This is a genomic window from Phreatobacter sp. (assembly GCF_022843985.1).
Taxonomy (GTDB): Bacteria; Pseudomonadota; Alphaproteobacteria; order Rhizobiales; family Phreatobacteraceae; genus Phreatobacter.
Genome location: NZ_JALHMP010000033.1, coordinates 1 through 46772, shown reverse-complemented (window position 1 = coordinate 46772; position 46772 = coordinate 1). Strand labels below are relative to the sequence as shown.

General features: G+C 65.3%; 44 protein-coding genes, 2 pseudogenes and 1 other annotated feature. Of the genes and pseudogenes, 9 read left to right on the top strand and 37 right to left on the bottom strand.

Going from position 1 to position 46772, the window contains the following annotated elements; all coding sequences use genetic code 11:
* Together Q0C57_RS18450 and Q0C57_RS18445 are read left to right on the top strand one after the other, a co-directional pair.
* On the top strand, positions 1 to 938 hold a 938-nt coding region (locus Q0C57_RS18450), incomplete at its 5' end, for a divergent polysaccharide deacetylase family protein (RefSeq protein WP_296578603.1).
* A 27-nt stretch (positions 939 to 965) separates the two neighbouring features.
* The gene (locus tag Q0C57_RS18445) at positions 966 to 1475 is read left to right on the top strand and encodes an RNA pyrophosphohydrolase (protein ID WP_296578601.1); all 510 of its coding nucleotides are present in this window, start codon (positions 966 to 968) and stop codon (positions 1473 to 1475) included.
* A 449-nt stretch (positions 1476 to 1924) separates the two neighbouring features.
* Here the strand turns inward: Q0C57_RS18445 and Q0C57_RS18440 are convergent, their stop codons facing one another.
* From Q0C57_RS18440 to Q0C57_RS18415, 6 genes are read right to left on the bottom strand one after another with little or no spacing between them, the layout of a single operon-like run.
* Entirely contained in the window at positions 1925 to 2338 is a 414-nt protein-coding gene (locus Q0C57_RS18440; RefSeq protein WP_296578599.1) for a F0F1 ATP synthase subunit epsilon, read from the bottom strand.
* A 27-nt stretch (positions 2339 to 2365) separates the two neighbouring features.
* Positions 2366 to 3823, bottom strand: coding sequence for a F0F1 ATP synthase subunit beta (gene atpD, locus Q0C57_RS18435; protein ID WP_296578596.1), 1458 nt, complete (start codon positions 3821 to 3823; stop codon positions 2366 to 2368).
* 27 nt (positions 3824 to 3850) lie between these two features.
* Complete coding sequence (locus tag Q0C57_RS18430; RefSeq protein ID WP_296578592.1) at positions 3851 to 4729, bottom strand: F0F1 ATP synthase subunit gamma; 879 nt, start codon at positions 4727 to 4729, stop codon at positions 3851 to 3853.
* Complete coding sequence (locus Q0C57_RS18425) at positions 4729 to 5181, bottom strand: PH domain-containing protein (RefSeq protein WP_296578589.1); 453 nt, start codon at positions 5179 to 5181, stop codon at positions 4729 to 4731. Before Q0C57_RS18425 ends, Q0C57_RS18430 begins: the two co-directional genes overlap by 1 nt.
* Before the next feature lie 10 nt (positions 5182 to 5191).
* Positions 5192 to 6721 carry a F0F1 ATP synthase subunit alpha gene (gene atpA / locus Q0C57_RS18420; RefSeq protein WP_296578586.1) on the bottom strand — a complete coding sequence of 510 codons (1530 nt, stop codon included), beginning with the start codon at positions 6719 to 6721 and terminating at the stop codon, positions 5192 to 5194.
* Positions 6721 to 7281: a F0F1 ATP synthase subunit delta gene (locus Q0C57_RS18415; RefSeq protein WP_296578584.1), complete on the bottom strand. Its 561-nt coding sequence runs from the start codon at positions 7279 to 7281 to the stop codon at positions 6721 to 6723. The genes atpA and Q0C57_RS18415 overlap by 1 nt, the downstream gene beginning before the upstream one ends.
* Before the next feature lie 366 nt (positions 7282 to 7647).
* On the opposite strand from Q0C57_RS18415, the gene Q0C57_RS18410 reads away from it, so the two are divergent.
* Positions 7648 to 7899 (top strand): type II toxin-antitoxin system VapB family antitoxin, encoded by a 252-nt coding sequence (locus Q0C57_RS18410; RefSeq protein WP_296578583.1) that lies wholly within the window; start codon positions 7648 to 7650, stop codon positions 7897 to 7899.
* 2 nt (positions 7900 to 7901) lie between these two features.
* Entirely contained in the window at positions 7902 to 8294 is a 393-nt protein-coding gene (locus Q0C57_RS18405; RefSeq protein WP_296578582.1) for a type II toxin-antitoxin system VapC family toxin, read from the top strand.
* Positions 8295 to 8403: 109 nt separating this feature from the next.
* Here the strand turns inward: Q0C57_RS18405 and Q0C57_RS18400 are convergent, their stop codons facing one another.
* The 9 genes from Q0C57_RS18400 to Q0C57_RS18360 form a co-directional block, all read right to left on the bottom strand.
* Positions 8404 to 10611: an FAD-dependent oxidoreductase gene (locus tag Q0C57_RS18400; protein ID WP_296578579.1), complete on the bottom strand. Its 2208-nt coding sequence runs from the start codon at positions 10609 to 10611 to the stop codon at positions 8404 to 8406.
* A gap of 14 nt (positions 10612 to 10625) precedes the next feature.
* Positions 10626 to 11834, bottom strand: a complete 1209-nt coding sequence (locus tag Q0C57_RS18395; RefSeq protein WP_296578575.1) for an acetyl-CoA C-acetyltransferase — start codon at positions 11832 to 11834, stop codon at positions 10626 to 10628.
* Between the two features lie 73 nt (positions 11835 to 11907).
* Complete coding sequence (locus Q0C57_RS18390; RefSeq protein WP_296578572.1) at positions 11908 to 13065, bottom strand: acyl-CoA dehydrogenase family protein; 1158 nt, start codon at positions 13063 to 13065, stop codon at positions 11908 to 11910.
* 301 nt (positions 13066 to 13366) lie between these two features.
* On the bottom strand, positions 13367 to 15163 hold the full coding sequence (locus Q0C57_RS18385) for an acyl-CoA dehydrogenase C-terminal domain-containing protein (RefSeq protein ID WP_296578569.1): 1797 nt from the start codon (positions 15161 to 15163) through the stop codon (positions 13367 to 13369).
* Positions 15164 to 15233: 70 nt separating this feature from the next.
* Positions 15234 to 15713 carry a MerR family DNA-binding transcriptional regulator gene (locus Q0C57_RS18380; RefSeq protein WP_296578567.1) on the bottom strand — a complete coding sequence of 160 codons (480 nt, stop codon included), beginning with the start codon at positions 15711 to 15713 and terminating at the stop codon, positions 15234 to 15236.
* Between the two features lie 1028 nt (positions 15714 to 16741).
* Positions 16742 to 18058 (bottom strand): NAD(P)/FAD-dependent oxidoreductase, encoded by a 1317-nt coding sequence (locus Q0C57_RS18375; RefSeq protein WP_296578564.1) that lies wholly within the window; start codon positions 18056 to 18058, stop codon positions 16742 to 16744.
* A 343-nt stretch (positions 18059 to 18401) separates the two neighbouring features.
* Complete coding sequence (locus tag Q0C57_RS18370) at positions 18402 to 19274, bottom strand: manganese catalase family protein (protein ID WP_296578562.1); 873 nt, start codon at positions 19272 to 19274, stop codon at positions 18402 to 18404.
* Positions 19275 to 19604: 330 nt separating this feature from the next.
* The gene (glf, locus tag Q0C57_RS18365; protein ID WP_296578559.1) at positions 19605 to 20771 is read right to left on the bottom strand and encodes a UDP-galactopyranose mutase; all 1167 of its coding nucleotides are present in this window, start codon (positions 20769 to 20771) and stop codon (positions 19605 to 19607) included.
* Positions 20764 to 21939, bottom strand: a complete 1176-nt coding sequence (locus tag Q0C57_RS18360) for a glycosyltransferase (RefSeq protein ID WP_296578556.1) — start codon at positions 21937 to 21939, stop codon at positions 20764 to 20766. Before Q0C57_RS18360 ends, glf begins: the two co-directional genes overlap by 8 nt.
* A 253-nt stretch (positions 21940 to 22192) precedes the next feature.
* On the opposite strand from Q0C57_RS18360, the gene Q0C57_RS18355 reads away from it, so the two are divergent.
* Complete coding sequence (locus Q0C57_RS18355; protein WP_296578554.1) at positions 22193 to 23335, top strand: beta-glucosidase; 1143 nt, start codon at positions 22193 to 22195, stop codon at positions 23333 to 23335.
* A gap of 189 nt (positions 23336 to 23524) precedes the next feature.
* Here Q0C57_RS18355 and Q0C57_RS18350 read toward each other — a convergent pair whose 3' ends face one another.
* From Q0C57_RS18350 to Q0C57_RS18315, 8 genes and pseudogenes are all read right to left on the bottom strand, one after another.
* The gene (locus Q0C57_RS18350) at positions 23525 to 23932 is read right to left on the bottom strand and encodes a hypothetical protein (RefSeq protein WP_296578551.1); all 408 of its coding nucleotides are present in this window, start codon (positions 23930 to 23932) and stop codon (positions 23525 to 23527) included.
* A gap of 971 nt (positions 23933 to 24903) precedes the next feature.
* The gene (locus Q0C57_RS18345; RefSeq protein WP_296578548.1) at positions 24904 to 25407 is read right to left on the bottom strand and encodes a hypothetical protein; all 504 of its coding nucleotides are present in this window, start codon (positions 25405 to 25407) and stop codon (positions 24904 to 24906) included.
* Positions 25408 to 25417: 10 nt separating this feature from the next.
* Positions 25418 to 25858 (bottom strand): hypothetical protein, encoded by a 441-nt coding sequence (locus tag Q0C57_RS18340; RefSeq protein ID WP_296578546.1) that lies wholly within the window; start codon positions 25856 to 25858, stop codon positions 25418 to 25420.
* A gap of 56 nt (positions 25859 to 25914) precedes the next feature.
* The gene (locus Q0C57_RS18335; RefSeq protein WP_296578544.1) at positions 25915 to 27456 is read right to left on the bottom strand and encodes an FAD-dependent oxidoreductase; all 1542 of its coding nucleotides are present in this window, start codon (positions 27454 to 27456) and stop codon (positions 25915 to 25917) included.
* A 431-nt stretch (positions 27457 to 27887) separates the two neighbouring features.
* Positions 27888 to 28260: pseudogene (locus Q0C57_RS18330) on the bottom strand (alcohol dehydrogenase catalytic domain-containing protein); the annotation flags it as partial.
* Between the two features lie 62 nt (positions 28261 to 28322).
* Positions 28323 to 28496, bottom strand: coding sequence for a hypothetical protein (locus Q0C57_RS18325; RefSeq protein WP_296578542.1), 174 nt, complete (start codon positions 28494 to 28496; stop codon positions 28323 to 28325).
* Positions 28493 to 28981 (bottom strand): DUF2243 domain-containing protein, encoded by a 489-nt coding sequence (locus Q0C57_RS18320; protein WP_296578541.1) that lies wholly within the window; start codon positions 28979 to 28981, stop codon positions 28493 to 28495. Before Q0C57_RS18320 ends, Q0C57_RS18325 begins: the two co-directional genes overlap by 4 nt.
* Before the next feature lie 55 nt (positions 28982 to 29036).
* On the bottom strand, positions 29037 to 29543 hold the full coding sequence (locus tag Q0C57_RS18315; protein WP_296578539.1) for a ferritin-like domain-containing protein: 507 nt from the start codon (positions 29541 to 29543) through the stop codon (positions 29037 to 29039).
* A 332-nt stretch (positions 29544 to 29875) separates the two neighbouring features.
* On the opposite strand from Q0C57_RS18315, the gene Q0C57_RS18310 reads away from it, so the two are divergent.
* Together Q0C57_RS18310 and Q0C57_RS18305 are read left to right on the top strand one after the other, a co-directional pair.
* Positions 29876 to 31162, top strand: a complete 1287-nt coding sequence (locus tag Q0C57_RS18310; RefSeq protein ID WP_296578537.1) for an SDR family oxidoreductase — start codon at positions 29876 to 29878, stop codon at positions 31160 to 31162.
* Entirely contained in the window at positions 31159 to 31644 is a 486-nt protein-coding gene (locus Q0C57_RS18305) for a DUF2269 domain-containing protein (RefSeq protein WP_296578535.1), read from the top strand. The genes Q0C57_RS18310 and Q0C57_RS18305 overlap by 4 nt, the downstream gene beginning before the upstream one ends.
* Before the next feature lie 790 nt (positions 31645 to 32434).
* Here Q0C57_RS18305 and Q0C57_RS18300 read toward each other — a convergent pair.
* Complete coding sequence (locus tag Q0C57_RS18300; protein WP_296578533.1) at positions 32435 to 32980, bottom strand: DNA-3-methyladenine glycosylase; 546 nt, start codon at positions 32978 to 32980, stop codon at positions 32435 to 32437.
* On the bottom strand, positions 32980 to 33840 hold the full coding sequence (locus Q0C57_RS18295; protein WP_296578530.1) for a Ku protein: 861 nt from the start codon (positions 33838 to 33840) through the stop codon (positions 32980 to 32982). The genes Q0C57_RS18300 and Q0C57_RS18295 overlap by 1 nt, the downstream gene beginning before the upstream one ends.
* Before the next feature lie 96 nt (positions 33841 to 33936).
* Here Q0C57_RS18295 and Q0C57_RS18290 point away from each other — a divergent pair, with 96 nt between their 5' ends.
* The gene (locus Q0C57_RS18290) at positions 33937 to 34758 is read left to right on the top strand and encodes a Ku protein (protein WP_296578527.1); all 822 of its coding nucleotides are present in this window, start codon (positions 33937 to 33939) and stop codon (positions 34756 to 34758) included.
* Here the strand turns inward: Q0C57_RS18290 and ligD are convergent.
* From ligD to Q0C57_RS18275, 3 genes are all read right to left on the bottom strand, one after another.
* Positions 34755 to 37259, bottom strand: a complete 2505-nt coding sequence (gene ligD / locus Q0C57_RS18285; RefSeq protein WP_296578525.1) for a DNA ligase D — start codon at positions 37257 to 37259, stop codon at positions 34755 to 34757. The two genes, Q0C57_RS18290 and ligD, sit on opposite strands and share 4 nt — an antisense overlap.
* A complete protein-coding gene (locus tag Q0C57_RS18280; RefSeq protein ID WP_366937856.1) occupies positions 37259 to 37474 on the bottom strand; it encodes a hypothetical protein in 216 nt (71 codons plus the stop codon). The genes ligD and Q0C57_RS18280 overlap by 1 nt, the downstream gene beginning before the upstream one ends.
* Before the next feature lie 74 nt (positions 37475 to 37548).
* Complete coding sequence (locus Q0C57_RS18275; protein WP_296578522.1) at positions 37549 to 38100, bottom strand: CinA family protein; 552 nt, start codon at positions 38098 to 38100, stop codon at positions 37549 to 37551.
* Between the two features lie 193 nt (positions 38101 to 38293).
* On the opposite strand from Q0C57_RS18275, the gene Q0C57_RS18270 reads away from it, so the two are divergent.
* Positions 38294 to 39010, top strand: coding sequence for a hypothetical protein (locus Q0C57_RS18270; RefSeq protein ID WP_296578520.1), 717 nt, complete (start codon positions 38294 to 38296; stop codon positions 39008 to 39010).
* Between the two features lie 116 nt (positions 39011 to 39126).
* Here Q0C57_RS18270 and Q0C57_RS18265 read toward each other — a convergent pair whose 3' ends face one another.
* The 9 genes and pseudogenes from Q0C57_RS18265 to Q0C57_RS18225 all read right to left on the bottom strand — a co-directional run.
* Entirely contained in the window at positions 39127 to 39483 is a 357-nt protein-coding gene (locus Q0C57_RS18265; RefSeq protein ID WP_296578518.1) for a hypothetical protein, read from the bottom strand.
* Positions 39484 to 39738: 255 nt separating this feature from the next.
* On the bottom strand, positions 39739 to 40275 hold the full coding sequence (locus Q0C57_RS18260; protein ID WP_296578516.1) for a CinA family protein: 537 nt from the start codon (positions 40273 to 40275) through the stop codon (positions 39739 to 39741).
* Between the two features lie 100 nt (positions 40276 to 40375).
* The gene (locus Q0C57_RS18255; RefSeq protein ID WP_296578514.1) at positions 40376 to 42043 is read right to left on the bottom strand and encodes a histidine kinase dimerization/phosphoacceptor domain -containing protein; all 1668 of its coding nucleotides are present in this window, start codon (positions 42041 to 42043) and stop codon (positions 40376 to 40378) included.
* 74 nt (positions 42044 to 42117) lie between these two features.
* Complete coding sequence (locus Q0C57_RS18250) at positions 42118 to 42831, bottom strand: Crp/Fnr family transcriptional regulator (protein WP_296578511.1); 714 nt, start codon at positions 42829 to 42831, stop codon at positions 42118 to 42120.
* 11 nt (positions 42832 to 42842) lie between these two features.
* The gene (locus Q0C57_RS18245; protein ID WP_296578508.1) at positions 42843 to 43124 is read right to left on the bottom strand and encodes a hypothetical protein; all 282 of its coding nucleotides are present in this window, start codon (positions 43122 to 43124) and stop codon (positions 42843 to 42845) included.
* 141 nt (positions 43125 to 43265) lie between these two features.
* Positions 43266 to 43613 carry a response regulator gene (locus tag Q0C57_RS18240; RefSeq protein ID WP_296578506.1) on the bottom strand — a complete coding sequence of 116 codons (348 nt, stop codon included), beginning with the start codon at positions 43611 to 43613 and terminating at the stop codon, positions 43266 to 43268.
* Between the two features lie 248 nt (positions 43614 to 43861).
* A protein-coding gene (locus Q0C57_RS18235) for an IS3 family transposase (RefSeq protein WP_296578505.1) occupies positions 43862 to 45093 on the bottom strand; the annotation gives its coding sequence in 2 pieces (ribosomal slippage) (positions 43862 to 44799 and positions 44799 to 45093; 1233 coding nt in all).
* Positions 44693 to 44809, bottom strand: a sequence feature (AL1L pseudoknot). Its footprint overlaps the gene before it by 117 nt.
* A gap of 52 nt (positions 45094 to 45145) precedes the next feature.
* A pseudogene (locus Q0C57_RS18230) lies at positions 45146 to 45316 on the bottom strand (CoA-transferase); the annotation flags it as partial.
* A gap of 243 nt (positions 45317 to 45559) precedes the next feature.
* Positions 45560 to 46772 (bottom strand): hypothetical protein (locus Q0C57_RS18225; protein WP_296578503.1); only part of this gene is annotated, 1213 nt, incomplete at its 5' end.

Genomic DNA, 46772 nt, shown 5'->3' with positions numbered 1-46772 from the left:
AGGCGGTCGCCGCCGCCCCCGCCGCCCGGCCTGCCGAACCGGAGGGCCCGACCGTCAACATCATCGACGGCATGTCGGGCACGGCGCGCAGCGTCCGCATCGCCGCCTCCCCGCAGGACTCCGCCGCCGGGCTCGACCCGCGCCTCGTCGAGCGCACGGCGAGGGGCCTGCTGCCGCGCGTCGCTCCCGACGGCAGCCGGCCGCGCGACGTCTATGCCCGCTCCTTCCGCCTGCCGGCCGGCGCCGATGCCACGGCGCCGCGCATCGCCATCCTCATCGGCGGGCTCGGCATCAGCCAGCAGAGCACCTCGGAGGCACTCGCCAAGCTGCCGGGCGTGATCTCCTTCGCCTTCGCGCCCTATGCCAGCGACCTCGACCGCATCGTCTCGCGGGCCCGCGCCGACGGCCATGAGGCCTTCCTGCAGATCCCCATGGAGCCAATGGACTATCCCGACAACGATCCCGGCCCGCAGACCCTGCTGACGACGCTCTCCACCGAGCGCAACACCGAGCGGCTGCACTGGGCGATGTCGCGGTTCCAGGGCTATGTCGGGCTGGTCAACTTTATGGGCGCCAAGTTCACCGCCACCGAGAGCGCCGTCACGCCGATCCTGCGGGAGGCTCATCGCCGCGGCCTGATGATGATCGACGACGGCACCAGCGCCCGCAGCCTCGTTCCGCAGATCGCCACCGCCCTGCAACAGCCCGTGCTGCGCGGCGACGTCCATCTCGACCGCGTCCCGACCCCGACCGAGGTCGATGCCCAGCTCGGCCGCCTCGAGGCCAGGGCCCGCGAACGCGGCTTCGCCCTCGGCGTCGGTTCCGCCCTGCCGGTGACCATCGACCGCGTCGCCCGCTGGGCCCGCGAGCTCGAGAGCCGCGGCTTCGTGCTGGTCCCGGTATCCAACGGAGTCGCGCGCCGCCAGCCGGCCGGCTAGTCTGCCCTCCCGCCCCGGATCCGCCCCATGCCCCGCTTCGAAGATCTGCCCTACCGGCCCTGCGTCGGCGTCGCCCTGTTCAACCGCCAGGGCCTGGTCTTCGTCGGCAAGCGCAAGGGCCCCGCCCCCGAACATGTCGATGCCGGCCATGCCTGGCAGATGCCGCAGGGCGGCATCGACAGCGGCGAGGACCCGCTCGCCGCCGCCCGTCGCGAACTCTTCGAGGAAACCAATGTCCGCTCGGTGACGCTGCTCGCCGAGGCGGCCGAATGGTTCGCCTATGACCTGCCGCAGGAGGTTGCCGGCCAGGCCTGGAAGGGCCGCTATCGCGGCCAGACGCAGAAATGGTTCGCCTTCCGCTTCGAGGGCGAGGATGCCGAGATCGACGTCCGGCATCCCGGCGGCGGCCACAAGGCGGAATTCGAGGCCTGGCGCTGGGAGCCCCTCGCTGCGACGCCCGACCTGATCATCCCCTTCAAGCGCGGCGTCTACCGCAAGGTCGTCGAGGCCTTCGCCCCCTTCGCCCATCCGGCCTGACGGGGATGTTATGTTTATTTCTTCCTATCTATGATTTTGGTCCTTGACGAGCGTTGCGCTGTCTGATAGGTGTTTGGGCATGTTCCGGTGCTGCGCCCGGTGTGACCATCGGCACGCCCGCTGGAACCGGCAGGCCATTCGCGCTCCGGAATGACGCTGCCTTGGTCGCCATGGCCGGGCTTGTCCCGGCCATCGACGGCTTGACCACCGCGGCTGCCGGACAATGGGTGGATGCCCGGGAAAAGCCCGGGCATGGCGAAAGGGGTCGCGTCACCGGGCGAGCGCGCCGCCCTCACCTCACGCCGCCGGGACAGGCAGGATGGAAGACAGGGGGCACGTTCCGCGCCGGCCGCGGACGACCAGCAGACCCACCGCCGCCGACATGACCCGACGCGACGAAAAAGGCCGCCCGGAGGCGGCCTTCACTATCCCGTCGGATGCGCCGGGTTTCAGTGCGTCGCGCCGGCGGTCGCCAGCGCCGCCTTGACCGACTTGAGCTGGTCGAGCCGGTCAGAGGCCTTGATCCGGTGGGCGTCGTCCTTGGCGTCGGTCAGGTCTTCCTCGGCGTCGCGGATCTCGCGGTCGATCTGGTCGGCATGGAGATCCTCGACCGCCGTCGCCCGCTCGGCGAGGACCGTGAGCCCGCCCGCCGAGATCTCGGCGAAGCCGCCGCGCACATAGAGGCGCTTCGGCTGGCCATCGGCATGGATGGTCAGGATGCCCGGGCGCAGGGTCGCGACGAAGGGCGCGTGACCGGCGAGAACGCCGAAGTCACCCTCCGAGCCCGGCACCATGACCTGGTCGACAGCTCCGGAAAAGAGCTGCCGCTCGGGCGAGACCAGTTCGAAATGGAAGGTCGCCATGTGATGCGATCCCCTCTGTCAGGCCTGTCAGGCCGCCTCGGCAGCGAGCTTGCGGCCCTTGTCGACGGCTTCCTCGATGGTGCCGACCATGTAGAAGGCGGCCTCCGGGAGGTGGTCGTATTTGCCGTCGACCAGGTCGCTGAAGCCCTTCACGGTGTCCTTCAGGTCGACGAACTTGCCCGGCGCGCCGGTGAAGACCTCGGCGACGAAGAAGGGCTGCGACAGGAAGCGCTCGACCTTGCGGGCGCGGGCCACCGTCAGCTTGTCCTCTTCCGACAGTTCGTCCATGCCGAGAATGGCGATGATGTCCTGCAGCGACTTGTAGCGCTGCAGGGTCTGCTGGACCTTGCGGGCCACCGCATAGTGCTCGTCACCGATGACGCGGGGGTCGAGCATGCGCGAGGTCGAGTCGAGCGGGTCGACGGCCGGATAGATGCCCTTCTCGGCGATCGAGCGGTTGAGCACCGTCGTCGCGTCCAAGTGGGCGAAGGAGGTGGCCGGCGCCGGGTCGGTCAAGTCGTCGGCGGGGACGTAGATCGCCTGCACCGAGGTGATCGAGCCCTTCTGGGTGGTGGTGATGCGCTCCTGCAGGGCGCCCATGTCGGTGGCGAGAGTCGGCTGGTAGCCCACCGCCGAGGGGATGCGGCCGAGCAGCGCCGACACTTCCGAACCCGCCTGGGTGAAGCGGAAGATGTTGTCGACGAAGAACAGCACGTCCTGGCCCTGGTCGCGGAAATGCTCGGCGATGGTCAGGCCGGAGAGCGCGACGCGGGCGCGGGCGCCCGGGGGCTCGTTCATCTGGCCGAAGACGAGGGCGCACTTGGAACCTTCGCCGCCGCCCTTCTTGTTGACGCCCGATTCGATGAACTCGTGATAGAGGTCATTGCCCTCGCGGGTGCGCTCGCCGACGCCGGCGAACACCGAATAGCCGCCATGGGCCTTGGCGACGTTGTTGATCAGTTCCTGGATGAGCACGGTCTTGCCGACGCCGGCGCCGCCGAACAGGCCGATCTTGCCCCCCTTGGCATAGGGGGCGAGGAGGTCGACGACCTTGATGCCGGTGACGAGGATCTCGGCCTCGGTCGACTGCTCGGCGAAGGTCGGGGCCGGCTGGTGGATGGCGCGGGTCAGCGTCGTCCTCATTGGACCGGCCTCGTCGATCGGCTCGCCGACGACGTTGAGGATGCGGCCGAGCGTCTCGTCACCGACGGGCACGGCGATGGGCTGGCCGGTATCGGTCACCGACTGGCCGCGCACCAGGCCCTCGGACGTGTCCATGGCGATGCAGCGCACGGTGTTCTCGCCGAGATGCTGGGCGACTTCGAGCACCATGCGGTTGCCGTTGTTGCTGGTCTCCAGCGCGTTCAGGATCTGCGGGAGATGACCCTCGAACTGCACGTCGACGACGGCGCCGATGACCTGGCTGATCCGGCCGGTGCCCGACGGGGCATTGGTGGCGTTCGCGCTGGTCGCTTTCTTTGCCATGATACGATCCTCTGGTGATGTCGTGACTCAGAGCGCCTCGGCGCCCGAGATGATTTCGATGAGTTCCTTGGTGATCATCGCCTGACGCGCACGGTTGTACTTGAGCGTCTGCTTCTTGATCATCTCGCCGGCGTTGCGCGTCGCATTGTCCATGGAGGACATGCGGGCGCCCTGCTCGGACGCGGCGTTCTCGAGGATCGCCTTGAAGATCTGGATGGTCACGTTGCGCGGGAGCAGGTCGGCGAGGATCTCGGCCTCGCCGGGCTCGAACTCGTAGGGGGCATTGTCGGCGGCCGGGGCGGCGGCACCGCCGGCGACCTGCGCCGGAATGATCTGCTGGGCCGTCGGGATCTGGGCGATGACCGACTTGAACTTGGAGAAGAACAGCGTGGCGATGTCGAACTGGCCTTCGGCGAAGAGCTTCAGCACCTGGGCGCTGACCTCCTCGGCCTGGGCGTAGGAGAGCTGCTTGACGGCCCGGAACTCGATGTAGCCGACGATCTGCTTGTCGAACTGACGGCGGATCAGGTCATAGCCCTTGCGTCCCACGCAGAAGAACTTGACCGTCTTGCCTTCCGCCTGCAGGGCGAGGGCGCGCTCGCGGGCAAGGCGCACGATCGAGGTGTTGAAGGCGCCGCACAGCCCGCGCTCGGCGGTGGCGACGACCAGCAGATGGACCTTGTCCTGGCCGGTGCCGCTGAGCAGGACCGGCGCATCGGAGCCGGTCACCGCGCCGGTGAGATTGGCGAGCACCGCTTCCATCTTCTCGGCATAGGGGCGCGCCGCCTCGGCGGCGTTCTGCGCGCGCTTCAGCTTCGCCGCGGCCACCATCTGCATGGCCTTGGTGATCTTCTGCGTCGCCTTCACGGAGGCGATGCGGTTCCTGAGATCCTTCAAGCTCGGCATCAGCCGACGTCCCTTCTGGCTTCGATGGCCTGTTCCACCTTGCGGCGGAAGGCCAGCGGATCCGCAATCATCTTGATGGGCGTGGCGTTGATGCCCGTCCCATGCACGGTCACGTTCCCGAAATTGAGAACGCGCCCGAGGAAAGTCTGGTCGACGGCGACCGAGTCGACCTTCTCGAGCCGCTGCTCGATGGTGGAGCGGGCGATGAAGCCCCACTTCGCCACCACCTTGCGCGACGTCACCGCCAGTTCGGTCGTCCGGCTCATGAACCAGGCGACCAGCAGCCAGAGCGCGGCGAGCCCGAGGGCCGCGGCCCCGTAGGGCCAGACGAAGACCGCCGCGGCGATCCCGGCCACGACCGCGACCATGGGCCAGAAGTAGACGATCCAGTGGATCGTCGCTTCGTGGATGATCTCCTCACCCGGGCCCAGACTGTCGCTGACGTAGCTCACCGCCGCCCGATCAGCTGAACGAGGCCGCGAAGCTCTCGACGGCGGCCTTCAGCTTGGCGGCCGTGTCGTCGGCGAGATCCTTGGACGCGCGGATCGTCTCCAGGATCGTGCCTTCCGACCGCAGCTTGCCGAGCAGACCCTCTTCGAAGGCCTTGACGCGGTTGAGCGGCAGCTTGTCGAGATAGCCGTTGGTGCCGGCCCAGATGACCGCAACCTGCTCTTCCATCTTCAGCGGCGAGTACTGGTTCTGCTTGAGCAGTTCGGTGAGTCGGGCGCCGCGGTTGAGCAGGCGCTGCGTCGTCGCATCGAGGTCCGAGCCGAACTGGGCGAAGGCGGCCATCTCGCGATACTGGGCGAGCTCGCCCTTGATCTTGCCGGCGACCTTCTTCATCGCCTTGGTCTGCGCCGAGGAGCCGACACGCGACACCGAGAGGCCGACGTTCACCGCCGGGCGGATGCCCTGGAAGAACAGGTCGGTCTCCAGGAAGATCTGGCCGTCGGTGATGGAGATGACGTTGGTCGGGATATAGGCCGACACGTCGTTGGCCTGGGTCTCGATGACCGGCAGCGCCGTCAGCGAGCCCTTGCCGGCGTCGTCGCCCATCTTCGCCGCGCGCTCGAGCAGGCGGGAGTGCAGATAGAACACGTCGCCCGGATAGGCCTCGCGGCCCGGCGGGCGGCGCAGCAGCAGCGACATCTGGCGGTAGGCGACGGCCTGCTTGGACAGATCGTCATAGATGATGACGGCATGCATGCCGTTGTCGCGGAAGAACTCGCCCATGGCGCAGCCGGAGAAGGGCGCCAGGAACTGCATCGGCGCCGGGTCCGAGGCGGTGGCGGCGATGACGATCGAATATTCGAGCGCGCCGTTCTCCTCGAGGGCCTTCACGAACTGGGCGACCGTCGAGCGCTTCTGGCCGATGGCGACATAGACGCAGTAGAGCTTCTGCATCTCGTCGGCGCCGGCGACGTTCAGCGGCTTCTGGTTCAGGATGGTGTCGAGGGCGATGGCGGTCTTGCCGGTCTGGCGGTCGCCGATGATCAGCTCGCGCTGGCCGCGGCCGATCGGGATCAGCGCGTCGATCGACTTGAGGCCCGTGGCCATCGGCTCGTGCACCGACTTGCGGGGAATGATGCCGGGCGCCTTGACGTCGACGCGGCGGCGCTCGGTGCTCTCGATCGGGCCCTTGCCGTCGATCGGATTGCCGAGCGCGTCGACGACGCGGCCGAGCAGGCCCTTGCCGACGGGCACGTCGACGATGGCGCCGGTGCGCTTGACGGTGTCGCCTTCCTTGATGTCGCGGTCGGCGCCGAACAGCACGATACCGACATTGTCGGTCTCGAGGTTGAGGGCCATGCCGCGGATGCCGTTGTCGAACTCGACCATTTCGCCCGCCTGGACGTTGTCGAGACCGTAGACGCGAGCGATGCCGTCACCGACGGAGAGCACCTGCCCGACCTCGGAGACTTCCGCCTCCTGACCGAAGTTCTTGATCTGGTCCTTGAGGATCGCAGAGATTTCAGCGGCGCGGATGTCCATCAGCCGACCTCTTTCATGGCGGTTCGAATCGCGTTGAGCTTGGTGCGAAGGGACGTGTCGACCATCCGCGAGCCGACCTTTACGATCAGCCCGCCGAGAATGGCCGGGTCCACCTTCACGTCGATCTTGGGTTCCTTGCCGAGCACGTCCTTCAGGGCGGAGGACAGCGAGGCGGAATGGGTGGGCGACAGCGCCTCGGCGACCGTCACCTCGGCGACGACCTCGCCGCGCGACCGGGCCACCATGCCGTTATAGCCGCGGATGATCGCCTCCACCGCGAAGAGGCGGCGGTTGGCGGCAACGACCTTGATGAGATTGCCGGCAATGCCGGAAATGCCGGCCTTGTCGAGGATGGCTCCGACGGCCTTGGCCTGGTCCTCCGAGGAGAAGACCGGGCTCTTCACCAGGCGCTTCAGATCATCGGATGAGTCGAGCATCGCCGAGAAGCGGGCGAGATCGGACTGGACCTGGTCCAGCTGTCCCGCCTCGTTCGCCAGCTCGAAAAGGGCCAGGGCATAACGCCCCGCCATGCCGGAAACGGTCTTGTCTTCGCCAGCCACCGCGTCTCTCGCGCTTCACGTGTCGAGCCCTTCGGGTCCCGCTGCCTGCCGCGCTTGCGTAAGGCAACAACAAACCTTTGTCTCGACTGGGAAATTCGTCACCGGGAGACCGTCACCGACGTGACTTCCCCCCGAAGTCGGCTGTCCGGTAGCACACGTATTCTCATGGTGCAACGCCATGAAAGCCATCGGCCTCTGCGCCAAAGGTCGCGGCGGCCGGGCTTTCCACCGTTTTGGAAGCGGGAGCTGTGCGAGACGCTGCCGCTGGATATCGATGAAGGGCGGGCCTCGCCCATGATGGCTCCCATGCCGACAAGGCGCGTGCTATCTTTACAGGGAGATGAAGATAAAGACAGGAAGATCATCATGGCGCTCAACATCAAGGATGCCGAGGCCGACCGGCTGGCCCGGCAGGTGGCGCGTCTGACGGGAGAATCGATCACCCGAACGGTCGTGATCGCGCTCCAGGAAAAGCTGGCGCGGGAAGAGCGGCGGCGGAACGATGCGGGGATGCTGGTCGACGACGTTCTCGCGATCGCCCGCCATCTTTCGGCGCAGCCGACGCTCGATACGCGCAGCGACGAGGAAATCCTCGGCTTCGACGCCACGGGGCGATGACCATGGTGATCGACACGTCGGCCCTGCTCGCCATTCTCCTGTCGGAAGCGGACGGCGAGGCCCTGCTGCGCGCGGTCGCGGCGGACGCAACCCGGCTGATGTCGGCGGGCAACGTTCTCGAAGCGGGCATCGTCCTTCAGGCCCGCAAGGGCGATGCCGGGAGCCAGGCGCTCGACCTGATGGTCGCCAAGCTGGGCATTGAGGTCGTGGCCTTGACGCCGCGCCACGCCGACCTCGCTCGCCGCGCCTTCCGCCTGTTCGGCAAGGAGCAAGGCAAGGCCGGCCTCAACTACAGCGACTGCATCGCCTATGCGCTCGCCCGGGACTCGGGAGAGCCCCTGCTGTTCAAGGGTGATGACTTCGCGCAAACCGATATCGTCGCAGCCATCTGGTAGCGCCCGGCCTGTCGGCACCCGAGGGACAGACACCAGGTCAGATACCCCCGAACGACGACGGGCGGCCCCGTGGGACCGCCCGCATCGTCTCATGCGATGACCGGAAGCCTCAGGCGGCGGCCTTGGTCCCGGCCATGCGGCCGTAGAAGGTCTGGCCCGTCTGTGCCATCTCGCGCAGCAGCGTGTTGGGCGTGAAGCGGTCGCCGTATTTCGCCGCCAGCGCGTCGCACTTCGCCACGAAGGCCTTGGTGCCGATCATGTCGATATAGCTCAGCGTGCCGCCGGACCAGGGCGCGAAGCCGAAACCGAGGATGGAGCCGACATCCGCCTCGCGCGGATCGGTGACCACGCCCTCCTCGACGCAGCGCGAGGCCTCCAGCGCCGTCGTCACCAAGAGACGGTCGATGATCTCCTGGCGGTCGATCGCGTCGGGGTCCTGCTGCCTGCCGACAAAGGCCCTGATCCCCTGCCAGGCGGTCTTCTTGCCGGTGTCGGGATAGTCGTAGAAGCCCTTCTTGGCCTTCTTGCCGATGCGGCCCTCCTGCTCGACCAGGAAGGTCAGCAGCTTCTCCTGTTGCGGGTCGACCGCCTGGGCGCCGACCTGGGCCTTGGTGGCCTTCAGGATCTTGAGACCCAGGTCGATGGCGACCTCGTCATTGAGGGTGAGCGGGCCGACGGGCATGCCGGCCTGCTTGGCGAGATTGTCGATCATGACGGTGGGCACGCCCTCCATCACCATCAGATGGGCTTCCTTGATGTAGTTGCCGACGCAGCGGTTGACGTAGAAGCCGCGGGTGTCGTTGACCACGATCGGCGTCTTCTTGATCGCCTTGACGTAGTCGAGCGCGACGGCCAGCGCCTTGTCGCCGGTCTTCTCGGCCATGATCGTCTCGACCAGCATCATCTTGTCGACCGGCGAGAAGAAGTGGATGCCGATGAACTGCTCGGGACGCACCGAGGCCTTGGCGAGGCCGGTGATCGGCAGGGTCGAGGTGTTGGAGGCGAAGACCACGTCGGGGCGGATCGCGGCTTCCGCCTTGCGGATCACGTCGGCCTTCACCGCCGGATCCTCGAACACCGCCTCGATGACGAGGTCGACATCGGCGAGGTCGGCATAGTCGGCGCTCGCCTTGATCTTGGCGAGCAGCGCCTCGCGCTGGGCCGAGGAGGCGCGGCCCTTGTTGACCTGGTCGGTCATCAGCTTGTGGCTGTAGGCCTTGCCCTTCTCGGCGGCTTCGACGTCACGGTCGATCAGCACCACGTCCATGCCGGCCTGGGCCGAGACATAGGCGATGCCCGCCCCCATGAAGCCGGCGCCGATGACGCCGACCTTCTTCAACTGCGTCGCCGGCACGCCGGCCGGGCGGCGCAGGCCCTTGCCCAGCGCGCCCATGGAGACGAAGAGCGAGCGGATCATCGCCTGGGCCTGCGGGGTGCGCAGGACGGAGGCGAAATAGCGCGACTCGATGCGCAGCGCCGTGTCCATCGGCACCAGCAGGCCTTCGTAGACGGCGCTCATGATGGCGCGGGCACCGGGATAATTGTCGTAGGTCTCCTTGCGGTAGATGGCATTGGCCGGGGGCCAGACCATCATGCCGCCGGCCGAATAGACCGGGCCGGAGGGCAGCTTGAACTTCGGCTTGTCCCAGGGCTTCACCGGGTCGACGCCGGCCTTGAGCCGCGCCTTGGCCGCGGCGATCAGGGTATCGGCGGGGACGATCTCGTCGATCAGGTTCATCGCCTTGGCGCGGTCGGCCTTGAGCTGGTCGCCCTTCAGCAGCATCTGCAGCGCCGACTGGATGTCGGCCATGCGCGGCACCCGCTGGGTGCCGCCGGCACCGGGGAACAGGCCGACCTTCACCTCGGGCAGGCCGACACGCAGCTTCGGATTGTCCGAGGCGATGCGGGCGTGGCAGGCCAGCGCAATCTCGAAGGCACCGCCCAGGCACATGCCGTTGATGGCACAGACGAAGGGCTTGCCGCAGGTCTCGATCTTGCGCAGCACCAGCGAATAGGCGCGGCTCTGCTCGAAGAAGTCGGCCATGGCCGCCTCGGGGCCCTTGGCCTTGATGGCGTCCTTGAAGGTCTGGCCGAGGCGCTCGAGCATGGTGAGGTCGGCGCCGCCGGAGAACGTGTCCTTGCCGGAGGTGATGACGACGCCCTTGACGGCGGGATCGGCGACCGCCGCGTCGACGGCGGCATTGAGGTCATGGCCGACGGACTCGTCGATGACATTCATCGACTTATCCCTCATGTCCCAGGTGAGGAGGGCGATGCCGTCCGAATCGACGTCCCACGTGAAGTTCTTGAGGTTCATGACGATCGCTCCCCTTACACGCGCTCGATGATGGTGGCGGTGCCCATGCCGGCGCCGATGCACAGCGTCACGAGGGCGGTGGATTTGCCGGTGCGCTCCAGCTCGTCGAGCACGGTGCCGAGGATCATGGCGCCGGTGGCGCCCAGCGGATGGCCCATGGCGATGGCGCCGCCACAGACATTGATCTTGTCGTGCGGGATGTCGAAGGCCTGCATGTAGCGCAGCACGACGGAGGCGAAGGCCTCATTGAGCTCGAACAGGTCGATGTCGGCGATCGTCATGCCCGCCTTCTTCAGGAGCTTGTGCGTCACGTCGACCGGACCGGTGAGCATCAGCGCCGGCTCCGAACCGATATTGGCGAAGGCGCGGATGCGGGCGCGCGGCTTCAGGCCCGACGCCTTGCCGGCCTCGGCCGAGCCGAGCAGCACGGCGGCGGCGCCGTCGACGATGCCCGAGGAATTGCCGGCATGGTGGACATGGTTGACGCCCTCGAGCTCGGGATGGGCCTGGATCGCCACGGCGTCGAAGCCGCCGGCCTCGCCCATCATGACGAAGGAGGCATTGAGGCTCGCCAGCGACTGCATGGTCGTGGTCGGGCGCATGTGCTCGTCGCGGTCGAGGATGGTCAGGCCGTTCATGTCCTTGACCGGGATGACGGAGTTCTTGAAGCGACCCTCCTCCCAGGATTTCGCCGCGCGCTTCTGGCTCTCCACCGCATAGGCGTCGACGTCGTCGCGGGAGAAGCCGTATTTGGTGGCGATCAGGTCGGCGGAGATGCCCTGCGGCATGAAATAGCTCTTCACCGCGATGGAGGGATCGACCGGCCAGGCGCCGCCCGAGGCGCCCATGCCGACGCGCGACATGCTCTCGACGCCGCCGCCGATGACGAGATCGTGCTGGCCGGCCATGACCTGGGCCGCGGCGAAATTCACAGCATCGAGGCCGGAGGCGCAGAAGCGGTTGATCTGGATGCCGGGGACGATGTCGCCGTAATCCGCCTTGAGGGCGGCGATGCGGGCGATGTCGCTGCCGGCCTCGCCGACGGGATCGACGCAGCCGAGGACGACGTCGTCGACGAGGCGGGTGTCGAGGCCGTTGCGGTCCCGGAGGGCGCGCAGCGTGGTCGTGGCCAGTTCGAGGGCGGTCACCTCGTGCAGGGAACCGTCGGACTTGCCCTTGCCCCGCGGCGTGCGGACATGGTCGTAGACGAAGACGTCAGTCATGGCGGGTTCCTCTCCCCGGTTGATGGTTGGGCGCGAGCGCCGCGCGGGCCGCAGGCCGGCCTGCGCATTCTGTCTAGAGCGAACGTGCGATCAGGATCTTCATGATCTCGTTGGTGCCGCCATAGATGCGCTGGATGCGCGCGTCCCGGTACATCCGCGAGATCGGATATTCGTCCATGAAGCCGTAGCCCCCGAAGAGCTGGAGGCAGCGGTCGACGATGGTGTTCTGCAGGTCGGTGAGCTTGTACTTCGCCATGGAGGCCATGACCGTGTCGCACTGGCCCTGGAGATGCAGGCCGACGCAGGTCTCGTAGAAGGCCTTGGCCATGGTCGCCTCGGTCTTCATGTCCGCCAGTTCGAACTGGGTGTTCTGGAAGTCGATGACCTTCTTGCCGAAGGCGCCGCGTTCCTTGACATAGGCGATGGTCAGCATCAGGGCCCGCTCGATCATGCCGATGGCACCGGCGGCGATGATGAGACGCTCCTGCGGCAGGGCGCGCATCATCTGGTAGAAGCCCTGGTTGGGCTCGGGGCCGAGCAGCGCCTCGGCCGGCAGCTTCATGTCGTCGAAGAAGAGTTCGGAGGTGTCGGCCCAGTCCAGGCCGAGCTTCTTCAGCTTGCGGCCGCGGCGGAAGCCGGGGGCAGTCTCGGTCTCGACGACGAAGAGCGAGGTGCCCTTGGCCCCGGCTGAAGGGTCGGTCTTGGCGGCGACCACCACCATATTGGCATGCTGGCCATTGGTGATGAAGGTCTTCGAGCCGTTCAGCACCCAGCCATTGCCGGAGCGCTCGGCCCTGGTGCGGATGCCCTGGACGTCGGAGCCGGCGCCGGGCTCGGTCATGGCGAGAGCGGCGATGAGCTCGCCGGTCGCCATCTTCGGCAGCCAGGCCTTCTTCTGCTCTTCCGTACCGTAATGGAGGATATAGGGCGCGACGATCGGCCCGTGGATGGCCCAGCCCCAGGAGTCCGCCCCCGCCATGGCGATCTCATGGGCGATGACGGATTCGTGGCTGTAGTCGCCGCCCACCCCGCCATATTCCTCCGGGATCGAGGCCGAGAGCAGGCCCGCATCCGCCGCCTTGATCCAGGCGTCGCGGTCCATGACGCCGGCTTCCGACCAGCGGTCGAGGTTGGGCGTGAATTCTTTCGCGAGGAAGGCGCGGGCGCTCTCCGCGAGCATGTCATGCTCTTCGGTCCGCCAGGCCGGCTTCGGCAGGTTGAGGGCGCTCATGTCGTTCTCCCGGATGTTCTGTTCGGCTGCTTCGGGGGCGATTGTGCAGTTACACCATCGACCTGTGCGGCTCTGAAGACGGCCTTGCGGGGGAGCCGGCTCCCCCGCAGTCATTGATGAGGGAAGCTTTCTTCCCCGCGTCATGCCCGGCCTTGTGCCGGGCATCCCCGAATTCCTCTCGCGAGGCGGTGTTCAAGTCGTGGATGGCCAGCATAGCCGAGGTTACACCTCGGCGTCCCGCAGGGAAGACGGCGGCCATGACGGACAGGGCGGAGCCCCCTCCCACGACCCGAACGCTGCCTCAGAACGCGTCGGCGGCGAGCGCCATCATCGAGTCGGCACCGGCCTGGATGCGGGCGAGATGGGCACCCGTCTCGGGCAGCATCTGCTCGAAGAAGAAGCGTGCTGTCACCAGCTTGGCGTTCATGCGGTCGGTGGAACCGTTGGCGCCCTCAGCGAGCTTCTCCGCGGCGACCTTGGCCATCTTCGCCCACATGTAGCCCATGGCGACGAGGCCGAACATGTGCATGTAGGGCGTCGAGCCGGCCCCGGCATTGTCGGGCTTGGCCATGGCGTTCTGCATGAACCACATGGTCGCCGCCTGCAGGTCCTTCAGGCCCTTGGAGAGCGAGGCGACAGAGGCGCCGACGGTCGGGTCGTCCTTGTTCTGTGAGCAGAAGGTGCCGACCTCGTTGAAGAAGGTCATCACCGCGCGGCCGCCATTGGCGCCGAGCTTGCGGCCGACGAGGTCGAGCGCCTGGATGCCGTTGGCGCCCTCGTAGATCATGGCGATGCGGGCATCGCGGACGAACTGGCCCATGCCCCATTCGTTGATGTAGCCGTGGCCGCCGAACATCTGCTGGGCCTTCACGGCATTGTCGAAGCCGAGATCGGTGAGGACACCCTTCACGACCGGCGTCATCAGGCCGAGATGGTCCTCCGCCTTCTGCCGCTCGGCGGCATCTTCGGACCGGTGCGAGACGTCGGCCATCAGCGCGGTCCACAGCATCAGGGCGCGGCCGGCCTCATTGACGGCGCGCAGCGTCATCAGCGTGCGGCGGACATCGGGGTGGACGATGATCGGATCGGCGGCCTTGTCCGGCGCCTTGACCCCCGACAGCGACCGGCCCTGGAGGCGGTCCTTCGCATAGGCCACCGCGTTCTGATAGGCGACCTCCGACTGCGACAGGCCCTGGACGCCGACCGACAGGCGCGCCTCGTTCATCATGACGAACATGGCGTTGAGGCCCTTGTTCTCATGGCCGACGACCCAGCCGGTGGCCTCGTCATAGTTCATGACGCAGGTGGCATTGCCATGGATGCCCATCTTCTCCTCGATCTTGCCGCAGGAGACGCCGTTATGGGCGCCGGGCTTGTTGTCGGGCGTCGGCAGGAATTTCGGCACGACGAAGAGCGAGATGCCCTTGGTGCCGGCCGGCGCCCCCTCGATGCGGGCGAGGACGAGATGGATGATGTTCTCGGCCATGTCGTGCTCGCCGGCCGAGATGAAGATCTTCTGGCCGGTGATGCGGTAGGAGCCGTCGCCATTGGGCACCGCCTTGGTGCGCAGCATGCCGAGGTCCGTGCCGCAATGCGGCTCGGTCAGGTTCATCGTGCCGGTCCACTCGCCCGAGGTCATCTTCGGCAGGTAGATCTGCTTGATCGCGTCGCTGGCATGGACGCTGAGCGCCGCCATGGCCCCCTGGGTGAGGCCGGGATACATGCCCCAGGCGAGATTGGCCGAGGACATGAACTCGCCGACGATGGTGTTGACCGTGGCAGGCAGGCCCTGGCCGCCATAGGCCGGATCGAAGGCGAGGCCCATCCAGCCGCCCTCCTGATAAAGCCGGTAGGCCTCCTTGAAGCCCGGCGGCGTCGTCACCGTGCCGTCGGCATTGCGCCGGCACCCGACCGTGTCGCCGACGACGTTGAGGGGCTGCAGCACCTCTTCGCAGAACTTGGCGCCCTCGTTGACGATGGCCTCGACCAGGTCGCGCGGCGCGTCCGAGAAGCCCGGCAGGTTGCCATAGCCGTCCATCTTGAGGACGTCGTAGAGGACGAACATCGTATCGTCGATCGGTGCCTTGTAGGTCGGCATGTCGCATCTCCTCCGGGAGGGGGCGCCCGTCCGGCGCCGGTTTCGCAATGTCGCCGCGCGGGCGGCGGGATCAGTCCTTCGACGCCGAGGCGCCGATGCCGGCGAGCCGCCCGTCGATGACGGTGATCGCCCGTTCGAGTTCGCTGATGGCCGTGTCGATATCGCTCTTCTGCGCCCGCAGCCGGCCGATCTGTTCGCGATATTTGGTCCGCGCCACCTTCATCTGTGTGACGCCGCCGTCGCCGAGGTCGTAGAGGTCGAGCATCGCCTTGACCTCCTCCAGCGAGAAGCCGACGCACTTGCCCATGAGGACGAGGCGCAGGCGCGAACGGTCGCGGCGCGAATAGATGCGGTCCTGCCCCTGCCGTTCCGGCGCGAGCAGGCCCTTCTCCTCGTAGAAGCGCAGGGCACGGGCGGTGACGCCGAACTCGCGCGTCATCTCGCGGATGGAGAAGGCGTCCTTGCCGGCGGCGGCACCGGTCCGCGCCAGCAACTCGGCGAGCGTGACGCCCGCCGGGGGGGCGAGATCGTGGTCGGCGATCGTGGACATCGGAAAGGCGCCCTCCGGACTGGTCGGCCATTCACGGAAAGCAGGCTAGCTCACGTTTACGTAAACGTCAAGATCGACGAGCGAGCCTTTCCCGTCAGATCGCAACAGGCGGGGTCGGTGTGAGGTGTGAGGAGCCTCATTGGTTTTCCACAAATCCGGATTTAGCTGCCACAAAACCCGAATGATCGCCCTCACGCCCGAGCCGCAGCCTTTTTTGGACTGTTAGCGGTGCAATGGCTCCAGACCTGATCGCGCGACCCAGCTGGCGCCGAAGAAGCCGTTTGCCGTGGATCGCGTCGAAGTAATGGGAATTCTGTGTTCGTCGGCTTTTCGGCCCCAAGCGGAAATTGAGAATGTCCGCTCTGGGCTCAGGCGGCTTCGTCAGAAAAAATCACGCTGACAGGCTTGTGCGAGATGCGCGGTGCTTTCCGGGTCTTCCGCATCGATCGGGTTCGGCGTAGTCAGACAAGCGCTCCCTTCAAGGCCGCGCGCGGCCGAAGGATTGCAAACTTCCTCGCGAACCTTCAATGAACGGCTGCGCATGCGGCCGAGACTGATCCTTGAGCTGCGTGGCCTAACTGGTTCGGCATCGCGGCCAGAACAGCGCTGGAGACGAGCCCCGCCCATTCTGTTCAGCGGGCATGCTGCAGGCGGAAATTGGACTGGCGCATTTGCCGAACCGAACCGGGAATGACCGGGCACGCTGAGAGGCGTTTTTCGACCATCGTGCGGCCAGTAGCTGTTCGTCACAACCGACTTCAAATGATCATGGTTTTACCGGCCGTCGGCACAAATGATGGTACGTTCTTTTTGGCGGATGTGAAGTTGCAGCCATGACGCCGCGGAAGGCGATGAGAGCGTCATCCCCTGTGCCTGCCCTGAAGGCCGAGCGGCTTCACATTTTGGAGAGTTGCGCCTACTCGACACCATGCCCGAGCGTCGCTTTGATGTACTTGTTCGGACTGCGGCCGGGAATTTCAACGTAGCACGAACTTCTCGCACCAGGCCTCCCGCAGCTCTCGTCCGAGTCAAAGGTTGAGGGGCTCGGCCTTGGACTTTGCGGCTGGCAGACCTGTGTGCGACGCAGCTGTTTCCTCGCCGACGATGCGGCGAGCACCGCGACGGTTGGTGACATAACTCCAGGTCCAGTCCACTGCGACCGCCAATCGGCTCCGCGCCTCGATGAGGAAATAGACGTGTGCGACGGACCAGAAGAGCCAGGCGATGCGCCCGGTGAGCTTCCGTTCACCGAGGCTGACAACGGCTTTGTTGCGACCGATCGTAGCGAGATCGCCCTGATGCCGATAGCGAAACGGCCTTGGAGAAGGCCGTCCTGCAACCCGGTCGGCAATGACCCTACCGACATAGCCCCCCATCTGCTTGGCGGCCGGGGCGATGCCCGGGACGGGGCGGCCTTTCCCGCCGGCGACAGCCGCGACGTCGCCGACGACGAAGACCTCGGGATGGCCGGGAAGCGAGAGGTCCTCTCCGACGATGATGCGTCCGGCGCGGTCCGCCTGGGCGCCCAGCCACGCGGCTGCGGGCGATGCCTTGACGCCAGCCGCCCAAATGGTAACCGAAGCTGGGACGAGCACCCCTTGAACTATGACGCCTTCCCGGACGCAGCGCTCTACCGTCTTACCGAGCAGAACCTCGACACCCAGGCCGACGAGGGCCTGCGCGGTATAGTTGGAGAGGTCATCGGGGAAGGCCGCCAGGATCTTCGGGCCCGCCTCGATCAGTATGATCCGGGCCTTTGCTGTGTCGATGCGGCGGAAGTCGCGGCGAAGCGACAGATGGGCCATCTCTGCGATGGCTCCCGCCATCTCGACGCCCGTGGGCCCGCCGCCAACCACGACGAATGTGAGGAGGCGTGCTTGCTCGTCCGCGGGTGCGAGTTCGGCCTCCTCGAAGGCGCAGAGGACGCGGCGGCGAATGGCGGTAGCGTCCTCGATCCTCTTCAGCCCCGGGGCGTGTTCCGCCCATTCGGGGTGGCCGAAATAGGAATGAGTTGCGCCGGTGGCGATGACCAGATGGTCGAAGGCGAAGGCATGCCGGCCCGCATAAACCAACTTGGTAGCAAGAGCGATGCCCTGAACCTCCGTCTGGTAGACGGCAAGGTTGCGTTGGCCGCGCAGTAGGTAGCGGATCGGCCAGGCGATTTCGCCCGGCGATAGAGCTGCAGTGGCGACCTGATATAGCAGCGGCTGGAAGCAGTGGTAGTTGTTGCGGTCGAGCAGCACCACATCGGCCTCAGCGCCTTTCAGCGCCCTGGCCGCCTCCAGACCTGCAAATCCGCCGCCGATAATGACGACACGATGCCGTGGAGGCTCTGGACCCAGCATCCCTTACCCCCTCCGTGTTTGCGGGCTTAAGCGAAAACAGCGTTCTCTTTGCGGACGTTCCTTTACGCGGCGCGATGGAACGGGAATATGGTGGTCGAGTCCGGTCGGCACCTCCGATGGTCCCATTCCTGGTCAATAAGCACTCGCAAACCAGCCCCGCCAATGTTTAGCCGGTGGACGATGTCATGCCCGGGCAGGATCAATTCAGCGTGTGGTTGGAGAAAGTGAGGATTCGGGCCGCCACTACCGCGGCCCCCGGCGTGGTCGCCTATCACTGCTGGCTCTGACAAGCTGCGCCGCAAGGCGACAGCCGACTGTGATGGGGACTGCTCACCCATTAGGGTCAGGTCGGCGGCTGGAGCGCCTTCGGCGTGCCGAAGAGCCGGGGATCGACGGGGCCGAGACACTCCACCACCTCCCCGAGGGGGCTCGGCTTGCCGAGATAGACGAACTCACCTGTTCCGTCTGGCGTGGGTCCGCTCGCCCAACGACCTTCGCGGCTCTCGCTGCCGCCTGAGCAGTCCCAGAACTGGTAGGCGACATCGCCCATCTCCTTCTCGCGCGAGAAGGCCTTCGGGACCGGCGTGGCGTCGAGGCCATCGGCCTCCAGCTCGGCAATTGCCGCAAGCCACTGGTTCTGATGCATGGTGTCGCGAGCGATCAGGAAAGAGAGCATGTCGCGAATACCGGGATCGTCAGTTAACTCGTAGAGACGGCAGACTTGCAGCCGTCCCTGCGATTCCGCGGTGACGTTGAAGCGGAAGTCGGCGAGGAGATTGCCGGATGCGATAGTGTAACGGGCCGTCCAGGGGTAGCCCACGCTGTCGGCCGGCACCGCGCCGCCGCCGGAGACGATGGCGTGCTGCGGGTTCATGCCGGCAACGATGACGTCCTCAAGCCGGGAGCCGCCGAGGATGGCGCCGACCGCCGAATTCTTCGCGGCCTCCTCCGCCGCCTCGACTGGCGAACTCTCCAGGAGCCGGGCGATCATGGTGGCGATCATCTCGACATGGGCGATTTCCTCGGTGCCGATGTCGAGGATCATGTCGCGATACTTCGCCGGTGCGCGGCAGTTCCAACCCTGAAAGAGATAGGTCATCATGACGCTGATCTCGCCCCACTGGCCGCCGAGAACCTCCTGAAGCTTGCGGGCATATACAGGATCCGGCGCCTCTGGACGGGCATTATACTGGAACTGATTGGTGCGGAAGAACATGGCAGGCCTCGGTGCTGTTTTTGGTCAAGGAGGATACTCCGCCCTGATCGCTCGCATTGATTGGGCAATCAGGATCTGCACGACGGCCGCCACTACGGGTTGCCGTCCGAGGCACAACCGACCGACACATAGACCTGTTCCAAATCCCAATCCGCGTCGGCATGTCCGGCAAGGGCCTGAATTTCGTCGGTCCGGCCCCTGGCCGTTCTCCCCGAGCAGGGAGCGGTATGACGCATTTCCACGTGGCTGGTCGGCCCGCGGCCTTAGCGCGCCCAGGCACCACGCCTTCAGATCGTGGCCTAGGTGTTCGACGGCCCGCCGCCGATCCTGTCAGGGTCCGGGCAGCTCAGCCAAGGTGCCGTTCCAGGGCCCGCTCGCGGCGGCCGGCTTCTCCTGGCGCGGTACCGTCTCGTCGATGCGACGGAAGGTGGCGAGCGCCTGCCCGACGACCTGATCCATGTTGTAGTAACGGTAGGTGGCGAGGCGGCCGACGAACCACACGTCGGGCGTCGCGCGCGCCAGCGCCTCGTATAGGCCGTAGCGCTCCTGGTTTTCCGGCCGCGGAACCGGATAATAGGGGTCGCCCTCGGCCGTCGGATATTCGTAGGTTATGGCCGTCTTGGGGTGAGCTTGGCCAGTCAGGTACTTGTATTCCGTGACGCGGGTGAACTCTTCGGTTTGCGGATAGTTCACCACTGCCACGGCTTGGTGACTCGGGGCGTCCAGTGTCAAGTGTGCGAAGCGCAGGGAACGATAGGGCAGCCGACCGAAGCGGAAGTCGAAGAACTCGTCGATCTGCCCGGTATAGATTACCCGCTTGTGCGGGATCAGGTGGCGGATTTCCTGGTAGCCTGCCTGCAACATGACGGTGATGTTTGCTCGGGCCACCATCGCCTGGAACATGCGGGTATAGCCGTGCTTCGGCATGACCTGGTACTTGTCGGCGAAGTAGCGGTCGTCCGTGTCCGTGCGAGTGGGAACGCGGGCGGTTACCGATTTATCGAGCTCTGACGGGTCGAGGCCCCATTGCTTGCGCGTGTAGCCGCGGAAAAACTTCTCGTAGAGCTCGCGCCCCACCTTGCTGACCACCACGTCCTCCGAGGTCTCAATCCGCCCGACCGGCTCAGCGCGGGCCGCGAGCCAAGCTGCCATTTCCTCATCTGTTTCGAGCGACAGGCCATAGAGCTGGTTGACCGTCGTGCGGTTGATTGGGATCGGCACGAGATGGCCGTCGACATAGGCCAGAACCCGGTGAGTGTAGTCTCGCCAGGTTGTGAACTTTGACAGGTAGTTGAGGACCATCTCGGAATTAGTGTGGAAGATGTGCGGACCGTACTCGTGGATGAGCAACCCGTCCTCGTTGTAGCGGTCATAGGCGTTGCCGCCGATATGCGGCCGCCGGTCGACTATGAGTACGCGCTCGCCGCGCTGCGTGGCGAGACGTTCAGCGAGGACACAACCGGCGAAGCCGGCCCCCACCACCAGCCAGTCAAACATGGGCGGTTTCCCCAACGAGGGCGGGGCGCAGCCTACTGCGTGAGTCGACCGGCTCGCGCCGCGCCTGCAGCATGCAGTGGACGAGACGCTGCATGCCGGCCCAAGTCTGGTTCCAGGACATGCCGACGAGGTGCGCGTCCACGGCGGCGAGCCAAGGGGCCCGCGGCCTGTTGCTGAGCCGGTCGAGACCTTTGGCAAGGTCGGCCGCGCCGGCGACGATGTCGACAAGACCATTCTCGCCATAGGGAGTGATCACGTCCGCAATTGCGGTGGAGAGCACCGGCAGCCCGGCGGCGAGGAATTCGGGAGTCTTGGTGGGGCTGATGAAACGGGTAGATTCGTTCAGCGCAAAGGGCATGAGGCCCACGTCCCAGCCGCCGAGATAGCCGGGAAGCTCCATATATGACTTCCGGCCTAGCCAGTGGATATTCGCTGCCCTCGGCAGGCTCGCAGGGTCGATCTTGGTGACGGGGCCGATCATCACGAACTGCCAATCGGGGCGCAGCCGCGCTGTCTCCGCCACAAGATCGAGGTCCATGCGCTCATCGATGACGCCAAAGAAGCCGGCTCGGGGAGCGCCGATGCCCGCCTGGTCGGCGGGCTCGGCCGGACTGCGCCGCGCCTGGTCAAAATGTGCGACGTCGATGCTCGACGGGAAGGGATGGACATTGTGGTGTCGGCGCCGCTTGGCGGCATAAAGGCTCATGCCGCCGGTGAAGACGAGGTCAGCGCGTGCGAAGAGTTCGGCCTCGAGCTCAAGGAGGCGCGCCGGCGCGCCGCGAAAGGCGGACAGTTCGTCCATGTTATCGTAGACGACGACCTCAGCCTCCACCTCCCGGCTGAAGGCCATAGCCATAGGCGTATAGTACCAGAGGATCCTTTGCCTCGTTGATGGCGGCAGGATGGGCAGCAGGAGTTCGGCAATCATGACGGCGGCCGCATGCTCGCCCGCCGGAGGGAGGACCGGGACAATTACGGTGACGCCCTCGGGACGGCGACTCGCCCGCAGCTGCGGCCGGGCGCCCTCCTCAAGTATGGGCTCCTCAATGAAGTATACGTCATGATCCAGCGCGGCACGGGATAAAAGATGCTGTGGACGCTGGAAGACGAAATCCCACCGCAGATGGGAGAAACACACGAGCTGAGTGCGGCGATTGATGGCGTTCATGCTCAACCTTCACATTGATCGCAGATTTCACTGACGGCAGATTTCACCTTCATGATCCAGCGCGAGGCACCGTCGTCATGGACTGGATGCTGAACTCAGGGCGTCGAAGCGAAGTTCCTATAGGCGCGACGTCCGGTGTCGCTCTCCGCGCCGCGCAGCCGATCGCCGCGGTTGCAAAAGCCAAAAGGAACAGGGCCGCCTGGACGGCTGTTGTCGGGGGATCCGTTGTTCCCGATCGAAAGGCGCCGAGCACTTGGCCGACGAGCCCCTGTTCAAGAGTTTCTTCCTGGCAGGGTTCGAATGCGCCACGCACCGGCGTCGCGACGGCCGGAGGCTCGACCTCCTGGCGGCGACAGGGCACGACCGCCTCGCCGCAAGCGACTACCGTACGGTCGCAGGCTTGGGACTGAGAACCATCCGCGACGGGTTCCGCTGGCACCTCATCGAGCAGGCTCCCGGTGTTTACGACTGGTCCAGCGTCCTGCCCATGCTGCGCGCCGCGCAGGAAGCCGATGTCCAGGTAATTTGGGACCTCTGCCATTTCGGCTGGCCGGACGGACTCGACATCTGGTCACCGCATTTCGTGGACCGCTTCGCCCGGTTTTCGGCGGCTGCGGCCAAGCTCGTCAGCGCGGAGAGTGACAGCGTTCCGTTCTTTTGCGCGATCAACGAAATGTCGTTCCTCGCCTGGGCGGGCGGCGATGTCGCAGCAATCAACCCTTGCGCCCGGCAGCGCGGCCGGCCGCTCAAGGAGCAACTCGTTCGGGCCTCGGTGGCGGCGGTCGACGCGATCAGGGCAGAGCAGCCGGCGAGCCGCTTCCTCCTTGCGGAGCCGGCCATCCACATCCAGAGCTATTCGCGAAGAGCAGCGGTCCGCAGGACGGCCGAGCTGTACCGCTTGGCGCAATTCGAGGCTCTCGACATGATGGCGGGCCGAGTAGCGCCAGAACTCGGCGGCCGGGAGGATCTCGTCGACATTGTCGGACTGAACTACTACCCGCGGAACCAGTGGCTGCACCGCGGCTCGACGCTCCCACTCGGCCATCACGGCTACCGCCCCTTCTCGGAGATCCTGCAAGAGGTCTTCGCCCGCTACCACCGGCCCATCGTCATTGCTGAGACCGGGTCGGAACGCAGCGCCCGGTCGTCCTGGCTACACTATGTCTGTTCCGAGGTGCGGCGGGCCCTTGCCGGCGGTGTTCCGGTCGAGGGCATCTGCCTCTATCCGGTGCTGGACTACCCCGGCTGGGACGATGACCGGCTCTGCGAGACGGGCCTCCTTACCATGCCGGATGCGCTGGGCGAGCGGGCCCTGCATGCTGATTTCGCCGAGGAACTGGCGCACCAGCAGGCCCGCTTCGACGGAATGCAGCCTGGCCGGAGCAGGCGAAAGTAACGGAGACGGGGGGTGGTCGCGCCACCTCCCCGCCGCGCAAAAGGCCGATGACAAAGGCCGGAACCGATTGGTCATGGCCAATGGACTATCTCGATCAGGCCCTCTCGCGGAGAAGTCACTGTCCGCTTAGTCTATCAAGCAAGGCGTCTCCGAGAAACTGGAGCGGTCGCAGTCTTCTGCGTATCCCGCTCAGACCTCTGGCCACGACCGCACAATCGCCAACGCGAGTTTCCGCTCCAATGCGCGATTTCCATTGGAGCAAAGCCGTGCCCGGGCTTCGCAAAAGATCCGGCGCATGGCGGCAATATCGGCCGTGCAAAAAATCTTACCGCTTGTCCCTGGCGTGTGGGTCTGCCGCAAACGGGTTCCGACAGGCCTGCCACGTCGCGGCCTTCCATCGTGCGCCGACACTTCATCAACGCGCCGAAGGATCGCCGAGCTTATGCTGTAGACCTTGCCATTCAACCTGCACATCGGGGAGCCATCGATGTCCAGACCCACAACTTCCATGGGCGGACCGCCGGTGAGCGTTCTGACCCAATCCCCCCGCGCCAACGGGGGTTGCTTTTCGGCATAGCCTTCCAAAAGCAATTTCATCACCTGACTCTCCTCCCGACCACGCGGTAGATTTATCGGCATTTGTGTTTACTTCGTCGGCTTTCGCGATTGGTCTGCCGGGCAATCTGCTATTCGCTCCTGCAAATGGCTGCTCATCGCCATGACCGTGTAGACGGTCCCAACTTGCAGCTGACGAACCAGTTCCTCGCCGGTGTGCTCGGCACCGGAAGAGGCGCCGGCCCCTGGGGCGCGTTCTCGTTCAGCCTGCAGCAGGCAGTCCCAAGCGAATGCACGCCCCTTGCCTCTCCGAGATGTTCGACTCAGCCTGCCGCAACAAGTTCCGATTTTTGGGGGAGGTCTCCCATCGCAAGGGACCATCAGGCCTAAAGACAGTCTCGGCTTGCAAGATCTTGAAGCGCCCCTTGCCAATTTTCCGCCGTCCCCGAGGGAACATCGATGTCGACGTTCTGTTTTCCAAGGGAATGCGAGAGAGGACCAAACATGATCCGTCGATTCAATAGCGGTCGCGTGCCCCATTCCGACCCCAAACAGGGAGAGCTGGCGAGGGGTGCTCGCAAGCAGCAAGGGGGCTTTCCGCACAAGGACGGTGGCTCGAGACGTTCCGAAAAGGAGTTGATCCGCGCTGACGCATATGTCGAGAGTCAGCCCGGCGGGCAGCGAGACGATTTGATGGATAAGGCGAACCAGCGGAGACGGCGTAGCACCGCAGTCTGACACGTTCGGGTCCCGTCGCCACCACCTGATAGCGGCTCCAGAAGGAATGGCTGGAAACCCGGGGATGGAGCGGGGAGCTTTATCGCTTACCTCAAGCCCTTGGTCACCGTGAAGATCCGATTCAGCATTGTATAGACCGAAGGCTGACGCCGCGGCATTCCTGTCATTGCAGTGATGGCATCCCTCAGCAACGAGAGGAACCGGCGTCGTCCCGGGCCGACCAAATGACGGGGGCGCTCTGTTCAGGTCGGTTTCGGAGTTCAACTCCCGCTTTATCAACCTTGGCGATCCGCCCTGTCTAGAAGGTTGGGGCGGCTAGCCTCGGCCAGAGAAAAGACGCTGCCTCGCGCCGCTTCGAGCTCTCTGAGGCTCATCGCCAGTGTGGCGCCCCATACAATATGGGAGACGAGCATCAAGCTGTTGCGCCGGGCTGGGTGGCGCTTGCCGAAAGTGAGGATTCGCGCCGCCGGAATCCAGCCGAGATAGCTCGCCCCCCATACGCCGACGCCGAACAATGCGCCGGTCATGGGATCGCGTCTGTTACAGAGTGCGGCATAGAGGCTGCCGGCGGCGGCACCATAAAGGAAATGATACGCCAGCGTCGCGACCGAGGTGGGCATACCGAACTTCGGCAGGTTCTCGGCGATCTCGCGCGGCGGCAGGGGATAACGTTCGCGACGTGGCAGGCGAGCGTGCAGCCGCGACATCGCCGCGGTCATCGGCAACGTTGCGACAAAGCCGGCGAGGCCGCTAAGGACGAGCTTACCGTTCAACGACATGGGGGCTCTCTCATCTGCCCCGCGGCGGGCAGGTCGCGAGGAAGGATAGAGTCAGGGCGGCATAGGCGATCGCGATTGAGGCCGGCGACACCACCGACTCCCATCCGGGCGTCAGCCGCTTGGGGACCAATGCGTAGTCCACTAGAGCGGCCAGCGCCGTCACGCCCAAGGCGTCTGGTACCGGCGAGCGGTCCGGCCGCGCCTGTCGCAAGCGCTGAAAAACCGTGCTCCAGAAGACCGACGCGGCGTAGTGGCTGGCAAAACCAACCAAGGTGTACCGCACGTTGAGTACCTTCGAATGGCCGGCGATCTCCCCGTGCAGCCAATGGCTGGTCGCGTTGACCGGCTGGACAGGATCGCGGCCCTCGGCCTTGGCAAGGACACCCAGGAGGCCGGCCGATGAGAGGCTGGCGGTGGTGCCGGTTAGCAGGACCCGGGACAGAAACGACATGGTGTCTCCCTCGGTCGGTCGGTTAAGGGAAAAACCCCTGCCCGCCGGCGCGGTTCCTATGCTGAGTCTCGCTCCACCACGGCCAGCGGGGTGATCGCCGGGCCGTTGAGCACTGCTCCATCGGGAGCGAACTGCGACCCGTGGCACGGACAATCCCAGCACAGCTCGAAACTGTTCCACGCCAGGTGGCAGCCGAGATGGGTACACACGGCAGAGCGCTCGAAGAGGGTACCGTCCGGCGCCCGATAGGCGGCGATCTTCTTCAGACCATCGCGAACGATGGCGCCTTGACCCGGCTCCAGCTCATCCACCGAGGAGACTTCTCCCGGCGCGAGATATTGCGCCATGTTCGTCACTGCGGTCAGATTCTCGCTGATGTAGGTCGTCGCCGCCTTCACTGGCTTGCGGTCCGGGTCATAGACGTCGGCGAACGGGGACGATCGCCCGGCGATGAGATCCGCGATGACGAGGCTCGCCACGACGCCATGGGTCATGCCCTGCCCGGAATCGCCCGTCGCGACAAAGACGCGGCTGCTGCCGCCATCGGCGCCGATGTAGCCGCAATAATCAAGCGTCTCCATCACCTGACCGGACCAGCGGAAGCGCTCTGGTCCGAGATCGGGCAGCAGCGCGCGGATCCACCTATCGAGGCGATCGAAGCGGTCCGGCGCGTCGTCCGCCTCGCCGGACTTGTGGTCCTCGCCGCCGACAATGAGGATATCGGCCTCGTTCCCCTCCGTATGGCCCGAGTCCAGCCGCACATAGTGGTAGGGGTCCGCCGTGTCCCAGTAGAGCGCATCGGCCAGCCGTCCGGGCGCGATCTCGAACCCCATCGCGTAGGTCCGGTAGGGCGCCTGCTTGGTGTGGATCGCTACGAGATCGTGGATCGGCGAGTTAGTGGCCACAACCGCATGGCGGGCAGTGACGGCGTGTCCTCCCGCCACTTTCACCCGCACCTCGTCCCCGACCTCCTCGACCGCGGTGACGGCACTGAAGGGATGAAGACGGCAGCCGTCCGACACGAGTGCCTCGGCGAGGCCACGCAGGTATTTCAGCGGGTGGAAGGTCGCCTGCCGCGGATAGGTGAGACAGGGGTGACCACCAAGCCCCCGCAGCGGCAGTCCGACGCCGCGTTCCACCGCGACACCGATTTCAGCCGCCGCCGCAACCTCGTCGTCGAGCACGCTTTCGTCACTGCTGGCATCAAGGAAGAGGAAGGCGGGCAGCCGGCGGAAATTGCAATCGATCTTCAACCGTTCCTGGATTTGCTGGATCCGGTCGATTGCCGCGGTCTGGCTCGTGTGGAAGCCGCGGACGAGATCGCGCCCCCGCATGGACAGGAGGTCGGAGAGACCATCGTCACAGACAGAAGCGAGATGGGCGGTGGTGCGTGCGGTCATCCCGCCGGCGATGACGCCGCGGTCGAGGACAACCACCGAATATCCAGCGAGGACGAGTTCGTAGGCGGTGGACAGGCCGGCGATGCCGCTCCCCACGACGACAACGTCGGCCCCGGTGTCCGCGGTCAGCGGCGTTGCTTCCGGGGCCACCTTCACGTCCATCCAGATCGAGTTGCTGTTTTCCGTAAGCACGTTCATCGCGGCACAACCTCCCTTGGGGCCGAACACTCGCTGGGGACGTGAAGGCTCGGCGGTTCGGTGCCCCCGATGCGGCCCTGCCCACCTTACATCCGGGCACGGCAGGGCTCGCGAGGGACGCGTCCGAGCGAGGCAATAGTCGGCCATCCACTCCGATGCGCCACCATCAACCCGGAGGACGGACAGGCGTTCCTATCCGCCGCTGCTGGATCTCCGAGTCTGGCCGGAGCTGGGCAGAGGTCCTCAGCAACGGCAGGGATCAGGTCACAGGCGTTCTCGGCGGCGCGCCGCGCGGGTTGCAGCCCGATGCCGGATGCGCCTGGCCGTCCAGGAGCTCCCGTGGCTCGTTAGGGCTTCAGGACGACCTTGATGCAGCCGTCCTTCTTTTCACGGAACGTCTTGTAGAGTTCGGGGCCATCCTTGAGGGTGCGCCCGCCCGGTGCGTGGCCCCACTCCTTCTCCGCCTTGGCGGCGTTGGGATTGGTGCGATTACAGCTGGAGAAGAAACCGCGCCGGCAAAAGAAAAACTCGCCACAGGAGACAGTGAAGGGGACTATGACCCGGTCGCCGACCTTCAACGCCTTGTTGTCCCTGCCGACCTTGAGGACCTCGCCCATCGACTCTTGGCCGATGACGTCGCCCGACTGCATCTCCGGGATGATGCCCCCGTAAATGTGCAGGTCCGAGCTGTAGATAGCGCAGGCCATTATCTTGATGATGGCGTCGCGGCAGTCCTGAATGGTCGGATCGGGGACGCTCTCGCATCGCATGTCGGCTTTGCCATGCAAAGGTCAGTGCCTTCATACCGGGCTCCCGTGTTCCGCAACCAACCGGACGGTAGCGGCTCTGTTCCAAATGGCGCCGGCTTAGGCCGGTTTCAGACAGCCGACGAGGAGCAGCTGATCGAGAGTCGGATGAAAGCCGAAGGCGAGGCGCCCCCAGACCGGTGTAGATCCGGCGACCAACAGCATCAGGAAGCATAACCAGCCGGTGGCGACGCCGAGCTGCGAGGAGAGATAGTCATCAAACAGGTCTCTCACGCCGCCCGCTCCCGCATGTGCCGGTCGCCGCGCCGGGTCAGCGCGATGCCGCCCAGCAGCATCAGCGCCCCCCAGACCAGGAAGCCGATATCCCAAGCCATCCGCTGCGAAGGGGGAACCAATTCGTTCACCCGGTGCAGCACGAGAATGTGGTGGTTGACGATGCCTTCGACGAGGTTGAACGCGCCGAAGCCGATGAGCATGGTGCCAATCAGTAGCGTGCCGGACCAGGTGAGGTGCTTTCTGCGGGCATGGCGCCAGAGAATGAACAGGCCGGCGACGACGAAGAGGTAAGTGATAGCGTGGAAGACACCGTCCCAGTACGTGTTCAGCTCCAGGGCCTCCACCGATGTGATGGGATACCAGCTGCTCACCATGTGGTGCCACTGCAGCATCTGATGCAGGACAATGCCGTCGAAGAAGCCGCCGAGCCCAAGCCCGAACAGGATGCCTGCTGATTTCGGAAAGGACCTCCCGTCCTGCATTGCTGGTCTCCCGTGGCGCAAGGGCGCCGGAACCGCCCGGCGCCGCCGCGATGCATCAGTGCTTGGCGGTCTGGCCGCTCGCCTCGCGCTCAAGATACCGCAACGTGGTCGGCGCGAGATGCTCTGCGAGCCAAGCGGCCATCTCCTCCTCTTCCTTGAGGATGGCCTGGCAGGCGTCCCGCGTCTCGATATCGCCCGCCCGTTCTGCTGTGGCGACCAGCACCCTGTAGGCGGCAATCTCCATGTGCTCGAACGTATAGCCGGCCATCGACCCCTTGATGATCTCGTCGCCGACGACGAGGCCGCTAAAGGCTTGGCCCAGGCCCATGACCTTACCGGCCATATCTTTCAACGTGGACACGTCGGTGCCACGCCGCTTCAGGCAATCCGCGATGGCGGCCGCCTGCAGCCGTGTCTCCTCCGCGTGGCGGGTAATGCGGGCCTTGAGGTCGGGATAGTTCTGGATGCGATCGGCCATGCCGTCGAGCATCTTTACGGCTTGCTGCTCCATTGCATGGGCATCGCGCAGCCATTGGTCCAAGCGGTCTTCGGTCCGCGGCATGGGAATCCTCCGTTGATGCAGGAGCAACCCGACACCGGCGGCCAGGTTCCCATTGGATATTGCGCGCCCACAGGACACGCCGGTGACGGGCTCTGGCCAATTTAACTGCCCTGGCAGGCACATGTCTAAACAACGGCGCTCCAGCTGGCGAAACACCGACGCAGCCCCCCAAAAAGCTGCCATCTCCTTTCAGACCCCATCCTTCCTACCGACCAAAGCAGGCAGGCAGCTACCGGACGAGCTCGTCGGAAAAGGGGTCAGATTTCGTGCAGCAGATTGGCACAGCGCTTCCGATACGGCGTTCCCTCCCGGTGGACCCGCGGAGGCGTGAAGTGAGCCGAATTGTTGTGGTCGGAGCAACGGGGTTGGTAGGCACCGAGATCGTCGCGCGGCTCGCGGCGCTGGGGTACACTGTGACCGGCGTCGCTCGGTCAGTGCCGCGGAACGTCGGTTTTATTGCCTGGCAACAAATAGATCTCGCCCGCGCCGACGCGTCGGACTGGCACGGCGTTCTTCGTGGCGCCGCAGTGGTGGTCAACTGCGCCGGCGCATTGCAGGACAGTCCGGCCGACGACCTTGCCGGCGTTCATATGGAGGGCCTCGCAGAGCTCGTCGCGGCCTGTCAGGGCAGTGGCGTGGCGCGCTTTATCCACTTTTCTGCCATGGGGGTCGGCGGCGAAAGCCCCACCACATTCTCCCGGAGTAAGCGCACCGGCGATGACACCCTCATGGCGAGCGGTATCGACTACGTCATCCTGCGTCCGTCGGTAATTCTGGGCCATCCTGTCGGTGGAGCCAGCGCGCTGATCCGGGGGCTGGCAGGTCTGCCGCTTCTGCCGGTTATGCCCGAGACGGGACCCCTGCGCCCGGTCGCCCTCGACGATGTCGTACAGACGGTGCTCGACTTCATCGATCTTAGGAGGCCGGGTCAGGTCGTGCTGGACATGTCCGGCCCGGAGACCCTCTCTGTCGTCGATCTCGTCCGGCTGAACCGGCGTTGGCTCGGACTTCCGCCTGCCCGAGAGGTCGCGGTGCCTGACGTTCTCGCTGCCCTCGCATTTCGTTTCGGGGACGCGGTGAGCCAGTTCGGATGGCGGCCCGCCGTGCGCTCTACGGCGCGTGTCGAGGTGGCGCGAGGCGCGGCAAGCGACAGCCGCGCGTGGATCGAAGCGACAGGTATCATTCCCCGACGGATCGAGGCGGTGCTGCAGGCGAGGCCGCCGTCGGTGCAGGACCGCTGGTTCGCGCGGCTCTACATGATCAAACCCGTGATCTTCGTTAGTCTCGTTCTCTTCTGGATCGGCTCTGGCCTTGCTTCGCTCGGGCCAGGTTTCGGCGGCGGGGTCACGATGATGAGGGAGGCCGGGACAGGTTGGCTTGCGCCCCTGATCGTCGCCGGCGGAGGCATCGCTGACCTCGTGGTCGGCGCGGGAATCATCTGGCGTCCGACCACGCGGCGGGCCCTCCAGGCGGGCATCGCCGTCACCACGGCCTATGCGGCGGCGGGCAGTATCCTTACGCCATGGCTTTGGTTGGACCCGCTGGCCGCACTCCTGAAGACCGCGCCTATCACAGCGCTGATGCTTGCTGCTCTCGCAGTTCTGGAGGAGAGGTCATGACCCATCTTGTCCTCAAGTACCTGCACGTTCTGGGAGCTGTCGTTCTGATCGGCACCGGGACGGGCATCGCCTTCTTCCTGGTCGCGGCCCACACGACCGGCAAGGCGTCACGGATCGCCGGCGTCGCCCGGATCGTGGTGACGGCGGATTTCCTGTTCACGGCCACCGCCGTGATCGCCCAGCCGGTCACCGGCGTCCTGCTGGCGCGCGAGATGGGCTACCACCTCCTCGAGGGCTGGATAGTGCTGTCTATCGTTCTTTATGTCGTGATCGGCCTGTTATGGCTGCCGGTAGTAGTCCTCCAGATGGGGATCCGCGACATTGCGGAAGCGGCCGAGGCCGCGGGCGCGCCCCTGCCCTCTCGCTACTACTGGCTGTTCTGGTCCTGGTTTGTTTTCGGGTTCCCGGCATTCGGCGCGATCCTCGCCATCCTATGGCTGATGATCGCCCGTCCCTCCGTCGAACTGCCCTGGATCGGCTAACGGGCCGGACTATGCGTCGCCCTTGGCCGAGCCGCAGATGACAAGGGAAATTGCCATGGTAGCGTATGCGCAGGCGATACCGCCGGGCGTGACCACTTTCTCCCAGCCAGGCGTCAGGCGCCGCGGCACGATGGCGTAGTCTACAAGGGCCGCAAGTGCGGAAAGGGCAACTGCGTCAGTCCAGAGCGGGCGGCGGGGGCCCGTCTCCCGCACGGCTTCGAAAACCGCCGCCCAGAGCAGAGAGGCCGCAGAGTGAATGGCGAAACCTGTGACCGTGTGCCTGGCATCCACCGCCGCGGTGCGCGCGCCCTCGTCTCCCAGCCACCAATGGCTGGTGCTGTTGACGACGCGGACCGGGTGCCGGCTTTGCCATTGGGCTACAAGGGCCAGGACGGCAGTAGTGGAAAAGCTTATCGCGGCCGCTCGGCTCAAGATGCGGCCAAGCCGTCGGCGGCGCGCGGACGAAGGGGGTGGAGCGGCGCCGACCGCGGTTGAGCCAGATGAGGGCATGGTCCCAGCGATCGTTTCCATACCTGGTCCAACAACAAAGGCAGCCGCTGGTTCCGTGCTGTGTTTTGCTACCGAGGTCGTCTGACGGAGGACACAGGCGGTGCCGGTCCGGACCGGCGAAGCAATGGCCGTTCGATCGCGGCCTTGGGAAAGCGGCAAACTATTCGGCGATTCCTGGATAGCCATTAGGGCCGGCGAGGCGTCACACGCCATGGCTGTAGATTGGCCGCAGACTAGGCAGCAGGATGGGAAGCAATTCCCCGGCGCGCCGCTTCTGCCGTCAACCGGGGAACGGGCGGCTCAGGAAGGGGCTCCCCGCGAGGCCGAAGCGCCAAGGCCGATCGACGGCCCGCGCTATACCGATCCGCGGCCCGCTCACGACCTCTAACCCGCCGCTTCGGGGTGCAAGCGTCAGAGGCGAGTGTTGGAGGGCAACTCCATCGAGGGCGCCGGTGATCCCGAGCGCCTGAGTAAGCCGCCCCGGGCCGGCGCAGAGAAGCCGCGGATCGTCCACACCGCGCCGCTGTCGCATCCTTTCGAGGCCTTGGGTTGGCGCGATCGCACGGATAAGGACGGCAGACCCAGGCCGGCAGACGATGTTCAGGCACCAGTTGAGTCCGTAGGAGCGGTAGACATAAAGAGTTCCGGCGCAGGCGAACATGGAGGCAATGCCAGCGCGGGATCCCTTGTAGCTGTGCGACGCGGGATCGTCGTCCCGATATGCCTCGGTCTCGACGATGATGCCTCCGGCGCCCTCGTGGCTCAGGGTGCTGCCAATGAGCCATTCCGCTGCGCCGACGGGATCGGCCGGTAGTCCGCTCGCCATCACGCCGCCTTCTTGCTCCGAGGCTTGCTCTTGGCCTTGGAGGCACCGACGGCCGACTTTGCGCGTCCCTTCGTGGGCCCGCCCGCGCCAGCCGCGCTTTCGCGCAGGGCGCCCAGCAGATCGACAACCTTAGGGGCACGTTTTTCCTTCGGACGCTTCAGGGTCTTGCCGGCAAGCTTGTCCATGACGAGGGTGGCGACAGCCTCCTCGTAGCGATCGTCGAAGGTGGACGGATCGAAGGTGCCGGCCTTGATCGAGACGATGTGCCGCGCGAGATCGAGCATCTCCTTCTTGATCCTGATGTCGGGCAGGTCTGAAAAGGCATCGGCGGCGGACCTGACCTCGTAGTCGTAATTGAGGGTGTGGGCGATCAGGCCCTCATCGTCCGCCCGCAGCATCAGCGCGCGCACCCGCCGGAAGAGCACTGCGCGAGCGAGGGCCGCTACAGACGCGCTGCCCATCGCCTCGCGGATGACCGCAAAGGCCTCTTGCCCCGCTCTTCCCGAGGGCGCCAGGAAATAGGGCCGGTCGAAATAGAGGGTGTCGATGTCATTGCAAGGAATGAAGGCTTCGACGGAAAGGGTCTTGTCGCTTCCGGGAACCGCCCTGGCGATTTCCTCCGGTTCAAGCATGACCACGCGGTCGTCGTCGAGCGCATAGCCCTTCACCTGGTCCTGGCGCGGAACCGGCTTTCCGGTGGCCGGATCGACGAATTCCCGACGCACGCGGTTGCCTGTCTTCCGGTTGATGGTGTGGAAGGCGATGCGGGACGACGTCGATGCCGCCGTGTAGAGGCCGACAGGACAGGACAATTCGCCGATCTTGAGGAAGCCCTTCCAGTTGGCCCTCGTGCCCGCCATCGCCCGTTCTCCGCGTTGCCGCTAAGCAACGTTGGTTGGGCGACGGAGTTCCGGAACTGCCGACACCCGCCGTGCATTGATGAGCTTGGAGGCACTATGGCTGATCGGTCGTTCTGGAAAGGCTATCTCAAGCTTTCGCTGGTGACTTGCCCGGTGGCGATGGCGCCGGCGACCACCGAAAGCGAGAAGGTCCGCTTTCACACCCTCAGCCGCACGACCGGCAATCGGGTGGAAAGCCGCTACGTCGATTCGGAAACAGGCAAACTGGTGGATGACGACGATCAGGCCCGCGGCTATGCGCGCGGCGAGGGCGATTTCGTGGTGTTGGAGGACGAGGAACTGGACAGCGTCGCACTCGAGACGACCCGCACCATTGACATCGACCAGTTCGTCCCCCGCTCGTCAATCCCGTGGATCTACCTTGAGAAGCCTCACTTCCTCACGCCGAACGATCCGGTTGGCGAGGAAGCCTTCGCCGTCATTCGTGAGGCCATGGCGGCGTCTGCAGTGGTCGGGGTATCGCGCCTCGTTCTTTACCGCCGGGAGCGCGCCGTGATGCTGGAGCCACGTGGCAAGGGCATCATCCTCTGGACGCTGCGGTTCGGCGACGAAGTTCGCGACAGGAGCATCGAAGCCGGCAGCGACCATGCTCGATCGCCGCCGTCCAAGGCGATGGCGCCGGCGCGGAGCCTGATCAAGGAGAGGACACGTAAATGGACGCCGAAGATGGTCCATGATCCGGTACAGGAGGCGCTCCTGAAGCTGGTCGCCTCGAAGAAGGCGGCGACGGTGCACCGGAAGGGGTCTGCGACGACGCGGAGCGGTGACAACGTGGTGGATCTGTTCGCGGCCCTGCGAAAAAGCCTCGGCGGGCCGCCCGCCAGGAAGCCGCCGGCTCCCCCCCGCAAACGTGGCTAATCCTCGCCCAGACGTTCGGCCGCAGCGCGGAACTCCCGCCACGGATCCGATTTCGGCAGGGCAGCGCCCACCTTCACGGCATTCGGCGCGATGCCGCCTTCAACTTCGGCCCAGGTCACCGGCGCGGCAATGGGGGCGCCGTCACGGGCACGGGTCGAATAGGGCGCCACCGCTGTCGCGCCGCGGCCGTTGCGGAGATAGTCGATGAAGATCTTGCCTCGCCGCGCATTCCTGGCCAGCGTCGCGGTGTAGCGCAACGGTGCAGCCCTCGCCATCGCGTCCGCGAAGCCGCGGGCAAAGGCCTTGACCTCCGTCCAGCCGGCATCAGGGATGAGGGGGACAGTGACGTGATACCCCTTGCCGCCCGACAGTTTGACGAAACTCTGCAGACCGATGTCCTTCAACCGGTCCCGCACCTCGAGCGCGCCTGCGCGGACTCCTTCGAGGTCGACCCCCGGCCCTGGATCCAGATCGAAGATGACCTGGTCGGGGCATTCGACGTTGTCGATCGTGGACCCCCAGACGTGGATCTCCACCACGCCCATCTGCACCAGCGATGCGATGCCGTCGAAATCCTCGACGTAGAGCAGCGCTGCGCCGGCCTTGCCGGCCTTTAGGGTGCGAACCGCCTTGCCCATGCCCGGGGAGGCGTGTTTCTGGAAGAAGGTCTGCTCCCCGATGCCGTCGGGCGCGCGCACGAGGCTCAGCGGTCGCCGCACCACCAGCGGCTCCATCCGGTGCCATACGGCCTGGTAGTGCTCCAGCAGCCCCGATTTCGTCAGTCCCACATCCGGCCAGAGGACTTTGTCGGGGCTGGACAGGGAGACTGAGGCCGACACGGCGGACGGGACCGCCTGGCAGGGAGTGGCGTTCTTTCGGCGACGCATCTGCGGCGGTGGAGTTTCCGTCTCCTCCCGAACGATTTCGGCCACCGGCTTGTCCTCGCGCAGGCCCTTGAACGCAGCCTGCCTCACCAATCCGTCTCCGGTCCAGCCGCGGAACTCGACCTCGGCGGCGAGCATGGGCTCCACCCAGACGACCCCCCGTCCCTGAACCGAAGTGGCGCTGACCGGCGAACGGGTCCGGCGCAGGGGATCGAGACGCCTCTTCAACTCCCGTGCCACGTTGTCTCGGTAGCCCGTGCCGACCCTGCCGGCGTACTGCAGGCTTTGATCGTCATGATAGGCCACCACCAGAGACCCGATCCGGTCGCGACCGGCGTTCGATGGCAGGTAGCCGACGATGACGAACTCTTGGGCGTGGGTGCACTTGGACTTGATCCAAGACCCGCGGCGACCGCTGAGATAGGGCGCGTCGAGGCGCTTCGAGATCACGCCCTCGAGGCCCATGCGGCAGGCGTGGTCGAGCATGACCTCGCCGGGATCCTCGAAATGCTCGCTGAGGCGCAGCGGTCCCGTTTTCAGGCCATCAAGGACATGCGCCAGCCGGTCCTTGCGGGCGACCAGCGGCTCGCTCGTAAGGTCCCGGCCGTCGAGTTGAAGCAGGTCGAAGGCGTAGTAGACCATTCCCTCATGGCGCCCATCGGACAGGGCCGCCTGCAGGTCGGTGAAGGCCGATATGCCCGAATCGTCGAGTACCACGATCTCCCCGTCGATGACGGCACTGTCGCAAGAAAGCTCTTCGAGGGCGCCGACAATCCCGCGTCCGAACCGCGCAGTCCAGTCCAGCCCCGTGCGGGTCAGAAGCCGGACCTGACGCGCTGACAGCGCGGCCTGCACGCGATAGCCGTCGAACTTGACCTCATGCACCCAGCCCGCGCCCTTCGGCGGTCGGCCGGCGAGCGACGCGAGGCACGGGGGCACGAAGGCCGGAGCGGCGCTGCCCGCTTGGGCCAGCGCACGCGTTGTGGATTTGCGGAATTTCCTTCCAGCAACCGACTTCCGTGGGTCTTTGCCCGCTGCAACGTCCTCGACCGTCAGGCCCGTGACCAGGGAGGTCGGCTCGTTATTGAGAATGTCGCGATCCGACGCCGCATCATCGTTGGCCTTGATTAGCAGCCAGTTGTCCCGCGTTTCGCCTTTGCGTGGCTTCAGCCGTACGAGGTGCCACCCCCCCGCCAGGCGCTCGCCCTCAAGCGTGAAGGACAGGTGCCCCTTGGACATTCCGGCTTTCGGATCCCCATCCGGGATCCAGCGCCCGCGGTCCCAGACGATGACCGCGCCGGCCCCATACTCGCCCTTTGGAATGTTGCCCTCGAAGCTGCCGTAGTCGAGAGGGTGGTCCTCGACATGGACGGCCAGGCGCTTGTCGTCCGGGTCGAGGCTCGGCCCACGCGTCACCGCCCAGCTCCACAGGACGCCGTCGTGCTCGAGTCGGAGATCGTAGTGGAGCCGGCGAGCCGCGTGCTTCTGCACAACAAAACTGCCATCTGTCCCCTTTGTGCGGCGCGGGGGAATCCTGCCCGATGGCTCCAAGGTGGTGCGGAAGTCGCGCTTGGAGCGATAGGCCCCCAGTTTCGCGGCTGTGCGGGCCCTGGCCATCAGGCGGCTCTGGAGCGGCGCGGCATGCTGCTGGCCGCGGCGTCCGCGGCCAGAAGGTCGAGTTGAGTGATTGCGGGCACCGGATCCTCCAGCATAGCCACCAGCACCTCGCGGCGCAGTCCGCCGCGCACCGCGTCGGCAAACGCCTGTCGCGTGTCCCGCTCGGCGCGCAATTGTGCCGCCAGCGCCAGGATGAGCTTATCGCGGACGTCCATAGGCCTCTCCTGTCGCATCCAGGAAGGAAACGCCGCCGCCGATCCCGTGTTCCGGTTAGAGCGGCACTACGGCGTCAAACCGGCACGCGATTTGATCCGTCCATGTCGAGACCCAGACGTTCTGCCACCATTTCAAGTGCCTTGCTGACTGCACAGGCGTTGAAATCGTCCACGTCGCGGCTCCTAAACTCGAACGTTGCCGCGGCCGACGCCTTGCCCTGCTCCGCGATCGCCACGACGAGCATTCCGACTGGGTTGCCGTCCTCGTCGGGCGTCGGTCCGGCGACGCCCGTCGTGGCCACCGCTATGCTTGCCCCCATGAGGTCAAGGACGCCTTCCGCCATCGCAATCGCGACGTCCCGTGTGACTGCGCCCATGGGCCCGGTCAGCAATTCGTCCGACACGCCGAGGCCGCGCTGCTTGCTGCGCTTAGTGTAAGCGATGACGCTCCCGAGATAGACCCGCGAAGCGCCTCTCGCCCCAGCGAAGTACCTACCGATATGTCCGATGGAACAGGATTCTGCGGTTGCTACCGATCTGCCGGATGAGCGAAGCGCTTCGACAATCGCTTCGGCGCGACGTGCCGCCGCCTGATCGTCCGGATGGGACTGTTTGAGCTCTCCCATCATGCACTCCATGGATCGCGGTCCCCCCGTAGGCACGTTCGGTGCTCGCGGTGGAACGCTTCAGAAGGCGGTTTGTCACCCAGCAGAGGGTCGTGTCGGTCGTGTCCCCTGGCGTGGTGTAGCCGAGGTTGGTCATCGGCGATTGCCAGGGAGGTTTAGGTTGCCAAAGCCAATCCTGAACCGAGCGACCCCAATGAGCGACGAGATCGTAACCCTGCGCGGTTTTCGGCAAGAAAAGCCTGGCGCAACGCACCTACAATCACGCCGGGACTGCGGGACGCGCACCGCTGTCGCTGATCAAGTGAACGGCCTGGACCTTGAACTCACGCCCCAACCGTTTTCGATGCATCAGCCACCTCGGCTTCATGCAACACCCTATCTCGGTTTCCATGAAGCCCGACAGCGCCAGCGCGAAGAAGGCCGCCCGCAATGGGCGGCCTTTGATGTCGAAGAGGTCGACTCAGTAGGCCGTGCGACCTGTCCACCCGTCATCACGCCAGGTCCGCGAGCGCTCGCTGATGTCATAAGAGCCCTCGTGGAGAATCTGACGGATGCGCGCCGCGGATGCCTCGGGCGCACGTACGGTTACCACGGTGCTGCCGCGCCGAAGACCCTCGGCATAGGCGTGGGCATCGTCATCCGACATACCGGCACCAACCATGGCGCCAACAAGACCACCTGCGGCCCCGCCTGCTCCCGCCCCAACGAAGGTTGCGGCAAGCCAGCCTGCAGCAACGACTGGACCGAGGCCCGGGATGGCAAGCAGACCAAGACCTGCAAGAAGACCTACAGCTCCGCCCGCGGCAGCGCCAAGTCCGGCGCCGCTCGCAGCCCCACTGCCATCCTCTTCTCTGTCAACATCAGGGCGGTACTCGCTGAACCGCGACGTATCGATCGTCGTGTCGTTTGACAGCACGGAAATATCCCGCTCGCTGATTCCCTCTCCGCGGACACGGGCAACAGCGAGTGTTGCGGCGTCATAGCTGTCGAAAATGGCGGTAATCGTCTGGGTCATATTTGCCTCCACTAGCGAGCAGAAATGTTGCCGCGAAAATCAAGACCGACTTCGACCGTGCGGCCCTGCCACTGACCGCGACCGCGCCAGATTCCGTTGTCGTCCTTCTTCAGTTCGGTCACCGAGGAGATGCCCGCCTCCCGCAGTCGCTCCATAGCCTGCCCTTCGGTGAAGGAGTTCGCGCCATTTTCCAGCGCCGCGCCATTGACCATGCCGGCGCTTGTGTTTGTCGCCGGCGCTGACGGAGTCGGGGCAGGTGCCTGAGTCGCGCGCGGTGTGGGCGCTGGTGCGGTCGCGGGGGGGGTCTGAGCGAGTGCATTGCTGCTCAGTAGAGCAACAAATGCCACGGTAGAGATGGTTGTCTTCATGAGTGCCTCCCATTGTGTTCCATCGACATCAACCCCGGGAGACAGAAGGGGTTCCTATCAGGCTAACGGCTGAGGTTCTGCCTCCGGGTGGTCTGAACCACCGGGGTTTGCCCCCGGCTCAGCACTGATCGATCACAGCCGGAACGCCGTGATGGCCGCGATGCCGATGGCCGAAAAGAAGGCGTGGGTGCGGACCGTCCTCGGAAGGACGCCTGAGACAACCGTCGCCTCTCACGCGTAGCCGGCTGCGAACCATCACTTGCCCGAACGACCCTGTTGGCCAGGCCGCGGGTCCGGGGCAGCAGCGGCAATATGGCCTGCGAGGAGGATAAGGGCGGCATCTACCGCTCTGTCCACGACCTCGCCGGGACCGACATCGCCGAAATCGAAACGCCGGACGGTAGCCCTCGCTGGATGTTCTGTCGCATCGTGAAGCGCGACGAAGATGCGTCCTATGGGGTTGCCCTCATCAACGGTGGCGGGCCCTGCGACACCGGTCGTGGCGAGCGCGAGGTCGGCGCCGGTGAGTTCGGCGGCGCCCCGGGCCATCTGCGCCGCTACGTCCTCGCTCACCGCCCCCTCCGGGCGGGCAAGGCTTTCGGCGAAGACGGAAACGACCCGCGTCTTGGTCGAGGGCCTGTAGGTGACGATGCTACCGAGGAAGATGTGCGAGGCGCCGCCCCCGCCGGCGAGCGCATGCGCCAGGCGCCCCGCGGTGCAGGCTTCGGCGCAGGCGATCGTCCACTTGCGCCTTTCAAGCGCTTCCATCACGGCTTCGACGAGATCGATCATGGTGAGCCTGCAACCCTGCGGCTGGCCTCCACAGGCCAGTTTCCGACGATCAACAACCCGTGTGGCGGGCCGTTCCTTAAAAACGCGCCGCCCAAACCGCTCAGGGGGCGGCCGCAATGGTCGGCGCCTGGGCGGGGAACCTCAGCGTCACGACCGCTTCGCCATCCTCCTCAAGCATCTCGACCGTCCCGCCGAGATCGGTGGCGAGGAGGGAGACCATGCGTGAGCCGAACCCGCCGCCAGCCTGTCCCACCTGTTCCACCTTGCGGTTCCGAACTGAGAGCACGGCCCATTCGCCCTCCGAAGCGAAATCGACGCGCACCACGGCCCGCGGTCCCCCGCCATACTTGATGGCGTTCATCATCAACTCGTTGGCGATCAAGCCGGCCCGGATGGCTCGGTCCGGGGCGAGAGTGAGGGGCTGGACGGAGATGTGGCACATTGATCCATCCGCCAGCAGGGACTGGCAGGTCTGCTTCGCCACTTCCGCGATCAGGTCACCGACGTCGATGACTTCCTCGCCTTCCACCCGGTGAAGCTGCCGATAAGCCTCGGCGATCGCCATGACCCGACCGCCGATCTGGCCCAGCAGTTCCCGCGTGCGCTCGTCCTTTATCGCCCGCTGCTGCAGCAAGACAGTGGAGTTGAGCATCTGAAGGCTGTTCATTACGCGGTGGCTCAGTTCGCGTAGCAGCATGTCCTTGCCGCGTATCTCCGAGGTCAGCCGGTCGGCGACGACGTTGAAGGCTTCGGCCAGCTGTCCGAATTCGCCGCTCCCGGGAACCGGAGAGCGGGCGTCGAGCCGACCTCCTGCGAGGGCCTTTGCCGACCCGAGGATCTGGCGGAACGGCCTTGTGATCAGGCTGCGCGCCGTGAACCAAGCAAAGCCGAAAGCCGCGAGGATCCCGATACCGGAAGCGAGGATACCGCGCAGGGTGGCGTTGTGGAGATCGGCAAAGGCGCTCTGCCGGCTGATACCGACGGCCATGAACAGGCCCGGCGACGGAGAGGCCTGCGCGACATAGCCGACGATCCGCCGGACGCCGTCGAGAGGAGAGACATCCTCGAAGCTGCCGGTCCCGGCGAGCTGGCTTAGCCGGGACCAGGCGCCCACGGGAATTGGCTTGCCGACGAACCGGTCATGGCCCGGCTGGCGCATCAGGATCATCCCGGCGGCGTCGACGACCGTTACCACGTTATCCGCACTCCAGGACGTGCGGGCGTAGCGACCAGCGATCCAGTCGAGGCTGATGGTGGCGAAGACAATTCCAGACACTGCGCCGGCGAGGTCACGGCGTACGACCGCCACATGCATGACATGGCTTGCCGTCTGCCGACCGTATGCGTAGCCGCCGATGACGAAGCTCTCTTGCTGGAGGGCGAGCCGGAAATGATGGCGGTCGCCGACCGTCGGCAGGCTAGCGCCCGGCGGCTGATCGGAGGCGCACATCACAGTTCCGGCCGGATCGGTCGCCGCGAGGGCGAGGATGCCCGGGTTGAAGGGCCTCAGTGTGGTGAGGAGCTGGCCGCAGGCAGGCCAGTCGCCCAGCTGCACGGCGGGGACATGGGCGATGGTCTCGACGAGGCTTCGGGCGCCGTCCAGCAATCGCTCGAATTCGGCTCCCACGTAGCGGGCCTCCTTCGCAACCGTCTCCCGTACATGCCGCTCCCTCTGGGCATAGTCGGTGTATTCGTTCCAGCCCCCTATCCCGAGCACCGGCAAGAGAAAGATGCCACCTATTACGAACAGGCGCCGACGGATGCTCATGCGTCCACCTCCGAGACGACGATATCGGTGGGACGGAGCGCTCGGATTGCTTTTTGTTAAGGCGAGGCGATGGGCTAGCGGGGCTCCTTTTGCAGGTTGAGATAGGTTGGATCGAAATCGGCGAAGGCAGCCAGGCTCTCAAACCTCGAGAACAGCACCTGGTTTCCAGACCACGAGAGGAGTTTGCGGTGCCTGAGGTCGCGGATCGTGCGGTTCACGTGCACTGCGGACAGGCCGAGGATGTCGCCGAGATCCGTCTGGGTGAACGAGCAGGTGAAGCCGTTCGGGGAGGCAAGGCCGATCACGGCAAGGCGGGTATGCAGCTCACAGACGAGATGGGCCAGCCTCTGGAGAGCAGACCGCCGACCGATATTGGCGATGGTGCTCCGCTGAATCGCCCCGTCGATGACCGTGGAAAGCCACAACAGCCGGCCGAGATGGGGGTGCCGCTCGCAGAGGCCGGCCACATGGCCATGCGGCACCGATCCCACGACGCAATCGCTTAGCGCTACGACCGAGTGGTCCATCACCTTCAGCAAAAGCGAGTGGAGATCGACGAAATCTCCGGGCACGTGAACGGCGGTGATTTGCCGCCCCTCCCTGGCCTGCACGACCCGGCCGCAGGTCCCGTCGATCACGAGAGAACTACGGCCGGGCCGCGTGTGGTCGCCGACAATCTCCTCGCCCCGCTGGAATGAGCGCAGGTGGATCGGTAGATCGTGGAGGGCGCGCACCTCCTCGGCGGACAGGTCGTCCCGGACGGAAAGCGCAGCGACGAAGGGCTGCATCGGCTCCCGCATCACTTCCCCTCGACGCGGGTAACGAGCGTGTCGAGCAGCCGCGAGCTGGGCGCCTGCGAATCGAAGCGCAGAGACGCCCTGAAAATGGCGGCGGTGACAGCGTCGCGGGCCGTGATGGCGAGATAGCGGCCGTGGCCGTAGGAGGGTAGCTTCTCCGCCATGATTTCGCTCAACGCGCGAACGGCCTCGCTGTAAGCCGTCTGGAACGTGGGAAAGTCGAGGGAATGTTCGTTGGGCTGGGAAGCCCGATCCTCATCGAAATCGAAGAGATAGCGCTCCATCGCGTCGACTCCGCTGCCTTAAAGGATCTCATCTGATTTAAGCATCACTAATGAAACGGCTTGTGTTTGCGGCTGTTCCGCAGCCGACGTTCGGACTTACCCAAAGATTGGACTACGCAGCAAGCGCGCTCAGGCCGTGGATTATAGCTGCGCCAGCGCTGCCAGCAGGCGACGCTCTTTGATCGGTTTGCCGACCGTGGGGGCTCCCGTCAGAACAGGTCCACCGAACTGTTCAGGTTTCTCGTAGGCGCTGGCGACCGCAAACGGCACCCCTGCCAACTTCAGCGCCTCTGCCACCGGCGTGACCATCTCTTTGCCCAGGTTCACGTCAAGCAATGCGGCCGATGGCAGACCTGCGTCCAGAAGATCGAGAGCGACTTTGACTGAGGGCGCAGGGCCAATCACCACCCAGCCGTGGGATTCCAGGAGCTGCGTGATGTCTAAGGCGACAAGGAAATCGTCCTCGACAACCAGTATCGTTCTGCTCACGCGCCTGGCTTTCTGATGACGCTCGGCGTCTATGCGAGCGGGAATGTGATCTTCGTTCGCAAACCTGATGGGTCGTACTTTTGTTCCCATTCGCGGCCCAAGCTGTAGTTAACAGCAGACTCGATGAGTTTTGTCCCATAGCCGGCATTAGCAGGCGGGGTGACCGGTGGTCCGCCAGTCTCAATCCAGGTGAGCGCGAGTCGGTTGTCAGAACCGCCCCGGTTTTGCCGGAGGCCGGTTGTCTCAAGTTATGCGGCCATCGCTGGCTCTGCCAACGAGGCATAGTAGCGTTCCTCGGCCTCGGCCGGCGGGATGTTGCCGATGGGCTCAAGGAGGCGGCGGTTGTTGAACCAGTCGACCCAGGTGAGCGTCGCGAACTCGACGGCCTCGAAGCTCCGCCAAGGTCCGCGCCGATGGATGAGCTCCGCCTTGTAGAGCCCGTTGATGGTCTCGGCGAGCGCGTTGTCGTAGCTGTCGCCGACACTGCCGACGGAGGGCTCTATGCCAGCCTCTGCCAGGCGCTCGGTGTATCGAATGCTGACGTATTGCGATCCGCGGTCCGAATGATGCACAAGCCCGGCTTTGCTGGCTGGCCTTCGCTCATGGAGGGCCTGCTCGAGCGCGTCCAGGACGAAGCTGGCATGGGCAGTCCGGCTGACCCGCCATCCCACGATGCGCCGCGCGTAGGCGTCGATGACGAAGGCTACATAGACGAACCCAGACCACGTCGAGACGTAGGTGAAGTCCGAGAGCCATAGGCGATCCGGCGCTGGGGCATGGAACACGCGGTTGACGTGATCGAGCGGACAAGGTGCGGCCTTGTTCTGGGTGGTGGTGCGAGCCGGCTTGCCGCGGATGATGCCTTGCAGACCCAGCTCACGCATGAGCCGTTCCACGGTGCAACGCGCAACGTCAACGCCTTCCCGCATCAACTGACGCCAGACCTTGCGCACGCCATAGACCTCGAAGTTCTGGGTGAAGACCCGGGCGACCTCCGAGCGCAGCTCGTCGTCACGCAGAGCCCGACAAGATCGGCGGGCGGGATCGCGGCGCTGGACTCGGTGCGCGTAGTACGTTGATGGGGCGATCGGCAGGACCTTGCAGATCGGCTCGACCCCATAGACGTCGCGATGATCATCAATGAAGGCGATCATCGTTTGAATGGGCGGTCGAGCTCCGCCTGGGCGAAATAAGCCGACGCCTTGCGCAGGATCTCGTTGGCCTGGCGCAGCTCGCGGTTCTCCCGTTCGAGCGCCTTCAGCTTCTCCGAGACGTCGGAGGGAACACCAGCACGCTTCCCGCCATCGACCTCCGCCCGCTTGACCCACTCCAGCAGCGTGTGGGTCGAGCAGCCGATCTTGGCGGCGATCGAGGCGCAGGCAACCCAGCGCGAGGAATGCTCGCCCTCCTGGTCGAGCACCAGCCGCACCGCCCGCTCGCGGACCTCAGGTGAAAACTTGTTCGTCGTCTTGCTCGTCATGGCTCCATCCTACTTGGAAGTTGGAGCCTCCGGCAAAACCGGGGCGGTTCAGACCGTTACCCGCATTGTTGTTCACGACCACCAAGTCGCGCTTGCCGGTATCGATGAGGCCGTGAACCAGTTCGACCGGCGATCCAGCGCCCCCGAATCCACCGATCATGATGGTCATGCCGTCCTCGACGACCGACAGCGCGGCGGCGATGGAGAGCACCGGCTTCAACACTCCGGCGTAGGCTGGGCTTGTCATCAATATGGGACCCACTTTCCCGGGGGCTGGCGAAATTCTGCCAAACCCGACGCGACCCCGGACCTGACAGCTGGCTGGCGATCGGAGCAGGACCTGGGATTGCCCGGAGCAACCCCCAGCAGTCTCGCGTTAAGCTAGCAGGAAATGTTCACCATTCGGTCGATGGTTGTCCAGCGCTGCGCTGCCGCCCGCTGCGGCTGCGCTGCTGTTGTCTGTCATTCAGTTTGAAATCCTGAGCGCCGGCAAGCCGGCAGGCCTTTGCGCCAAAGCGGCCGCGACCCCTTCTCTCGAGACGCGCGTTCGCCGGACGTCGAGGCTCGTGAGCTTGGGTTGAATTGCCAGCGCGGCAAGGACAGCGTCAGTCAATGCCCCATTGCCTGCCAGGTTGATGTTCACGGCTTCGCGAAAGGTCAATCCACTGAATGCAGCATCGGTCAGCATACCGCCAATCATAACCAGGTTTCGCAAATTGGGTATGAGAGAAAGATGCTTGATGGCAGCATCTGTGATCCGGGTGTTGGTCATATAGACTGTCGAAAGGTTGGGCTGTCCGGAAAGGCTTTCTGCAAAAACGTCGGCGACTGGGGAATCATGCACATAAATGGAATGAAGTGCAGGGAGCGAGGGGAGTGCAACGTCTGTCAGGAGAGACCCTCCGAGCGTGATTGTCGCGAGGCTGCGAAGCTCGCCGAGCGTTCCCATCACGGCCGGCGTGATGCGGGTGCGGTCCAGGACGAGTGTCGTCAGCCCCTTGAGCCCTTGCAGATGAGCGATGCCCTTATCCGTCACATTCGTAGCGCTGAGGTTCAACACGCGCAGCCCGCTGATGGCGCCGACATGCACCAGCGCGTCGTCTTCGATCGAACCGATGGCAATCAATTCGAGCTCCGTCAGCTTCTGCAGGTTCGCGAGGAAAGAAAAATCGGCGACCGGCGCCCGCGACCTGTTCAGTGACAATCGTTCAAGACCGCTCGCGCGCGCGAGCGGTGCAAGGCCTTTTGGCGAAAAACCCGTAGCGGCGCCGAGCCGGAGATGACGCAGTCTCGGAAATGCAGCGATCGCTGCGATGCTGTCGTCATTGACGTTGGGTCTGCCACCGAACGAAAGGCTGGTCAGTGCCGGGGCTGCCGCCAGAGCCGCGATCTGCTCGTGCGTTACGGTCTCGTGGAGAGTGACCGAAGCAAGCCCTGGCATGGCTGCAAGCATCGCCATGTCGGCCACTGTGACGTCTCTTTGGCGCAACTCGATCGTGGCAGCCCGTGCGGTCGCGACGCGCTCCGGCGTCGCATCCAAGGAGTCGAGCTTGATGCCGAGTGTCAATCGGCGTCCAAAGTTGACCCCTTTTCGGCGTCCAAAGTTGACCCCCTTGCAGTCCGGCAGCGGACGCCCCGACGCAGCTGGTCGGGATTGCGCAGTCGGGGCGACCGCGGTT

What these genes read in the sequence shown, in the direction of transcription:
- Q0C57_RS18445 (WP_296578601.1), top strand. Translation starts at nt 966, where the DNA reads ATGCCCCGCTTCGAAGATCTGCCCTACCGGCCCTGCGTCGGCGTCGCC.
- Q0C57_RS18440 (WP_296578599.1), bottom strand. Translation starts at nt 2,338, where the DNA reads ATGGCGACCTTCCATTTCGAACTGGTCTCGCCCGAGCGGCAGCTCTTT.
- atpD (WP_296578596.1), bottom strand. Translation starts at nt 3,823, where the DNA reads ATGGCAAAGAAAGCGACCAGCGCGAACGCCACCAATGCCCCGTCGGGC.
- Q0C57_RS18430 (WP_296578592.1), bottom strand. Translation starts at nt 4,729, where the DNA reads ATGCCGAGCTTGAAGGATCTCAGGAACCGCATCGCCTCCGTGAAGGCG.
- atpA (WP_296578586.1), bottom strand. Translation starts at nt 6,721, where the DNA reads ATGGACATCCGCGCCGCTGAAATCTCTGCGATCCTCAAGGACCAGATC.
- Q0C57_RS18410 (WP_296578583.1), top strand. Translation starts at nt 7,648, where the DNA reads ATGGCGCTCAACATCAAGGATGCCGAGGCCGACCGGCTGGCCCGGCAG.
- Q0C57_RS18405 (WP_296578582.1), top strand. Translation starts at nt 7,902, where the DNA reads ATGGTGATCGACACGTCGGCCCTGCTCGCCATTCTCCTGTCGGAAGCG.
- Q0C57_RS18400 (WP_296578579.1), bottom strand. Translation starts at nt 10,611, where the DNA reads ATGAACCTCAAGAACTTCACGTGGGACGTCGATTCGGACGGCATCGCC.
- Q0C57_RS18395 (WP_296578575.1), bottom strand. Translation starts at nt 11,834, where the DNA reads ATGACTGACGTCTTCGTCTACGACCATGTCCGCACGCCGCGGGGCAAG.
- Q0C57_RS18390 (WP_296578572.1), bottom strand. Translation starts at nt 13,065, where the DNA reads ATGAGCGCCCTCAACCTGCCGAAGCCGGCCTGGCGGACCGAAGAGCAT.
- Q0C57_RS18385 (WP_296578569.1), bottom strand. Translation starts at nt 15,163, where the DNA reads ATGCCGACCTACAAGGCACCGATCGACGATACGATGTTCGTCCTCTAC.
- Q0C57_RS18380 (WP_296578567.1), bottom strand. Translation starts at nt 15,713, where the DNA reads ATGTCCACGATCGCCGACCACGATCTCGCCCCCCCGGCGGGCGTCACG.
- Q0C57_RS18375 (WP_296578564.1), bottom strand. Translation starts at nt 18,058, where the DNA reads ATGCTGGGTCCAGAGCCTCCACGGCATCGTGTCGTCATTATCGGCGGC.
- Q0C57_RS18370 (WP_296578562.1), bottom strand. Translation starts at nt 19,274, where the DNA reads ATGTTCTTCCGCACCAATCAGTTCCAGTATAATGCCCGTCCAGAGGCG.
- glf (WP_296578559.1), bottom strand. Translation starts at nt 20,771, where the DNA reads ATGTTTGACTGGCTGGTGGTGGGGGCCGGCTTCGCCGGTTGTGTCCTC.
- Q0C57_RS18360 (WP_296578556.1), bottom strand. Translation starts at nt 21,939, where the DNA reads ATGAACGCCATCAATCGCCGCACTCAGCTCGTGTGTTTCTCCCATCTG.
- Q0C57_RS18350 (WP_296578551.1), bottom strand. Translation starts at nt 23,932, where the DNA reads ATGAAATTGCTTTTGGAAGGCTATGCCGAAAAGCAACCCCCGTTGGCG.
- Q0C57_RS18345 (WP_296578548.1), bottom strand. Translation starts at nt 25,407, where the DNA reads ATGTCGTTGAACGGTAAGCTCGTCCTTAGCGGCCTCGCCGGCTTTGTC.
- Q0C57_RS18340 (WP_296578546.1), bottom strand. Translation starts at nt 25,858, where the DNA reads ATGTCGTTTCTGTCCCGGGTCCTGCTAACCGGCACCACCGCCAGCCTC.
- Q0C57_RS18335 (WP_296578544.1), bottom strand. Translation starts at nt 27,456, where the DNA reads ATGAACGTGCTTACGGAAAACAGCAACTCGATCTGGATGGACGTGAAG.
- Q0C57_RS18320 (WP_296578541.1), bottom strand. Translation starts at nt 28,981, where the DNA reads ATGCAGGACGGGAGGTCCTTTCCGAAATCAGCAGGCATCCTGTTCGGG.
- Q0C57_RS18315 (WP_296578539.1), bottom strand. Translation starts at nt 29,543, where the DNA reads ATGCCGCGGACCGAAGACCGCTTGGACCAATGGCTGCGCGATGCCCAT.
- Q0C57_RS18305 (WP_296578535.1), top strand. Translation starts at nt 31,159, where the DNA reads ATGACCCATCTTGTCCTCAAGTACCTGCACGTTCTGGGAGCTGTCGTT.
- Q0C57_RS18300 (WP_296578533.1), bottom strand. Translation starts at nt 32,980, where the DNA reads ATGGCGAGCGGACTACCGGCCGATCCCGTCGGCGCAGCGGAATGGCTC.
- Q0C57_RS18295 (WP_296578530.1), bottom strand. Translation starts at nt 33,840, where the DNA reads ATGGCGGGCACGAGGGCCAACTGGAAGGGCTTCCTCAAGATCGGCGAA.
- Q0C57_RS18290 (WP_296578527.1), top strand. Translation starts at nt 33,937, where the DNA reads ATGGCTGATCGGTCGTTCTGGAAAGGCTATCTCAAGCTTTCGCTGGTG.
- ligD (WP_296578525.1), bottom strand. Translation starts at nt 37,259, where the DNA reads ATGGCCAGGGCCCGCACAGCCGCGAAACTGGGGGCCTATCGCTCCAAG.
- Q0C57_RS18280 (WP_366937856.1), bottom strand. Translation starts at nt 37,474, where the DNA reads ATGGACGTCCGCGATAAGCTCATCCTGGCGCTGGCGGCACAATTGCGC.
- Q0C57_RS18275 (WP_296578522.1), bottom strand. Translation starts at nt 38,100, where the DNA reads ATGGGAGAGCTCAAACAGTCCCATCCGGACGATCAGGCGGCGGCACGT.
- Q0C57_RS18270 (WP_296578520.1), top strand. Translation starts at nt 38,294, where the DNA reads ATGAGCGACGAGATCGTAACCCTGCGCGGTTTTCGGCAAGAAAAGCCT.
- Q0C57_RS18265 (WP_296578518.1), bottom strand. Translation starts at nt 39,483, where the DNA reads ATGAAGACAACCATCTCTACCGTGGCATTTGTTGCTCTACTGAGCAGC.
- Q0C57_RS18260 (WP_296578516.1), bottom strand. Translation starts at nt 40,275, where the DNA reads ATGATCGATCTCGTCGAAGCCGTGATGGAAGCGCTTGAAAGGCGCAAG.
- Q0C57_RS18255 (WP_296578514.1), bottom strand. Translation starts at nt 42,043, where the DNA reads ATGAGCATCCGTCGGCGCCTGTTCGTAATAGGTGGCATCTTTCTCTTG.
- Q0C57_RS18250 (WP_296578511.1), bottom strand. Translation starts at nt 42,831, where the DNA reads ATGCAGCCCTTCGTCGCTGCGCTTTCCGTCCGGGACGACCTGTCCGCC.
- Q0C57_RS18245 (WP_296578508.1), bottom strand. Translation starts at nt 43,124, where the DNA reads ATGGAGCGCTATCTCTTCGATTTCGATGAGGATCGGGCTTCCCAGCCC.